The sequence below is a fragment of the Tropicimonas omnivorans genome, assembly GCF_031846565.1.
GTDB lineage: Bacteria > Pseudomonadota > Alphaproteobacteria > Rhodobacterales > Rhodobacteraceae > Tropicimonas_B > Tropicimonas_B omnivorans.
The window spans coordinates 338,995-394,343 of sequence record NZ_JAVRHL010000003.1; the positions used below are offsets into that span (position 1 = coordinate 338,995).

Consider the following 55,349-nt stretch of genomic DNA (forward strand, 5'->3'; position numbering starts at 1 on the left):
CCCAAGCGGGCGTCCGGTCAATTCCCAACGGCTTCCAGGTAGGCGCGGCACATGGCCTTGAGCCCGGACTTCAGACCCGCGATCTCTTCCTGTCCAAGCCCGCGTTCGAAGGCATTACGGACGGAGCCGTAGATGACGGTGGTCAGAAGCAGGTTCACCTCACCTGCATCCGGGGACCGGAAGTCAGAGGCCCGGCAGAACATGTCCGTGGTCGCCTTGTCCACGCGCGCGGCGAAAGCACGGAGCAGCGCGTCAGTCTCCAATTCCGCGACAGAGCGATAGAGCGCTCGTGTCAACTCGGGACGCTCGGTCTTGGCGGCCCAGTAGGTGTCGACCAGCGCCTCGGCCGCCTCTGCAATCGAACGTCCCTGCATTTGGGCGCAAGTGGCCTCCACGCGCTCGGCCAGCGTCGTCAGGAAGCGTTCGTTCAGGGCGTAGACGAGCGACTGCTTGTTGGGGAAGTACTGGTACATCGTGCCGACAGACACGCCGGCCCGTTCGGCCACGCCGGTGGTCGTCAGCCCGGCCATGCCTCGTGACAGCAAAACCTGAATCGTTGCCTCGTAGATTGCATCCACTGTGACGCGGGATCGCGATTGCGACGGTGTTTTCCGGGGCTTCAGGGCCGTTAACGGCTGCGTCGGCATATGCGAATCCAGAATCTGAGGGATCCTTCATGTAATTTGGTTAAATCTAAAGGAAGGAAAGACTTATGACACAGTCTCGCATTGCCCTCGTGACCGGCGCCAACAAGGGGATCGGTTTCGAAATTGCCCGCAAGCTGGCCGAGGCGGGCGTTCACGTCCTGATCGGTAGCCGCAACAGGGCGCGGGGCGACACCGCCGCAGCCGCGCTGACCGGCGAAGGGTTTGCCGCCGAACGCCTCCATCTCGACCTCGACTCGTCGGAGGCCATCGCAGCCGCGGCGGCCACGATAGAGTCCCGCCTCAGACGCCTGGACATCCTCGTCAACAACGCCGGCATCTTCGATTTCGGCGACGCGGCGCCCGGCAAGGCCTCGATCGATGCTGTGCGCCGGGTCATGGACGTCAACTTCATCGGGACGCTGGCGGTGACGCAGGCCATGGTTCCTTTGCTGCGTGCGGCGCCGCGGGCGACAATCGTGAACCTCTCAAGCTCGATGGGCTCGCTTGCGGAAAACGCGGACCCCGAGGCGCCCTACTACTCTCAGCGCTTCATCGGCTACAACGCGTCGAAGGCGGCGCTGAACATGCTGACGATCCAACTGCATGAGGAGCTGCAGGCCGAAGGTATCAAGGTGAACTCGGTCAGCCCGGGCTTCGTCAAGACCGACCTCACGGGCTACGGAGAGATGACACCGGAAGCAGGCGCAAGGTTGCCGGCCGAATATGCGCTGCGGGCCGAGGTCAGTGGCTGCTTCCTGGAGCCGGGTGGCCAAACGCCTTGGTAAATGACCGCAAAGTCCTCACAGATTCAGGGTAGCAGCCCGCCAGCATTGAAACTTCGGGCGAATGTCCGGAGTGGGCCAGCCGCGACATCCGCGGATGCCTGACACGTGTCTGACCGGCCATTCGCGGCGCTCTAAATGGGTGCTTTGTCGCGCTTCGGGAACGCGGGTCTTTCCGAACCTCCGCTGCAACTGCAAGGGGTGGGATATGCGCAGCGACCTGACAGCGATCCTTGTGCCCTTAGGCAGCCTCGTAACCCGAGAAGATCTCCGTGCCATCCTTGCGGATCAGGGGCACATCGTAGGCGTCGCGCTCATCTTCTTGCCCCATTCCCGGCGACCCGTAGGGCATGCCGGGAACGGCGAGGCCTATGGCATCGGGGCGTTCGGAGAGGAGCCGTCGGATGTCGACCGTCGGCATATGTCTTCCGATTTCACCGGTGTGACAGGAGGTCTTGCCCTGGGAAATGTCGTTCTCGACCTTGTGCCGGATCAGGAGGGTGCCGTAGCTGCGCTCGGTGGTGACTGTGAAGCCATCATCTTTCAGGATCTCGATCCAGGCGGTGCAGCACCCGCAGTTCGGATCTTTCAGGACGTGGATCGCGGGGCCACCTTAGTCTGCTCCCGCGAGTGGAACTGACGCGCCGAAGCCTGCGGCGGCGGCCATCATGCTGCGGTGGGTGAGGGTCATCTGGATTCTGTTCTGGTCGTTGCGGAGGCATGATGGGGGCGTGTCTCAGCGGCCAGATCGACGTTCCCCGCAGGTTCAGGTTTGCCGGTGGGCCGGAAGAACAGCAGCCGGAGCGCGTTCATCGTGACCAGCACGGTGGCGCCGGTATCTGCGAGGATCGCGATCCAGAGGCCGGTGATGCCGAGCACGGTGGTCACCAGGAAGACCGCCTTAAGCCCGAGGGCGATCGCGATGTTCTGGCGGATGTTCGACATGGTGGCCCTTGCGAGGCGGATCTTGCCTGCAACATCGGTCACGCGGTTGCGCAGGATCGCCGCGTCGGCCGTCTCCAGGGCGACATCGGTGCCTGAGCCCATGGCGACCCCGACATGCGCCGCGGCGAGCGCGGGCGCATCGTTGATCCCGTCGCCGATCATCATCACGCGGGCGCCCGTCGTCAGATCGCGGATCGCCTCCACCTTGTCTTCCGGCATCAGTTCGGAGCGATGCTCGATCCCGAGCCCCTCGGCGATTGCCTCTGCCGTGCGCGGGTTGTCCCCCGTCAACATGACCGAAGAGATGCCGAGCCCACGCAGCTGCGCGACCGCGTCCGCCGCATCGGCGCGCGGCTCGTCCCTGAGCGCGATGAGGCCTTGGGGCACGTCATCGCTGAGCACGATGACCACCGTCTTGCCGTCGGCTTCCAACGCCGCCACGCGGGTCCGCAGGTCGTCCGTGAGTGCGCCGCGCTCATTTGCCAACCGTGGGGAGCCCACGCTGACGGTCACGCCGTCGATGGACGCTTCCGCCCCCTTGCCGGGAAGCGCCCGGCCGCCGGTGGCTGCCGCCGCTCCCACGCCCCGCCGCTCGGCCTCCGCGCAGATCGCCTGTCCGAGCGGGTGGCTCGCGCCGCTCTCGACGCCGGCGGCGAGCGCCATCAGGTCGTCCTCGCTGCCGCTCAACACTGAAACGTCAGTCACGCGGGGGCGGCCGTGGGTGAGCGTTCCGGTCTTGTCAAAGGCGACATGGGTCGTGCGCGCCGCGGCCTCGATCACCGCGCCGCCCTTCATCAGCAGGCCGTTGCGGGCCCCCGTGGAGAGCGCCGAAGTAATCGAGGCCGGCACCGAAATGACTAGCGCGCAGGGGCAGCCGATCAGCAGAAGCGCCAAGGCGCGGTAGACCCACTCGCCCCAGGCCAGCCCGAAGGCCAGCGGCGGGACCACGGCGACGAGGACAGCGGCCCCGACGACGGCGGGCATGTAGACCCGGCTGAACCGGTCGATGAAGCGCTCGGTCGGGGCGCGTGCGCTCTCGGCCTCCTCCACGAGGCGGACGATGCGGGCGATGGTGTTGTCCTCGGTCGACCTCAACACCCGCACGCGCAGCAGCGCCTCGGCATTGATCGACCCGGCGAAGACCTCCGCGCCCGGCTCCTTGGGGCTCGGGACGCTTTCGCCGGTCACCGGGCTCTCGTCGACCCCCGACGTGCCACTCATCACCTCGCCGTCGCAGGGCACCCGGTCACCGGGGCGGACCTGAACGACCTGGCCCACCTGGAGCCTCTCGGCCGAGACCTCACGCGCCTTGCCACCGTCCTCGAGCCGCGCCGTCTTCGGCACGAGCTTCGAGAGCGCCCGGATGCTGTCGCGTGCCTTGCCGGCCGAGACGCCTTCCAAGAGTTCGCCCACAGTGAAGAGGAAGACGACGAGCGCCGCCTCTTCCGACTCACCGATCACCAGCGCGCCGCCAGCGGCGATGGTCATCAGCATCTCGATGGTGAAGGGCATGCCGGCCCGAGCCATGGCGAAGGCGCGCTGCGCCACGGGCACGATCCCGACCAGGGTCGCCAGGACGAAGGCCCAATGGGCGATCTCTGCCGGGAAGACGAGGCGGGACGCCCAGGCCGCGGCGAACAGCGCGCCGTTGCCGATGACCAAGCGGCCCTTGGACGATGTAATCCACGATGTCGGAGCGTCTTCGGCCTTCTCGTTATTCTTCTCCGGAGCGCTGTCGGTCTCCGAGCCCTCCGCAGCATCCGGAAACGCCCCGCCCGGCAGGACGAAGCCGCCTCTGGGCGTCTCCGGCCGCGCGCCCTTTGGTGCGATGCCGAATCCGACGCCGCGCACGGCCTTCTCGACGCGTTCGGGCGGTGTCTGCGTCTCGTCGAGCGTCAACCGCAGCCGCTCGGCCATGAGCGCGACATCGATATCCGCGACGCCGGGCAGTCGCTCGACCGCGCCGCGCACCTTGGCAGCGCATGACCCGCAATCCATGCCCGTCACGCGCCATTCGCGTCGTTCTGCGCTGCCGTCCGCCATGGTCGTTCTCCGTCGTGATTCCCGTCTGGGTTTCGACATAGGACCTACAGCAACTGTAGCTTCAAGCTCGGCTCATCTTTTATGGCCAAAAAACGCAGAGGACGAAGCCGGCCATCAGCTGGAAGCGCCGTCCTGCGCGGCCGTCGCCCGGCGGATCTGCGGCAACGCGAACTCTCGGGGCTGTGGTCGTCGATGATGCTGACGAGCACGCCTTCGGCATCGAAGAGGAAGACGCAAGCGGTGTGGTTCATCGTGTAATCGCCGCCCTCGAGCGGCGCTGTCTCGTAGCGCACCCGGAACCCTTCCGCCGCGCGCGCGATCTTGTCTGCATTGGTGACGAAATCTACAACCACTGTAGCAACCAGGAGGTCCCACATGCTCGCCATCGGCACGCTCGCCAAGCGCACCGGCACCAAGGTGCAGACCATTCGATACTACGAGCAGATCGGGCTGTTGCCCGAGCCGGGGCGGACCGAGGGCGGACAGCGGCGTTACGAGTATGCAGATCTCGACCGGCTCGCTTTCGTCAGGCACGCCCGCCAGCTCGGCTTCACGCTCGAAGCGATCCGGGAGTTGCTGGATCTCTCCGACAACCCCTCCCGGTCCTGCGCCGAGGTCGACCTTATCGCGCACCGCCAGCTCAAGGAGGTCGAGGCGCGGATCGTAAGGCTGGAGGCGCTGCGCAGGGAACTGAAGCGCATGCTTCGGGAATGCAGCCGGGACACCGTCTCCGATTGCCGGGTTCTCGAGGTCCTTCGCGACCATAGCGCCTGCCTCGCCGACCATGGGACCGGCGCCTGACATGCCGGCCGTCCTGATCTACCCGCTGGCCGCGCTGGCCGAGATCGCGGGCTGCTTCATCATCTGGGCCTGGTGGCGGGGCGGCGCCTCCGCGCTCTGGCTTCTGCCCGGTGTGGCGAGCCTCGCGCTTTTCGGCTGGCTCCTCGCGCAGGTCGAGGCGGGCTTCGCCGGGCGTGCCTTCGCGGCCTATGGCGGGGTCTACATCGCCGCATCGCTGCTCTGGATGTGGACCGCAGAGGGGCAGAGGCCGGATGGCTGGGACGTCGCAGGCGCAGCTCTCTGCCTGATCGGCGCCGCCGTGATCCTGACGGCGCCACGCGTCGCGTGAAAAGACTTGAAGCTACAGTCGCTGTAGCAATTACGCCGATCATGACACGATTCGCAGGAGCCGATCATGATCGACGAGACCCGCCTACTTGACGCCACCCCGCTGCTCGACTTTCGCTCGGACGGAATCGCGCGCCTGGTCGAGGACCGGGGCTGGCTCCGGCTGTCCGAGCACGACCGCATCGGCGCCGCCTACGACTTCGTCCGGAACGAGATCCTCTTCGGATACAACCGCGCCGACGACATCCCCGCTTCCGAGGTGCTCGCGGACGGCTACGGCCAGTGCAACACGAAGGGCACGCTCCTGATGGCGCTGCTGCGCGCGCTCGGCGTGCCCTGCCGCCTTCATGGCTTCACAATCCTGAAGGCGCTTCAGCGCGGCGTGGTCCCCGAAGCCGTCTATCCTGTCGCGCCGGACGAGATCCTGCATTCCTGGGTCGAGGTCCAGACCGGCGGGAGGTGGGTCAAACTCGAGGGCTTCATCCTCGACAAGGCCTTTCTCGGCTCCCTCCAGGAGGCCTTCGCCGGCTCCGAAAGCCTCTGCGGATACGGCGTCGGAACCGACTGCCTGAGCGCGCCGCCGGTCGAATGGACCGGGCGGGATACCTACATCCAGAAGACTGGCATCGCCCGCGATTTGGGAATCCACGATACGCCAGACATGTTTTACGCGGAGCATCGCCAGCAATTCAGCCCGCTCCATGATCTGATCTACCGCGGCATCGTCCGGCACTGGATGAATGCCCGGGTGCGGGCGATCCGCTCCGGCCAGGTTCCGCGCATCCCCGGGCTCGAACGACCTGAACCACTCGGCAAGGAGGTCGCGGATACCGCAAATCGCCGTGCTCCGAAGAAGGCCTGATTGGATGACCGGAAACGATGGCGGCTAGCCTACCTTGCGGAGCGCCAGGCTCGTCGCGCCGCAATATGTCAGCCTCGGGTCCTTCATACCCGCGGAAGCAGCGAGAGAATTTCCACAATAGTCTTCGCGTGAACTCCTTCGGGGTCGAGATCTGGATCGAAGACAGTGACCGTCATACCCACGCAGCGGCGGTCGGCGGCATACCTTGTCAGGATCAGCTGAAGATCGTCTGGTGAGAGACCCGGCGATCCCGGGCAATCGACCGCCGGCATTATGGATTGGTCCAGAACGTCCACATCGAGGTGTATCCAGAGAGCGCCGCCCGGCAGCTTCGCCAACGCACCGTCGATCCTTTCTATAACGGCCAACGGCCCCGAGCGATTGGCCTCAAATACGTCGATCCGCGTGATCTCGGTTGTGTTCACGTCGGGCCATGCGAAGTCCGCATCCCGGTTTTCGCGCTCGCCAAGCTGGATGGCGTGGCGGTCCTCCACGAGCGGCACGGGGCATCCTGGCCACGTGGTTGCCATGGCCTCGCCACGGCCCGTGGCCAGCGCGAGGTCCATTCCAGCCACGGCTCCGAGCGTCGTTTCAGGATCGTAGTTGCCTGGATGTCGGAAGTCGCTGTGCCCGTCGATATGCAGAAGGGAGAGCGGACCGTGGCGCCGAGCTCCCGCAAGAGCTCCGAGAAGGATGGAGCAATCCCCGCCGAGGACAAAGGCGAACTCCCTTTCGCGAATGGCTTGTTCGACCGTATCGGCCAGCGCGAGGTTGAACCGGCGAAGTTCGGGCCCGTTGCGTAACCGGGTGCCGGATTGCGGTTCCGGCGAGTAGGTAGGACGGGACAGTTCGATTATGTCACCCGGCTCGAGCGCGTTTTGCACACCGGCCTCCATGAGAGCGGCAGGCGCGCGCCAGGTTCCCGGCTCCTGATCGGGCCGAGGAGGCCGAAGGCCGAGGTTCGAAGGTGCCAGGATCATTCGCATGGCACCTCGTAGATCAACTGCCGGAAGCGACACCAGCCCAGAAGCAAATGGCAGCTGTCCTGAACTCCTGACCTCCGACCGCTACCGGGACACGCAGGCGCAGCGAACGGCAGCTTCGTCTGGCCGCGATGCAGCAATCCGGAGCGGCGCTGAAGGTCCGGGGTGGGCCGGGAGCGACGGCCCGTCCGAGCGGCTAGGGCCTGCCGTGTGAGGTGCGGCCAGGCGCTTGGCCCTACCGCGCAGCGAAGGTCCGGAAGGAGCTCATTGCGGACGGTCAGGGGATACCATCGCGGAAGTGCTCAGTATAAGATAGGCTATCTGTTCTGGTTTAACTGCGGACGACAATGTCTAAATCTAAGCTCTTTGGCTACTGGATTTCTTTAGAAGATCGGGCCAGCGCAAGAAACGCCGTTCGAATGTCCGGTCTACCTGTTCTTCTCATGGGCGCAAACGCTGCACTGCTCGCATTGGTCAGTTCAGTTCGGCCTTTCCCTGATATGGCCGTGGTATCATCCGCTGCGGCTATCGCAGCTTTGCTGGTATTAATGGCCTTTCGGATACGCGCAGGCCATGCAGCGTGGATACCTTTTGCGTCGATGCTCTTTATTGCATTCTTGGGCGTAAGCCTGTTCTCATCTTACATCGGATGGCAGGTGGCGGGAGGAAACCCGACCACGGGTGCCCAGATCCTACTTGGATGGATTATCCCCGCCATCTGCTTGATCCTGATGGTAAGTGGTCTCCGAGGCTGGTTCTGGATGCGGCAGAACACGGAAAAACTATCGTTCTAACGGATCTCAACGTTCGCTCCGTCCCGCACAGCTGACCTCCGACGGTCGCGTGGGTTTGCAAGCGCGGCGAACGGCAGCTTCGACGGGCCGCGCTGCAGCATCCTGATCCGAGGCAGAATGTCCGCAATGGGTTGGAAGAGAAGCCTCTCTACTCCAAGGTACCCTTCACTGGGAAAAGGCTGACCAAAGGCAAAGATAGACGTAGGTCAAGCTACGAGGGCTTGCGGCCCCTTATGGATCCGTTCTAGTTGCTCCGTGGGACAGTCTTGCTCGCGCGCCTTCCGTGACGACGCCAAGAGAAGGCGAGATCAATGAGGCCGAGCCGAGAGCCCGCGAGCTCTTCCCGCAGGATTGAAACCAATCTGGCCAGTGGGATCGTGATACATGAGAGATGAAATTCGGTTTATCGAAGGTCCTCGCCGTTACCTCTGGCCATTGCGATTGTGTCTGGCAGGGATCGCAGCAGTATTTCTCGGGTTTTGGGGCGTGACAGGCTACTGCAAGGCAACTTTCATCTCCTCTAACCCTTATTGTTCCGCGACGGTAGAATACCTTTTTGTGGCGCTGTGTCTCGTCGGCCTCGTCACCGCATCGGTTTCACTGTTCGTGCTCGTTTGGCGGGTCTTTCGCTCACCGCGCTGACTCCTCCCGGCTCTTCAGTCCACGCGAGGCCGTCGTCCCGGGCCTGGCGCTTGAGATGAGATCTGAGTGGCTGCAATGGGCGACGAGTGCCCATTCGAGGCGCCAGATGTGAAGGTCCGTCGCATGCGCCGCAGACATCGCGACGCGTCGGCCGAGCCGGGTTTTTAGGCGGAATAAGCCCTTCCAAGACGTTCAGTGACTAGCCTTTCTGAAATGATAGATCCCATGCGCGTTACCGAGCGAGCGGCTGCCCCTCGCTCGAGAAGGGACAATACCGATTACGCGGGCAGGCTCACGACCATTTCGATTGTGGCGTTGATTGATATTATCCTATTGCGGCACTCAAATGATCTTCTGGTCAGAGCTTAGTCGCACATGTATGGCTTCTCAAGCCGCACGTCGGCTCCCATCCGCACTGCTGACCTTAAACTGCCAGTTCATGCTGCACGGTGTCTTGGATGGCCGGTTTGGTGAAGCTGCCCTGAAGCGATAGCTTGCCCGACGAATGTCCGGAGAGGGCCGGAAGCGGCGCTGCGCGAGGGGCGACCGGCCACCTGACCCTGCGCCGCCGCACGTCCGCTTCGAGCCCTTTTCTACTGAATGCGGCGCCGGCTCGGTTGCCTTCCCGTCAGGCTTTTGCGCAGGCTCCGGGTCGCGATTTGAGTGGGTGAACTCGTACGAAACGAGCGAATAAATCACCGACGAGGACCGCCATGCGATTTGTGACACGATCAGCGCCGACATCGAGCACGACCCTTTCGATGGGCTCCGTCGAATGGGCGATGCTGATACTGCTCTCGGTTCTCTGGGGAGGCTCGTTCTTTTTCGTGGGGGTGGCGGTTCGGGACCTTCCGACATTGACGATCGTCGTGTTGCGCGTCGGTCTGGCGGCTCTGGTGCTATGGGGCGTGGTTGCCGTTTTGAGACGAGGCGTGCCGAACGATCCTCGTGTATGGATCGCGTTCCTCGGCATGGGGGTTCTGAACAACGTCATTCCGTTCGGTCTGATCGTCTGGAGTCAGCAGACCATCGCGTCGGGCCTCGCCTCGATCCTCAACGCGACGACGCCTCTCTTCACCATCGCGGTGGCAGGGGTCCTGCTCTCCGACGAACGGATCAACGGCCGCAAGATCGCGGGCATTGCCGCTGGATTCACCGGGGTGGTGGTCATGCTCGGACCGGGAGCCCTGTCCGGTCTCGGGACTGATTTGCTGGCTCAGATGGCCTGTCTCGGGGGCGCATTGTCCTATGCCTTTGCCGGCGTGTTCGGGCGGCGCTTCAAGCGTTTCGGGGTCGATCCGATCGTCGTGGCCGCCGGTCAGGTAACGGGCTCCACCCTCGTCCTTGCCCCGCTCGCTCTCGTCATCGAACGCCCGTGGTCTCTACCGATGCCAGCGCCTTCCACCTGGGCGGCGATCGTCGGTCTCGCCGTTCTCTCGACGGCTCTGGCCTACATCCTCTACTTCCAGATCCTCCAGCGCGCCGGGGCAACCAACCTTCTGCTCGTGACCTTCCTGATCCCTGTTTCCGCAATCGCTCTCGGGGTTCTCGTCCTTGGCGAACATCTGAACGGCCTGGAAATCGCAGGCATGGTCCTCATCGGAGCGGGACTTCTCGCAATCGACGGCCGAGTGTTGAATATCGGCAGAACGAGGCCGGCAGATCCACGGGCAACTGTCCGGCGATGAGACCGGTTTGTCCCGCACAGCGCTATGAGGGCGACGGAGATGCTGTGCGCTGCACGAACGTCCGGTTCGGTGAAGCCGCGCTGCAGCGATGAACCGACCTGCGAACGGCAGCTAGGGGCCGGGAGCGTCATGGGAGGAGGCCACACCTTCTGCCGCGTCGCCCTGTGACCGCAGGCTCAGTCCAGGGCTAGGTAATGGTGGGGGATCGCGGCGAGGGTGGTCATGAGCACCAGCCCGTGTTCATCGACCCCTTTGCGAGTCCGCGATCAATGAGGACCTGTCCAACGTCTTGATCATCCGAGCTGTACATGACGCCCGGCATCCTGCCACGGCCGCCCGATCCCGGCCCGCCGATAATTCAGAATGCCCCCGGCATCATGGCCGCGCTGCCGGTCGCCTGCGCCCCAAGCTTGGCCTCCGACCGGCAGCGCGGCCGCCAGGTCACCGGTGTGTCGTAGGGCGCGTTCCGCTCGCGCGTCAGGTGCACGTTCGGCCCATCCAGGCGCATGGCATCTCCGTCGATCAGTATGGCAGCGGACACGGCGAGGCATGCCATTGGGGCGGCTCCTTAGGAGCTGCGGCGCTGCAAAGCATGGTCTGATCGCGATTTCACCGCCTCAGCAGATCAGGCCCGTCGCTATTACCAAGCGAAGTTCTCCGACCCACTGCGGCCGCGGCGGCGTGGGACGCCATCTCTGCAACCTATTGCTTTTGATCACAGCACTTCAGCCGTCTTTCGGGACACCGCAGCACTCATTTTGGAGAGTAATCTACCGTTCCTGCGGCACTCTCTGAGAGTACCACCTAACGTCCGGACATGGTGGACTCCGGTAGCTCGGCGGGCGCATCGTTGGCCTGGTTCTGGTAGGTGAACTTGCAGCTCGGACATTGCGTCCCGCGCTGGTGCGGCTGCAGTGGCGCGCGCAACCCGCGTTCGGCGCAGACCGGACAGATCGTGATACTGGGGTCTTCACGGGATTGCAGGACCGGTGCGCCGAGGTCGGTCCTGACGAGATCGTGGCTTTGGCGTAAGGTCACGGCGCGATCTTCGGCCAGAGCCTTCTCGCCGAGCCGGATGATCGCCTCCTGCGTTTCCAGGGAGTGACGTTCGGACAGCGCCAGTTGTCGCCGGAGTGCTTTGAGCTCAGCGATCTGCGCGCCACTGAGCCGGTCTCCGGCGGAAAGATCGTCAAGGATGCCGCCATAGGCGATCCTGACGTCCGCCAGCTCCTTCGTCGTGCTTTCGGCCGCACCGAATGCGGCCGCCATTCTCACCCACCATGGCATGCGATCGTCAGGTCCTTCTTCAGTCCGCCCCTTGTCGAGCTGTCTGTTCTGCCACGCCACTCATGTCGAACACGGAGCGACTTTGTGTCATGCGCGAGGCAATTTTCGGATGCCCCGGGGCGGATCTCAGTCGCACCGTTCCTCGACAAGGGCGCTCTGGGCCATGTCCCGGAGCCGTGATCGAGCATGCACCACGTCGCGTTCGAGAAGTCTCAGCTGGCGTTCGAGGACCGCGAACCGGTCCAGATGCTCCTGCGTGATGCAGTCTCCGACGCGGAGGCTTTCCCGCACCGCCTTGAACTGTTCACGCGCCTTCGCCGCACTCGCGGAGGTTTCCTCTTGCGCCCCGTAGGCCGAGACCGCGTCTTCCAGCAAAGTCATCAAGTTGTCCGCCCCTCGGATGAGTCTCTCGGACCTTTTGAGGCCCTTCGAGTTTGCAACCACGGGGATCGGCGCGGAAGAGTTTCACCTTCCGTAGGGAGAGCTGGTGCAAGTAGGCCGCGCCGGCCCGGCCTGCGCGAGGTCCGTCGGCCGGGAGGCTGAACCGGACACTCTGCGTTCGGCGCGAGGCGCGACTTCGCTGCAGCCGTCTCGAAAAAAGGGCGGGCGAGTGGCTCGACCTCAGCGGCGGCGGCGGCGCTGCCGAGTCGGGGCTTCGGCCTCCTCGCCGGTGCCGTCGGATGCGGAAGAGAAGCCGCCGAGTTCCGCCTCGATCTTGTCCAACGTAGGGACGGGACCGCGCGATGTCTCCTCGAGCGCCTTGCGCATCGCGGACAGGTGTTCGGGCGCGGTGCCGCAGCAGCCGCCGATGATCTTCGCGCCGGCATCGCGGGCGAGACAGGCATAGCGGGCCATGAGTTCGGGGGTGCCGTTGTAGTGGATGTGGCCGTCGACGAATTTGGGAATGCCGGCATTGCCCTTTGCGACGATCGGGATCTCGGGGGCCGCTGCGGCGAAGCCGAGGATCGTGCGCATCAGATCCGAGGCGCCGACGCCGCAATTCGCGCCGAAGGCGACGGGCTTGTGGTCCAGCGAGCCGACGAGACGGGCCATGTCGGTGGCGGTCAGGCCCATCATCGTGCGGCCGGCGGTGTCGAAGGACATCGTGCCGACCCATGGCATCCCGGCGAGGCCGGCGGCTTCGGCCGCGGCGCGGTATTCTCCCTCGGCGGAGATCGTCTCGACCCAGAGAACGTCGGCGCCGCCCTCCTTCAGACCCTCCGCCTGCTCGTGGAACATCTCGACGGCGGAGGCGTGCGTCAGCGATCCCATCGGCTCCATGATCTCGCCGGTCGGACCCATCGAGCCGGCGACGATGACCTTGCGGCCCGCCTTGCCCGCGACCTCGCGGCCGATCTCGGCGGCGGCGCGGTTCAGTTCGCGGACGCGGGCCTCCGAGTTGTGCAACTTGAGGCGGGAGGCGTTGCCGCCGAAGCTGTTCGTCAGGAACAGGTCGCTGCCGGCATCGACCGCGCCCTGGTAGAGCGCCGCGATCCGGTCCGGATGATCGACGTTCCACAGTTCCGGCGCATCGCCGGATTCGAGGCCCATGTTGAACAGCGTCGTGCCGGTGGCGCCGTCGGCGAGGAGCCAGTCGGTCTCGGACAGGCGGGCGGTCAGGGCGTCGGTCATGTGCGGCCTCGGGATGGATCTGGGAGCGTCATTCGATCCCTCTCACGCCATGCGCGGCTTCGCAATGCTGGAGAGGAGCGGGGCCGGAGACGCCTGCGCGTGATTGGCGGCCCGGCTCTGCAGCCTCGGCGGGCGGTGGATCTCCCGCAGGATTTCCGCTCCCGCAACCGAGAGGGCGACGGGGCCCGGCGCTGCCATGTAGAGAGGGCGGGAGGTCGGCGCGAAGCTGGCCTTGAACTGGGCGAGGCCGGTGGACCCGCGACGCAAGGACCGTGCGGCCAGCCTCGAGGCGGCGCTTCGGCGAGGCCGGTCCTCACGGGGTGCCAGCCCGGCGAGGGACAGGCGGGGAAGCGCGCGGGAAGCTGCCTCCTCGATGGCGGCCTGGACGAGAGCGTGCATGCATCCCTCGGGCGCATCGGACTCGAAGCGCATGAGGTCCAGGGCCATTTCAGCTTCGGTCACGTGAAAGGTCGCAAATGCGACGAGGGTGCCGTTCAGCCGGGCGAGGAAGACGGCTTGTCGGGCGATGTGGTCGGGGCAATAGCGACCGACCGAGAAGCCGCGTTCGCCGCCTCTCGCGGCGGCCCATGACGCTGCGACGCGGGCCATCTCTTCTGCCGGAAGCACCGATCCCGCACGTGTCACGTTGAGGCCGGCACGGTCGGCCCGGCGCAATTTGCGTCGAAGCTGGCGCAGGCCGGGCGATGCCGGATCGTGCGCGGCGGGATCGACGGTCACCTCCTCGGCGATGGGCAGGACTGTCCAGCCGCGACTCCGCGCGGCGGCAGCAAGGCGCCCGCCGCACTTGTAGATCGCCGGGATGCGCAGGGCGGACCGTGCCTCGGCGGAGAGGGCGGTCAGCAGATCGTCGGCGGATGCGTCGCCACAGGGATCGAAGAGCGCGATCTCGCAATGTGCCGTGCGGAAGAGCGTCGCGCCGCCGGTTTCGAGCGGAAGGTACTTCGCGCCACCATGGCCGGCGAGGCGGGCCTCGGCGCGTGGCGCGCGCGAGAGAGCGGCGTCGGCAGCCGCCATGTGGCAGGGCGCGCAGGCCGGGGCGGAGGGGCGCATGATCAACAGCGCGGCGAGGCCGAGACAGGCGGGGAGGGCGTAGTAGATCGCCCGGAACGCGATGATGCCGGCAACGAGGGACGCTTCCGGCGCGGCGGGCAGGAGCGCCAGGAGGAGGACCTCGAATGGTCCGATTCCGCCCGGTGCGCCGGATACGAGACCGGCGCCGAAAGCAACGAGGAAGACCGGCAGGAGCGCGGCGAGGGGGACCGTTCCGGGGGGCAGGAGGAGATGGAGCGCAAGCCCGGCGGCGAGCGTGTCCAGGGCGACGAAGAGAAGGAGGGCTCCGATCGCCATCACGGGCGGGGCAGGGCGGTGAAACCAGGGGGCCGCGACGCTGTAGCAAAGGGCCAGCGCACTGAGCCCGAGACCGGCGATCCCGGCTGCGCGGAATATCGGCGTCGGCGGCAGGAGGGTCAGCAGGACCGAGGTGACGACGGCCCATGCGGCGAGAAAGGATATCCCGACGAGGGCGGTGAGGCGGGCGGCTTGCCAGATCGAGATCTCGGGCAGCAGCCTCCAGCGCAGGAGGGTGCCGCTGATCAGGCCGAACCCGATGCTCTGGCTGCCCGCGATGGCGATCATCCCGGCGGCCGAGGCCCGGCGCCGGGCGACCCCCGTCCCGAGCAGGCCATGGAGGACGGCATCATACCGGCCGACGGCCCAGAAACTGAGCGCGGTGAAGAGCGCGGCGATGATCCAGCGTTCCGGGGGAGTTGCCGCAAGAGATGCTGCGACCTCCGACCAGTTCATCTCGCGGACGCGGCCTGCCAGAAGCGCCGCGCAGAGCAGGGCGGCCAGAAACGGCAACGCGTGCCGGACGAGACCGGCCTGGCCCGCCTGCCGCAGGGCCTCGATCACCGCGCCACCGCGCTGCCCTGGATCACCCATATCCATCCACCCCCGTCCGCTCTTCCGAACGGGGATAGACTGCCAAAGGTGTATGGACGGCTAACGCCGGACGATTGCCCGGCCGCCATCCGCCCACATGATTAAGATCAGCTTTCGCTTACGAGCTGCGACTTCGCCTCGGCGAGCAGTTCGCGCATCTTGCCGCGAATGGTCGTCTCGTCCGCCTTGCCCTGAAGGTCGCCCGAGACCTTGCGGAAGACGTCCTCCTCGCCGGCTTCCTCGAGATCCGATTTCACCACCTCCCGGGCATAGGCGTCGGCGTCCTCGCCGGTCTTGCCCATCAGATCGGCAGCCCAGAGGCCTAGAAGCTTGTTGCGCCGCGCCTCTGCGCGGAACTGCATCTCGGCGTCGTGGGCGAACTTGTTCTCGAAAGCGTTCTCGCGGTCGTCGAAAGTGGCCATTTCGGGCTCCTCGCTGGGGTCGTGGCAATCTGCCGTTCGTTCCGAGGTAGCCTCGGGACGCGGCTCAGTCCAGCGCGCGCCCGAAAAGCCTGTAGAGGCGGGCGGCCGTGGCTTGGCGTCCGCCAGCGTCCTGCCCTCCCGCTTCCATCAGCGCACGCGCGTCCGACAGCGCACCGTCGATGTCGCCTGCACCGAGACGGCGCGTCAGGTCGTTCAGCCAGGCGATCTGGCTTTCCTCCGGCAGCCCCGATTCCACCGCCTCGATCAGGAGCGCCGTGACCTCCTCCTCCCAGTCGGAGCTGCCGGGGTCGGGGATCTCCGCGTCCGATTCAGTCCCCTGCGCACCCGACAGCCCCGTGGCCTGCTGCGGCTCGGGTTCGGGCGGCGCGGCGGGAGGGCCGGCAAAGCCGGGCGGTGCGCGGAGGCCGGATCTGGTCAGCGCCTCCGTCAGGGGCCGTCCGCCGGGATCGGTACCAAGGGCGACCTGAATCGCGCCGGGGGCCGGCGGATCGAAGAGCGTGGCGGGGTCGAGCCCGAGAGCGGCGAGGATGCTGGCCTGCCGCTGCGGCGTCATCACCTGCCAGGCTGGCGGGTCGGGACGGGGGAGGCTGTCCACCTCGACCGGGTGCGGCATGCCGCCGTCGATGGCCTCCCACGGCGCTTCGGGCGCGTCGCCGAGCGGCGAGCGGGAGGAGGCACGGCGTGTCGCCCGGCCGCCCTCGTAGACATGGAAGGCATAATCGGCGCCCGGATGCCGGGGGCCCGAATTGCGGAAATAGAAGACCTCCGCGCCGCCAAGCTCCCGGCTGAGCGCCTGGCAGATGGCAGAGCTGCCCGCGTTGCCTTCGTGGAGTTCGATCAGGGTCAGCCGGGCGCTGCCGAGGGGCGCCGTCACCCGCATCGCGCCGCCGCGCGCGGAGAAGCCGAGATCGGTCGCCACGGGCTGCATCAGGGGGGCTTCGGGAAGGCTGGAGGCAGGCTGGACGCGCAGCGCCGGCAGCTCGGGCGGGCGCCGCCGCCGGCCTGTCAGTCGCGCGAGGAAGCCCCGCTCGGGGCCGCTTGCATCCGCGCTGCGGGCCAGGGCGGCGGCCGCGACGGTTGCAAAGGACCGTCCGAGGGCGGGAATGACGGCGGAGGGCTCGGCTTGGGTGAGAGCGAAGTCCACCAAGGCATAATCGTCGGACATCGGGTGGCAATCCAGGAGAAGGGCGCAGGGTAGCCGGGGGCGCGGCGGTGTCAACGGCGGTGCTGCCTTGCGGCAGGACGTCCGGTGTCCTATAGGCATCGCGCAACTGAAAGGCGGCCGTCCCGTCACCGGGACAGGCAAAGGGCCGCAAGGGGATCTCGCCATGGCGCGTCGCAAGAAGATCTACGAGGGCAAGGCCAAGATCCTTTACGAAGGCCCCGAACCGGGCACGCTCGTGCAGTATTTCAAGGACGACGCCACCGCCTTCAATGCCGAGAAGCATGACGTGGTGGATGGCAAGGGCGTGCTCAACAATCGCCTGTCCGAGTACTTCATGACCGGGCTGAACAACATCGGCGTGCCGACGCATTTCCTGCGCCGCATCAACATGCGCGAGCAGCTGATCAAGTCGGTCGAGATCATTCCGCTGGAGATCGTGGTGCGCAACGTCGCCGCCGGCTCGATCTCCAAGCGCCTCGGCCTCGATGAAGGCTCGCCCCTGCCACGGCCGATCGTGGAATTCTACTTCAAGGATGACGGTCTCGGTGATCCGATGGTCTCCGAGGAGCACATCCTCGCCTTCGGCTGGGCCAGCCAGCAGGACCTCGACGATATCGTCGCGCTCGCGCTTCGGGTGAACGACTTCATGTCGGGCATCATGATGGGCGTCGGCATCCGGCTGGTGGACTTCAAGATCGAGGTCGGCCGGATCTGGGAAGGCGATTTCATGCGCCTTGTCGTCGCGGACGAGATCAGCCCCGATTCCTGCCGCCTGTGGGATGTCTCGACGGGCCAGAAGCTCGACAAAGACGTCTTCCGCCGGGATCTCGGCAATCTCGCGGACGCCTATACCGAAGTCGCCCGGCGGCTCGGCGTCCTGCCCAGGAACACCGCGTCGGTCGGCAAGCCGACGCTGATCAACTGAACCGACCAGAACCGGCGGGGGTGACGCTTCGATGAAAGCCATCGTTCACGTGATGCTCAAAGACGGCGTGCTCGACCCGCAGGGCGAGGCGGTGCGGCATGCGCTCGCGGCGCTCGGCTTCGACGGGGTCGAGGGCGTCCGGCAGGGCAAGGTCATCGAGATCGACCTCGCCGACGGCGAATCCCCCGAGGCCGCCGAGGAGCGTGTCACCCGGATGTGCGACAAGCTGCTGGCGAATACGGTGATCGAGAGCTACCGGGTCGAGATCGCCTGATGCGCGCCGCGGTCGTCACCTTCCCCGGCTCGAACTGCGACCGCGACCTTGCGCTGGCGCTGGATCGGTCCGGCTTCGAGGTCGTTCGCGTCTGGCACAAGGACACGGCCCTCCCCGCCGGGATCGACCTCGTGGGTCTGCCGGGCGGGTTCTCCTTCGGCGACTACCTGCGCTGCGGCGCCATCGCGGCCAATTCCCCGATCTGCCGGGAGGTCGTGCGGTTCGCGGAAGGCGGCGGGCATGTGCTCGGGATCTGCAACGGCTTCCAGATCCTCCTCGAGACAGGGCTCTTGCCGGGCGCGCTGATGCGCAACTCGAATCTCAAGTTCATCTGCAAGACCGTCACGCTGCGGGTCGAGACGGCGCTGTCGCCCTTCACGACCTTGCTCGGCGAGGGGGCCACGCTCGATATTCCGGTGGCTCATCACGACGGCAATTACCAGGCCAGCCCCGAGCTGATCCGCGATCTGGACAGCGAGGCGCGCGTCGCCTTCCGCTACGGAGATCCGCTGAACGGCTCGGCGGGGGATATCGCCGGCATCCTGTCGCAGAACCGCCGCGTCCTGGGCATGATGCCCCACCCCGAACGCGCGTCCGAGGCCGCCACCGGCTCCTCCGCCGGCGCCGCCATCTTCGACGGGATCGCCTCCGCCTTCGCATCGGCCTGATCGCCGGGAAGCGGCCCGTCCTCGCGGCAATGTGCCTGCGCCGTCCGCGCATTTGACGGGACCCGAAGGGGCTGCGGGCTTCCAAGGCGGCGCGTTTGGTTCTAGGACTCCTGAATGAAGGACGAGATCCCACGACGACGCCAGCGTGAGCGGGCGGGCACATGGCGCCTGCGCGCCGTCGTCGCCACGATCCTCGTCGTGGCCGTGGCGACGCTCTACGTCACCAATCTCCTTCTCATGCAGCGCTTCACGGAGACCACGCGCAACCGCGCCGAGCTTCGTCTTGCGCTCTACACCGGAAACGTCATCAGCGAGTTGCAGCGCAACTCCGTCGTGCCGCTGCTCCTCGCGCAGGATCCGGCCCTGATCAATGCGCTGAACAGCGACGATTTCAGCCAGTCCTCCCAGCGGCTCATCTCCTTCCGTGAGGAGATCGGAGCCGCCTCCCTCCAGCTTCTGGATTCCGATGGCCGCACCGTCGCCGCGACGGATCGCAGCCAGCTCGGCGCGCAGCACCGGACGGATCCCTATTTCGTCGATGCACAACGCTCTGCCGATACGGTCTTCACCGTCGTCGAGACCGATGCCGGGACGAAATCGTTCACCTACAGCCGGAAGGTCATGTCTGACCGTACGGTGGTCGGGGTCATCGTCGTCGGGGTCGACCTTCGGAAGTTCGAGCAGAGCTGGGCCGGCATCTCGGACGCGGTCCTCGTCACCGATTCCTCGGGGGACATCATCCTCGCCACGGAGCCGCGCTGGAGGGGACGTACCATCGACGAGGCGCTGGCGACCCAGTCGGCCCCGACGGCCATCGATCGTGCGCTGAGTGCCACCTCCGACTGGTCCTTCCTGCCGCCCGACGCCTACCTTCTCGGCGAGGGCGTCCTGCGCTCCGACGCGCGCATCCCGTTCCGCGGATGGCGCATTACGTCCTTCACCACCTATTCCTCGGTGCGCGAGCGGGTGAACGGCGTTTTGGCGTTGGAAATCATGGGGTTCGCGCTCGTTCTTGCAGCAGCCTTCTACCTGATGAGCCGGCGCGCCACATCCCGGACGCTGCAGGCGGAACGGGAGAGCGCCGAGCTCCGGCTTCTCAACTTCCGCCTCCAGCAGGAGATCGCGGAGCGGGAGAAGGCGGAGAAGAACCTCGAGGTCGCGGAGCAGACGCTGGAGCAATCCTCCAAGCTCGCCGCGCTCGGGGAGATGTCCGCCGCGGTGTCCCACGAGCTGAACCAGCCGCTCGCGGCGATGAAGACCTATCTCGCCGGTGCGCGCCTGCTCCTGCAGCGTAAGCGCCCGGCCGAGGCGCTCTCCTCCTTCCAGCGGATCGACGACCTGATCGAGCGAATGGGGTCGATCACGCGCCAACTGAAGTCCTACGCGCGCAAGGGCGGCATCGCCTTCGAGCAACTCGATATCCGCGAAGCGATATCCTCCGCCCTGACCATGATGGAGCCGCAGCTGAAGGCCCGCCGGGTCAAGGTCCTGCGCTCGCTGCCCGATCACCCCGTCTTCGTGGAATGCGACCGGTTGCGGCTGGAACAGGTCCTCATCAACCTCTTCCGTAACGCCATCGATGCAACCAAGGACCGTGATGAGCCGTTGATCGAACTGATGTTGTTCGAAGGAGAGACCGCCACGCTCACGGTGAGGGACAACGGGACCGGAATTGCCGATCTCGACCACCTGTTCGAGCCTTTCTACACGACCAAGCAGCCCGGAGATGGCACCGGGCTCGGCCTCGCGATATCGTCCGGCATCGTGAAGGATTTCGGAGGCCGACTGACCGCACGGAACGCCAAGCAAGGCGGCGCCGTGTTCGAATTGCAGCTACCCTTGCGCCGGGACCAGCCCATGAGGGCCGCCGAATGAGGGACGCCAGAGTGAAACGGCACGGGAGACCCCAATGGCCAAGGCGATGAAGATCGCGATTGTCGACGACGAACAGGACATGCGTCAGTCGATTTCCCAGTGGCTCGCCCTCAGCGGCTACGACACCGAGACATACTCGACCGCCGACGAGGCGCTGAAGCAGATCGGATCCGATTTTCCGGGCATCGTCGTGTCGGATATCCGCATGCCCGGCATGGACGGCATGGCCTTCCTCAAGCGCCTCATGAGCCAGGACAGTGCGCTGCCCGTCATCATGATCACCGGCCACGGCGACGTGCCGATGGCGGTCGAGGCGATGCGGGTGGGGGCGTTCGACTTCCTCGAGAAACCGTTCAGCCCCGACAAGATGAACGAGCTGGCCAAGCGCGCGACCCAGCGACGGCGCCTTGCCCTCGATGCGCGTGTGCTGCGCCGGGACCTCTCTGACGGCTCGCAGATCATGCACAAGCTGATCGGCGCGAGCCCGGCGATGGAGCGCCTGCGCGAGGATATCCTCGATCTGGGACAGGCGGACGGGCATGTCCTGATCGATGGCGAGACGGGGACCGGCAAGACGCTGGCGGCGCATGCGCTTCATGCCGTCGGGACCCGGGCGTCGAAGCCCTTCATCCTGATTTCCTGCGCCGCGCATACCGGCGAGGACCTCGCCAGACGCCTGTTCGACGGCGATCCCGATGCCGGCCTGATGCCGCTCGTGGAACAGGCTCGGGGCGGTACGCTTTGCCTCGAGGATGTCGAGGCGCTGCCTCCGGCCCTCCAGGCGCGTCTTCTGACCTTCATCAACGATCAGGGCAGCCCGGCCGAGACGCGCATCGTCGCCGTCTCCAACCTGCAGGAGCAGGGCAAGACCAGCGAAGACGTGCTGCGGCCGGATCTCTATTATCGGCTGGCGGCGATGAAGATCACCCTGCCGCCCCTGCGCCAGCGGGGAGAGGACATCCTGCTGCTGTTCACGCGCCTCTCGGAGCAGTTCGCGGACGAGTATGGCTGCGATGCCCCCGCAGTCTCAGCGCAGGAAGCCGCGCAGCTTCTCCAGGCGCCCTGGCCCGGCAATGTCCGTCAGCTCATCAACGTGGCCGAGCGCGCCGTTTTGCAGAACAGGCGCGGGACGGGCACCATCGCCTCGCTCCTGATGAGCGATGACGAGAGCCAGCAGCCGGTGATGACCACCGAAGGCAAGCCGCTGAAGGAATATGTCGAGGCGTTCGAGCGGATGCTGATCGACAACACCATGCGTCGTCACCGCGGCTCGATTTCCGCCGTGATGGACGAACTCTGCCTGCCGCGGCGGACGCTGAACGAGAAGATGGCGAAGTACGGGCTCCAGCGAGCCGATTACCTCTGAGCCTCAGAGGCCCGTGCGGTCGCGGAGGGCGAAGGCGAGCAGCCCCAGCCCCGTGATCGCCGGGCCGAGATGTCGCCCGCCGGGGAGCCGCGGGACGGGCAGGGCGCTCAGCGCCTCGAGCGCGGCGGGCTCTCCCAGGATATCCTGCGCAATGGCGCGCCCCGAGAGCGGAGCCAGAGCCATCCCGTGGCCGGAATAGCCGCCCGCCGTATAGAGGCCCGCCTTCAGCCTGCGCACGAACGGCAGGCGCGTGGCGGTTACGGCGAGCGTCCCGCCCCAGGCATGATCGAAGCGGACATCCTCGAGGTCCGGATAGGTCCGGGCGAGATTGGCGCGGACGCGGGACGCGATATCCTTCGGGAAGCGCCTCCCGTAATTCTCCCCCCCGCCATAGACGAGCCGTCCGTCACCGGATTGCCACCAGTAATTGACCACGAAGCGGCTGTCCGCCACGGCGACGGGCCGCGTCATGGGGGCGCGGTCCCCGAGCGGCTCGGTCACGGCGATGAAGTTGTTGATGGGCAGCACACGGTTCGCGAGCTCGGGCGAAAGGCCGGACTGGTAGCCGTTGCAGGCCAGTACGATGCGCTCCGCCGTCACCGCACCACCTTGCGTCTCCACGCGGCTCTCGGCGATACGCGTCGCGGCGCTCCGGCAATGGATCCGCACCCCCGCGGCGATGGCCGCGCGGGCGACGCCGAGGGTGAGGCGGAGGGGATGGCAGAAGCCTGCGCCCTCGTCGAGCGAGCCGCCGGCATGAACGGGGCTGCCCGTGATGGCGGCGATCCCCGCGCGGTCCAGCGGGGTGATCCTGTCGTAGTCGTAGTCGCGGGCGAGGAGCGCGCCGTATGTCCGCTCCTCCTCGGCCTCGGCCTCCGTGCGGCAGGCATGAATGATCCCGGGGCGATAGTCGGCCTCGGGCGCATGGCGCTCGATAAGGGAGCGGACAAGCGCCTTTGCGTCCTCGGCGAGGTCCCAGAGCTGGCGCGCCGCATCCTCTCCCAGGAACTTCGCAAGCCAGAGCTGGTCCTTGTTGTAGCCGCTGCCGATCTGTCCGCCGGAGCGGCCGGAGGCGCCGAAGCCCGGCTCGGCTGCCTCGAGAAGCACGACGTCCCGGCCGGCCTCCGCCAGGTGAAGGGCTGCCGAAAGCCCGGTCAGGCCGCCACCGATCACGCAGATCTCGGCCCGCGTCTCACCCTCGAGCGAGGGGCGCGCCTCGGGCAGGTCGGCCGTCGCGGCATACCAGCTTTCCGGATAATCGCCGCCCGGCTCGTTGGCGAACAGCCAGCTCATACGTTCAGCAGGAGGTGCTCGCGTTCCCATGGGCTGATGACCTGCAGGAACTCCTTGTATTCCAGGGCTTTGACCGCCTGGTACACGCGGCAGAACTCCCGGCCGAGGATCCTCTGCACGGCTTCGGATCGCTCGAAGACGGCGAGCGCCTCGCCGAACGTGTTCGGGATGTCGGCCATCCGGCTGTAGGCGTCGCCGGTATACTCGTTCTCGGGCGGGACCTTCTCCTTCAGGCCGAGATAGCCGCAGGCCAGCGATGCCGCGATGCCGAGATAGGGGTTGCAGTCCATGCCGGCGAGACGGTTCTCCACGCGCCGCGCCTCGGGGCCGGAGATCGGTACGCGCAGGCCGGTCGTGCGGTTGTCCCGGCCCCAGGCGAGGTTGATCGGCGCGGCGAAGTCGGGAACGTAGCGGCGGTAAGAGTTCACGTAGGGCGCCATGAGCGCGATCACGGAGGGCAGGTGACGCTGCATTCCGGCGATGAAATGCAGGAATTCCGGCGTCTCGCCGCCATCCGGGGTGGAGAAGATGTTCTGACCCGTCTTGCTGTCCACCACCGAGTGGTGGATATGCATGGCGCTGCCGGGTTCGTTCTGGATCGGCTTGGCCATGAAGGTGGCGTAGCAATTGTGCCGCAGCGCCGCCTCCCGGATCAGGCGCTTGAAGAAGAAGATCTCGTCCGCAAGGCGGATGGGATCTCCGTGGCGCATGTTCAGCTCGACCTGGCCCGCGCCGCCCTCCTGCAGGATGCCGTCGATCTCGAAGCCCTGCGCCTCGGCGAAATCGTAGATGTCGTCGATGACAGGGCCGTACTCGTCCACGGCAGACATCGAGTAGGCCTGCCGCGCCGCCGCGCGCCGCCCGGTGCGGCCCATCGGCGGCATGACCTCCTGCGCGGGGTCGATATTGGGGGCGACGAGGTAGAACTCCATCTCCGGCGCGACGATGGGGGTCAGCCCCTCGGCGGCATAGAGCTCGCAGATATGGCGCAGGACGTTGCGCGGGGCGATCGGCACGGGCGCCCCGGTCTGATCGTGGATGTCGTGGATCACCTGGATGGTGTAGTCCGCCGTCCATGGCGCTGCCGTCGCGGTGCTGAAATCGGGCGTCAGCACCATGTCCGGCTCGGTATAGGGCATCTCCTCGACATCCGCCCAATCGCCGGTGATCGTCTGCAGGAAGATGCTGTTGGGCAGGTAGAACTGGGTCTGCTTGGCAAACTTGGAGGCCGGCATCGCCTTGCCCCGCGCAACGCCCGCAATGTCCGCAACGATGCACTCCACCTCGTCGAGCCGCCGGCCTTCGAGATAGGCCTGCGCGGCCTCCGGAAGAACCTCCTGCCAGTCGTCCGCGGCACTCATGCGGTGGCCTCCACGGTTCGGTCCAGCAGAAAGAAGTCGGCGATGTCCCCGGCAATGCGGGCGCTGTCGTTGGGCGCCTCGAGCTGGCTGCGCGCATGGTCCAGCCGGTCGGCCGGGACGTTTCCGCCGCGATGCTCGATCAGGCCGGCCATGACGGCATTCGAGAACTCCGGATGCGCCTGCACGGTGAAGACCTGCCGGCCGTAGACGAGCGCGGCATGCTCGCAGAACGCGTTCCGGGCCACCGTCGTCGCCATCTCCGGCTTCTGCACGACCTGATCCTGGTGCCAGGCATTGAGGGACACCTCCTCATCGCCGTAGGCGTAGAACTGTCGGCCGACGCCCCAGCCCTTCGGGGATTTCTCGACCCGGCCGCCAAGGGCCTGGGCGATGATCTGGTGGCCGAAGCAGATGCCGACGAGGGGCTTGCCCGCCGCGACGATGGCGCGGATCGACTCCTCCAGCGGCCCGATCCACGGGTGATCCTCGTAGGCGCCGTGGCGCGAGCCGGTGATGAGCCAGCCATCGGCGGCGTCGGTGCTCGCGGGGAAGTCCATATCCACCACGTTCCACGTGCGGAAGGTCAGCCCGCGCCCGCCGAGAAGGCGCTCGAACATGTCGTCGTAGTCGCCATGCTCGGCGCGGACCTCGTCCGCTGCATGGCCGGTCTGCAGGATGCCGATCAGCATGTCTGGTCCTTGGAATATTGGTCGGGCGGACGGTATCTGCGGCGCTCTGGCGCGGCAAGTGGGGGAGGGCGGATGCCTCCCCCCGCCCGGGCCCTGTCAGACCGTGTCGAGATAGAGGTCGACCTTCTCGGTCTCCGACAATTCGCGGTAGTAGTGCAGCTCCTGACGCTTTGTCAGAACGAGGTTGCGGATGAGCTCCTCGGGGAAGATCCGCGCGATCTCCGGGGAGGCTTCGAAGGCGTCGATGGCGGAGCCCCAGTCGGACGGCATCTGCGGCAGGTCCAGATCGTAGGCGTTGCCGGTGATCGGATCGGGCGGCTCTGCGCCGTCCTCCAGACCGTTGAGCGCTGCGCCGAGAATGCCGGCGACCATGAGGTAGGGGTTCACATCGCCGCCCGCCACGCGATGCTCGATCCGCCGCGCCACCGGCGCGCCGCCGGGCACCCGGATCGCCGAGGTACGGTTCTCGTAGGCCCAGCAGAGGCCTGTCGGAGCGTGGGCGTCGGGCACGAGACGGTCGTAGGAATTGCCGTGCGGGGCGAAGAGGATGGAGGAGCCGGGCACCGCCTGGAGGCAGCCGGCGATGGCGTGGCGCAGCGCGTCGGTGCCGCGGGCGCCGCCGTCGTCGAAGATGTTCCGCCCGTCCTTGTCCAGCATCGAGAAATGCATGTGCATCCCGTTGCCGGCATAGTCGGGGTAGGGCTTTGCCATGAAGGAGGCGGCGAAGCCGTGCTTGCGGGCCAGCCCCTTGACCAGCAGCTTGAAGAGCCAGGCATCGTCCGCAGCCTTGAGCGCGTCCGGCTGGTGGACGAGGTTCAGCTCGAACTGCCCGAGGCCCGCTTCCGAAATCGCCGTGTCGGCAGGAATGTCCATCGCCTCGCAGGCGTCGTAGAGATCGGTGAAGAAGATATCCCACGCGTCGAGCGCGCGGAGCGAGAGCACCTCCGCCCCCGGGCGGCGCTTGCCGGAGCGGGGGGAGGGCGGCACGCGGATGTCCTTGCCGCTGTCGTCGACGAGGTAGAACTCCATCTCCGTCGCCACCACCGGCGTCAGGCCCATGTCCCTGGCGCGGGCCTGCACGCGGGCGAGCGCGTGGCGCGGATCACCGTCGAAGGGCGCGCCGCTCTCGCGGTACATCCAGAGCGGCAGGAGCGCGGTGGGGGAGCCGAGCCACGGCATCGGCACGAAGCCCCGCTCCGTCGGGCGCAGCACCCCGTCGGGATCGCCGCTTTCGAAGACGAGGGGGGAATCGTCGATGTCCTCACCCCAGATATCGAGGTTGAGCACGGAGAGGGGGAAGCGCGTTCCGTCCGTCTCCACCTTCTGCGCGAAGCGGGTCGGAACGCGCTTGCCGCGCGCGATGCCGTTGAGGTCCGCCGCCGCGACGCGGATGGTGCGGATATGGGGGTTCTCCTCCAGCCAGCTCATCGGACGAGCTGCCCGATGGCGCGCGGTCTGCGGGGCCTGTCCGAGGAGGGGAGATGCCGGTTCAGGCGCCGGCCGGCGGCAGAGAACAGCGAGATGACGATGAGTGTAAGCACGATGAAATAAAGAGCCACGATGGGATAGGGAATGAAGGGGTTGAACGTCTTGTCGGCGAAGTAGCTGGCGTAGTAGAGCGCATCGCCCTGCTGGCGCCACGCCGGGAAGCCGGAGAAGAAGACCAGCGTCGTTGCGTGGAACAGGAAGATCGCCTCGTTGGTATAGGCCGGCCAGGCGAGACGCAGCATGGTCGGCCAGACGATGCGGCGAAAGCGGGTGAACCCGGTCAGCCCGTAGGCGTCCGCGGCCTCGAGATCGCCTTTCGGGACGGACAGCAGGGCGCCGTAGAATATCTCTCCCGCATAGGCGGACGTGTTGAAGAAGAGCACGACGAGCGCTCCGGCATAGGCCCGCGTCAGCCATCCGAGGTCGGCGCCCTCCGCCCCGAAGAGGCCGACGCCGATACTGTCCGGCAGCCGAACGAAGGCTTCGTAGGCGAGGAAGAACTGTATGAAGAGGGGCGAGCCGCGGAAGAGGAAGACGAACCAGTCCGCCGGCTTGCGGATCCAGGCGGAACTGGCGGCCTTACCGAGCGCGAGCAGCGTGGCGAGGAAGAAGCCCGCGGCGAGCGCCAGCACTCCGAAATAGACGTTCCAGATCATGCCGGACCCGATCAGGACAAACTGATCGCACAGCGTGATGTCGGACCGCGGCAGGAGCCGCTCGCCGATCCCGAGCGAGCGCAGACCGTAGGCGCCGAGTTCTTCCGCGCACATCATGCGGCCGGCCCCGCGGGCGCGGCGCGGCGCAGGCGCTCCCCCTCGGCGGTCGCCTGACCGGCGGAGAGGCGCGCCGTGAGCCGCGCCAGCACGATCTCGGAGATCTTGGTGAAGATCAGGTAGAAGACGAGCAGTCCCGAGAAGTACCAGATCCGCCAGTCAGGGTGCGGGTAGGAGAAGGCGGAGGTCTTGGAGCCGCCGATTTCCCGCGCCCAGTAGACGATGTCCTCCACGCCGAGCAGGAACAGAAGCGGCGTCGCCTTGATCAGGATCATCCAGAGGTTCGACAGGCCGGGCAGGGCATAGACCCACATCTGGGGCACGAGGATCCGGCGGAAGGCCTGCCGCTCCGTCATGCCGTAGGCCGCGGCCGTTTCCATCTGCGCGCGGGGCACAGCCCGCATGGCCCCGTAGAGTACGTTGGCGGCGAAGGCGCCGAACACGATGGCGAAGGTGACGATGGCGAGGGAGAAGTTGTAGGCCTCGTGCCAGGCCTGCGGCGACGAGGAGCGGGGCAGCTTGGCCTCGGGGCAGACGTTGAACTCCGCACCCTGCCGGATCGGGGCATCCCAGCCGGGGCAGAGCGCCTGGTGACGCGTCCATTCGAAGGCCTGGTCGAGCGCGATCACGAAGAACAGGAAGAACACGATGTCGGGCACGCCGCGAACCATCGATGTGTAGGTCTTGCCTGACCACCGCAGCGGCGCGACGCCCGACCGGCTCGCCGCCGCGCCCAGAAATCCGAAGGCGAGCGCCAGCGGTGCCGTGATCGCGAGCAGGAGCAGGACAGTGCCGAACGAGCTGTAGAAGCGCAGATGCACGCCGTTCGTAAGGTAGCAGGACAGCCACCTCGCGCCGTCCAGTGCCGACGGATCTGAGCAATACTCGAACATCAGGAAAAGGCCCGGAAGCGGGGAAGGGGGCGGGCCGTCTCAAGGCGGCCCGCCCGGATCAGGAGCGTGTCGGCCCCGGCTTACTCGAAGGTGATGGCGTCTTCGCCGAACCACTCGGTTATCATGGTGTTCAGCGTGCCGTCCTCCTTCATCGAGGCGATGGCCTCGTTGAACGTGGCCTCGAGTTCATCGTCGCTTTCGCGCAGGCCGATGCCGATGCCATCGCCGAGGCCGACATCCTCACCGACGAAGGACATGTCGCCGTCCTCGTCCACGATCGGGACCAGGAAATCCTTGTCCGCGAAGATCGCGTCCGCCTCGCCGTTGCGCATCGCGGCGACGGCTTCGTCGGGGGTGGCAAATTCGAGCAGCGTCGCGCCGCTCTCGGCGACATGGGCGGCCTGGATCGTGTTGGTCTGCGCTGCGACGACGGCATCCGCGGACATCGGGTCCATGTCCATGGTCGAGGCGTAGGCGGAGGCGGCGGGCGGGAAGTAGGGATCGGTGAAGTCGATCACCTCGTCGCGCTCGTCGGTGATGCTCATCCCGGCGATGATCGTGTCGTAGTTGCCGGAGGTGAGGTTGGGGATGATCGAATCCCAGTCGTTGCTGACCCATTCGCAGGTCAGTCCGGCCCGGGTGCAGAGCTCGTCCCCGACCTCCCGCTCGAAGCCGTCGATCTCGCCGTCATCGTTGATGAAGTTGTACGGAGGGTAGGCGCCCTCGGTGCCCATGCGGACGACGTCCTGGGCCATGGCGGAGGTCGCGAGGGTTGCCGCGGCGGCGGCGAGGAGGAGCGTTTTCATTTTCTTTGTTTCCCTGTTGGTCTTGGGTCTTGGGTTTCAGGCAGCTTGCCCGGCGGACAGAAAGCCGCGCAGGCGTTCGGTTCGCGGCGCGCCGAACAGCGTGTCCGGCGGGCCTTCTTCCTCCACCTTGCCCTTGTGGAGGAACACGACGTGATCGGAGACGTCCCGGGCCATGTTCATGTCGTGCGTGACGAGCACCATCGTGCGGCCCTCTTCGGCCAGGGCCTTGATCACGCGGACGACTTCCTGTTCCAGCTCCGGATCGAGCGCCGAGGTCGGTTCGTCGAAGAGAAGGGCGCGGGGCCGCATGGCAAGGGCCCGCGCGATCGCGGCGCGCTGCTGCTGGCCGCCGGAGAGCTGGGCGGGGTACATGTTCGCCTTGTCGCCGATCCCGACCTTGGCGAGAAGCTCGCGCCCCCGGTCCTCGGCCTCCGCGCGGTCTTCCTTCAGCACCACGACGGGCGCCTCGGTGACGTTCTGCAGGATGGTGAGGTGCGCCCACAGGTTGAACTGCTGGAACACCATCGAGAGGTTCGTGCGGATGCGGCGGACCTGCGCGGCATCGGCGGGGCGGCGATGACCCCCATGGCCGCGCCAGCGCACCGGCTCCCCCTCGAACACGACGTCACCCGACTGGCTGTCCTCGAGGAGGTTGGCGCAGCGCAGGAGGGTGGACTTGCCGGAGCCGGACGAGCCGATCAGCGAGACGACATGTCCCTTCGGCGCCGACAGATCGACTCCCTTGAGCACCTCGAGGCCGCCATAGGCCTTGTGGAGATCGCGGATCTCGATGACGGGCGAAGGAGTGGATGTCACGGTTGAAGCGGCTCGACCATCGTTTTCGGTTAACGACAGTGAGGCCCAATTCTCGACCGAATGCAACGATCTGCCGCCAGCGGGATCGTGGCCGCCCCTGAACCTTGCGTCAGTTCTGCGACGCCATCCGGTCATAGGCGGCGTCCGTCACGCCGAGAAGCCCCGCGATTCCGAGCGAGGACCGGGTCTCGGGCGGCAGGCTCGTCACCGCGGCGGCGATCGCGACCCGCAACGCGCCTGCAAGACGGTCCTGCCGGGTGACGAGGGCAGGGCCGGCGAGGGCGTCCGAGCGGGCCGCCTCTTCCAGATTCTCCGCAAGGTCCGGGTCCGCATGGCGGATGCGGCGCCATTCGGCGACATCCATCGCGGCAAGATCGGCCGTTCCCTCAGCGACGGCCCGCGCGGCCTCCGTCGGTGTCTCTGCCTTCGAGGGAATGCGGTCGAAGATCTCGGCAAGCGACGCGTCGGTGGCCGCGACAGGGCCCTCCGGCGTCTCCTCGCCGAGCCGCTTCAGAAGGACGCGGCACGAGAAGCCCGCGGGAACGCCGTCGATGTCCCGGTCGAACGTGCCGAGGAGCGTCAGATCGTCGCGATTGGAGAGATAGGCATGCGCGGGAATCTCGGCGAGGAGAAGGTGCTCGTCCCCGATTACTTGGGTCGGCCGTACGTCCTCCAGCTCGCCCGGCGCCGTGATCGCACGCTCGCGCAGGTGGTCGCGGATCAGGGACCAAAGCTCCGCGGTCTCCGCCTCCGCGCCGGCAAGGGCAGGCAGGGCGGCGATCACGAGCGGGCGGCTTCCACGCGCTGGCGGGCAAGGCCGGAATCCTTGTCGCTCACGCCGATCAGCTTGGTGACGAGGCGGATCAGTCCGTCCTCATCCTCGCTCCGCTCGCCATCGGCGAGGACCACGTCCCACATCGCCTCGATCACCGCCTCGCGCTCCTCGTAGGGAACCGCATCCTTGATGGCGCGGGTGAAGCGGACGTTGTCGGGCGCTTCGGCTTCGAGCCCCTCGGCATCGCCGCGCAGAGTGGCGGCGTCGAACGCGGAAAGCCCGTATCGCCTGGCCGCGATACGGTCGATCCGCGCCATTTCCCGGGCATCGTAGGAGCCATCGGCACGGGCCACGCGCACGAGAAGGGCAGTCAGCGCAAGGCGCGCGTCGGTGTCGGGGAGCTGTTCCGGGGACGTGTCGCCGGACAGGCGCTTGAGAAGATCGTTGAACATGGGAGCCGATATAGACGCAACTTCGCGAACGGCCAGTGCCCTTGCCTTCACTCGGGCGTGACGGCGGGCGGATCCTGGGTGACCCGGTAGTCCCGGACGATCCCGGCGGTCGCGTCCGCCCAAGGGGTGCCCTGAACGCGCGACTGGTGCGCCTCGAAGGCCTCCGGCCCCGTGAAGGTCTCCTCGACGGTCCAGACGAGCGGCCCCGCCGGCGTCACCTCGAATGACAGGCAGCCCGCCTCCGCGCGGGTCAGGCGCACGTGCTCCGGCAGGTGCGCTCGAACCGCCTCCGCCTCGGCTTCGTCTGCGCAGAGGAGCCGGCCTTCCAGTCGCAGCATTACCGCGCTCCGCCCGAGCGGCGGGCGGGCGCAGGCGGGGCGAGCTCGTCCAGCCAGGTATCGTCGTGGGCATATCCGAGGCGCTTCAGGGCATCGCCCCAGCGGGCGGCGTAGCTCTCGGCGACGGGGCGGGGAAGGTCGCTCTGCCAATTGGCCGCCGCGTCCCGCCGCTCCTGTTCGGCCTGCTCGGTTTCGCGGCCGGGGGAAGGGATCGCCTCTCCCAAGGGGCCATGCGCCCTGATCTCATTGACCGCACGGTCGATATCGAGCCCTGCAACCCCGCATGTCTCCAGGGCTCCGCGGAGGAGCGTCCCGTCCGTGTCGGCCAGAATGTCCTCGTAGCGCAACTGGACGGCGCCCGGATGACCGGAGGGCCAGGCCAGCATCTCCTCCACCGTCTCGGCGTGTTTACCCTCCATCTCGAAGAGGAGACGCGCCTCGTCGTCGGGCAGTGCGCCCAAGTGGTCCCGGTAGGTCGACCCGCCAAGCGCGCCCTGCGGCTCGTCGAGCCATGTGTGGGCGCCTTCGGGCGCGATCAGGTGATACGCCATTCCGGCCAGGAGGACATTTCGCGGATCCCGCACGATATGGATGAAACGGGCCTCCGGATCGTTCAGCAGCGCCTCGGGAAAGCTGGAGGACCAGTTGACCGCAAGAGCGGTGCCGGCCCCCTCCAGTTTCCGCATCGCGCGCGGGGAGCCGATATGGTGGAGCGGAAGGTCCTGATCGCGCCGGATCGCGTGGAGCGCGCGCCGAAGCCAGTTCGTGCCGGATTTGTGGTGTGCTCCGATGCAGAGAAGTCGCGGCGTGCCGGCGGGATGGAGCGCGGGAGCCGGTTGCGGGCGCGTCGCGGACGGGGCGTCGCCCGTCTCCCCGTCCTCATCGGAGTAGATCCCGGTCTCCACGAAGAGGCGCAAGGCCCCATCCTGCATCTGGGCGTCGATGGTGCGCCGGCAGGTCTCGATCGCGGCGTCGCGGAGAGCCTTCAACGCCTCGTCCTCGAGCAGGGACGCGATCTCCCGCTCCAGCGCGTCGGTGCGGATCGAGCGGTCCTCGTTGGCGTTGAGGTCGAACTTCTCCCAGTACCCCATGTCGATCCGCCCCTTGTTCTTCGAATTGGCGGTGCCGCGCAGCCGCTTGAGAAGGAACTCCTCCCGGCTCTTGATGGCGTAATGGTTCACCTGGGCATGGTCCCAGCCGATCGTCGATGCGTTGAAGCACCAGCCCTTCTCGACGATCCGGTCCCCCATGTCCTGCCCGGAGGCGTTGACCCAGAGGATCTCCGCGGGATCGACCTCGGTCTGGCGGAATTTCGGCCGGTGCACCCCGAAAAAGTCGAAGACGCGCGGCCGGAAGAGGGTCTTGAAGCCCCAGACGAGCCCGTTCTCGGGCTCCTCGAAGGTCGAGCCGGCGGTGAAGCGGGTGGTGACGGGGGCATCGCGCCAATGCGCTTCCCCCGAGCTGCCCATGATCCGCCACGGGATCGAGATCGCCGCCGGATCGCCGCCCGAGGAGCAGGCTGCGATCAGGTCCGCAAAGGTGCCGCTCCCCGCGCGTATGTTCACGAACTCGTCGGCATCCACGATCATGACCCAGTCCGCGGCGCGAACCTCCTCCATACCGCCGGCGCGGGAATAGGCGCGGCGCTGGGGGTCCATCCGGGGGCCGAGGGGATTGTCGAAATGCCGGACGATCCCGAGCTGGTCGAGCCGGTTCAGGATCAGGTTGGTCCCGTCGGTGCAGTCGTTGGTGAATATGGTGAAATCGGTCGCGCCGATCATGCGGTGATAGGCGATCCACTCGAGGATGTAGGGGGCCTCGTTCTTCATCGTGCTGACGACGTGGACCCTGGGCGCGCCTGCAGCGCTGTTCCCCGACCTTGCTACCCGTGGGCTGCCCCGAACATCTTCGGGGCCCGCGGCTTTCCCGGCGCCTCCATCGCGCCGGAGGGCGGTCCGGCCGGGACGAGGCGCAGGCGCGCAGGCATGGGCCCCCCCGACATCTGCGGCGGCATTTCGGGCGGCGCGCCCGGAGGGCTTTCGCTCGGGCCGCCCGGCGGGACCTCGGCCGGTCCCCCCGGAACATCCTCGCCCGGCCCCCCAGGAGGGAGCTCCGTCGGCGCATCGGGCGGCGTCTCGTCCGGCTCCGGCGGGCGCGCGGGGTCCGGCGCATCGGGTCCGGGGGCAGGGGGCGTCTCGGTCGGCGCGTCCGGCGGGGTTTCGTCCGGCCGGGGCGCGGGCGCCGGATCCGGCACGTCGGAGGCAACAGGACCGGCGCGGCGCTCGGTCTCAGCGATCGCAGCTTCCGCCATCCGCTCGGCCTGTTCCGCCGTCGCCTCTTCGGCTGCATCGGCGCTGGACGATCCCTCCGGCGCCGGGCGGCCCTCGGCCGCGGCGCGCATCGCCTCGCGGGTTTCCTTCTTCCGGGCGGTCTGGCTGCTTGCGATCATCAGCGCGATGGCCTTGTCGGACACGCCCGAGGCGCGCATCTGCTCGACCTTCTGCTGCCAGACCTTCGGCAGGTGCTGGGTGAAGAGCACCTCGTCCAGCTTGTCGATGGACACCTCGGACGCCTGTGTCAGCTCCTCGAGCCAGACGTCGTATTCCCCGGTCTGCCGCAGCTGCCGCACCCGCGTCTCGTGATAGGCCAGCGCAGCCTCTTGGAGCCGCGCCAGGTCGGGATCGGCGAGCATCTCCCCCATGATCCGCTTTACCGCACCGGAATGCCGGACTGCGGACCGGGCCTCGATCTCGTTGCGGTCGAAGATGGAGAAGTACGCGCCGTTGTACTTGTCCGCCTTGTTGTTCACGTTGCCCCGCATCCGGCGCAGCAGGTACGCCTCCATGCTCTTCACGGCGTAGTGGTTCATCTCCGCCAGATCGTAGCCCAGCGTCGGCTTGGTGGAGCGCCAGCCGGACAGGGCGAACTCCTCCGGCATCGGCTGCCCCGATCCGTTGACCCACGACTGTTTGAGCATCGCCTGCGCCCGCTCGGGGATCTGCTTGGCCTTGCGCATGTGCGGGCGGTGGATGCCGAGCTTCATGTTTTCGAACGGGCGGAACAGTGTCTTGACGCCCCAGCCCTTCTTGAACTGGTCGGGTGCGGCGCGGGTGTAGCTCTCGGTGACGAGGCCCGGGTTCCAGTCCGTCAGCCCGGAGGAGCCGAAGAAGCGCCAAGTGATCGCGATCGCGTCGGTGCCGCCCGGCAGCGCAGCCACCAGATCGCCGATCCGCCCGTCGCCCGTCTTCACCGAGAGGAACTCGTCGGCATCCATCGTCAGGATCCAGTCGCTGTTCATCACGGCGTCGTTCTTCTCGGCCAGTGACAGCGCGTTCGGCTGCGGCTTCTTGCCCTCGGGCACGTCGTTGCGGAAGTGCCGGCAATAGCCGAGCGCCTCGAGGCGCATGAGCATCGCATCCGTGCCGTCGTTGCAGTCGTTGGTGTAGACGCAGATGTTGTCGAAGCCGAGTTCACGGTGATAGGCGAGCCATTCGATCACGGAATGGCCTTCGTCCTTCATCATCGACAGGATCGTGTAGCGCGCGCGCCCCGGAGCGGCGCCGGGGGTTTCGGGCGGACGTGTCTTTGTCATGCTGGCTCGCCTCTTGTGCCTCGCGCCCGATCCGGCGACGGGTCTGGTCCCTCTGGCCATGCGCCCGGCGGGATCGCACCGGAGGGCCTGCCTGCCCGGGGTCGGGCGGGCGGGTCGTACCGCCTCCGACCTTAACGGCAGGCGCCCGAGCACGTCACCCCTCCTTTGCGGCAAGGACAGGGACATTCGGCGTCAAATGGGCGCCATTCCGCCACGACAGGCCACGGGACGAACCGTTCCGCGGCGGGGGCGTTTTCGGAAGCAAGGCTGACGTGGTAAGGGCGCGGCACGCCCACCGATGTTCGGACGGAGTACGAGATGCGTTGCCTGTTGGTTGTTCCGGTCGCCTTGACCCTCTTCGCCTTCGCCCCCGGGGCGGTCGCGGAGATCTGGGACTGCGATCTGGCGGAGCAGGGCACCAGGCACGGCTACGTCCCGGAGCGCACGACCCTCCAGATCTTCGACGATGGCAGCGGCATTCTCGTCTCCGACGAGATCACCGGGCAGGTCTCGGATCGGCCCATCCTGGGGCGAATCGCCTCGCAGTCCGGTCCCCGCGTGTCGCTCCATTGGGAGGTCTACGGCCTCAAGAGCGCGACCCGCCAATATCTTCCCAAGGTCATGTACCGGGCCGGCCTGCGCCGCGACACGGGCGGGATCGCGGTTCTTGTACAGGCTGCCGGCTTTTCCGAGATCTTCCGCGGGGCGGGCCGCTGCGAGCGCAGATGACCCCGCGCAGGGGCGATCCGCGGGTTGACGCCGCAGCGATGCACATCAGATAGCACGCAGACACTCATTCAGTCAGATACGAGAGAGGTTTCCAAAATGGCCTTCGAACTTCCCGAGCTCCCCTATGCCCACGACGCGCTGGCCGGTCAGGGCATGTCCAAGGAGACGCTCGAGTATCACCACGACATTCACCACAAGGCCTATGTCGACAACGGCAACAAGCTGATCGACGGGACCGAATGGGCCGGCAAGCCCGTCGAGGAGATCGTCAAGGGCACCTACGACAAGTCCGCCGTCGCCCAGTCCGGCATCTTCAACAATGCGTCCCAGCACTGGAACCACAGCCAGTTCTGGGAAATGATGGGCCCCGGCCCGAAGGCGATGCCCTCCGAGCTCGAGAGCGCGCTGACCGAGGCCTTCGGCTCCGTCGACACGTTCAAGGACGAGTTCTCGGCCGCCGGTGGCGGTCAGTTCGGCTCCGGCTGGGCCTGGCTCGTGAAGGACACGGACGGATCGCTCAAGGTCACCAAGACCGAGAACGGCGTGAACCCGCTCTGCTTCGGTCAGACCGCGCTGCTGGGCTGCGACGTGTGGGAGCACTCTTACTATATCGACTTCCGGAACAAGCGCCCGGCCTATCTGAAGAACTTCCTCGACAACCTCGTGAACTGGGAGAACGTCGCCTCCCGCATGTGAGGCCGACCTTCAGCAAGGCTTGAGATCAGCTGCCCCGCGCCCCCCGGCGCGGGGCAGCTTCGCGTTTGAGGGGGCGTCACCTGATCTGCGTCACGCGCTGGCCCCCGGGCAGACGAGGCGTGGCGCCAGGGGGGCGCATCGAGCCGTCTGCCCGCCCTGCGTCTGGCCAGCTTCCCGCTGCGTCGCCCCGCAGGAACCACGCCCAGACACCTCGCGTTCTGGTCAGGAAAGACAAGCCAAGGAGGCGACGATGCCCGATCGCAAGCGTTCGCAGGACGGAACCCGCGAGACAGAAGAATTCACCACCGACCTGCCCACCCCCTCCGAGCAGGGCCGGGCGCAGGGCGAGCTGGAGCGCAAGGTCGCGACGCGGGACGAGGAAAAGCAGGCTCTGAAGGGCGGCGGCGCATCCCGCGTCACCAAGTCCGACGAGAAGGGTGAGGGCGGCCTCGGCGGTCTTCACGGAACCGGCGAGGAGGAGTGAGCATGGCACATCTCGAGCAAGGCACATGGGTCCTGATCGCGGACGGCGAGAAAGCCCTGATCCTCGAAAACCAGACCGACCACGAGAACCCTTACTTCGAGGTTCGCCGGGAGGAGCATCACGAGAATCCGCCGACCCGCGAGCAGGGTGCGCACAAGCCGGGCCGGATGAGCGACACCGGCGTCGGCCAGCGCTCCGCGCTCGAGGATACCGATTGGCACAAGCTGGAGAAGGAGCGCTTCGCGGAGGAGCTGTCCGAGCTTCTTTACAAGCGCGCGCACCAGAACGCCTTCAAGTCCATCGTGCTCGTCGCGTCCCCGCGCGTTCTCGGCGATCTGCGCAGCCACTTGCACAAGGAAGTGCAAGGCCGCGTGATCGGTGAAGTGCCGAAGACGCTGACGAATCATCCGGTCGACGAGATCGAGCAGATCGTCAAAGGCGAGCTCGACGCGGCCTGATCCAGGACGTCCCGGCGGCGCCGGTCCTGCCGCGCCGCCGGGACACTACCGGGCCCAGTAAGGAACAGCCCCCCGAAACCTTGTCCCGTCTCCGGCGTGTCTCCTTGCGATGGATCTGCTCCGCGCCCGGGTTCAGCGAGTGGCGGAAATTCGCGGCGTCACGGGGTTTTGACCACCTTCCAAGACGTTGCTATCTTCGGCCGACCGCCTAGGCGGTCCCTAACGGGACGTCTGGGCGCATCTGGGGGACGACAATGGCGAGAAAGACCGGCTTCGGCCGAAAAGCGGGCCTTGCGCTCGGGGTCGCGGCGCTGATTGCCGCCGTCCTGGCTTGGTATGACATCACGGCCACCCGGGATGTTCCGGCTGACGGTGATCTGGCAATACTTGCCGTCCCTGATGAAGACCCGTCCGACGATCGCTCGTCGTCCCAGGGCGAGGCAGAACTGGCCATTGCGCAGGATGACAATGCGGGCGACAGCGACGCTGGAACGCCCGAAACACCCGCCGATCGCGATGACGCTGCCGATGACGAAACCGGCGGCGAGGGATCGTCGCAAGGGGACCTCGTTCCGCCCGTCTTCGATCTCGTGCGCGTCGGGCCGGAGGGGGACACGGTCGTCTCGGGCTCTGCTCCATCGGGGTTCACCGTCACCATCGAACTCGACGGCTCCAAGGTTGCCATGGCGCCGACCGACGCGTCGGGGAGCTTCGCCGCGCTCTTCGACATCGCGCTGGGCACCGGCGCGCAGGTCATGGAGATCGTCGCCCGGGGGGATGACGGCGCCGTCATCCGCTCCGAGCAATCCGTCATCCTCACCCCGCCGCCCGGCGAGACCCCGGCGGACGACGAGGCTTCCGGCGACGGGGAACTCGTGGCGGACGGCGAAGCCGAGGACGGGACAGAGGACCAGTTTGCCGGGCTCGAGGCGGAACTGCCGCCCTCACCGGGGCCGCGTGCACGTCTCGCGGACGAGACTTCGCCGGACGATGCGGAGCAGGGCGATCCGGCGGATGATCTCTCCGCGGCCGACCCACTGGAACTGGCGGCGCTGCCCGAGGATCCAGCCGCCCCCGAGCGCCGCGCCGCGGACGACGTGACCGAGGCGCCCGGCGTTCCGGGCGCGCCCGAGCAGGAGCTGTCCGAAGCGGACGCGCCGGTGACCGAACTCGATGCCGCCGCGCCCGGGGACAATGTGCCATCGCTCGCCGAGACCGATCCGGAGGAGGGTGAGACGCTCGCAACTCCGCCTGAGGCGGGTCCGCAGAGCGATGACCTTGTTGCAGTGGTGGAGGACCCCGCCGCGGTCGCACCGGAGATGCCTGTCGCACGGGAGGCCCAATCGCCGGGAGAGACCGATGAAGGCGGGGCCGTCGCGCTCGCGTCCGTCTCCGCCAGCGGTGGATCGGAGCTCGATGCAGCGGACGCGCCACCGACTGAAGAGACGGACGCCACCGCAGCGGCCGCGCCGGAGCCCGAGAGACAGCTTTCGGTCGCCCAGTCAGATCCAGAGGGGGCACCGGACCTGGCCGCACAGGTTGAGGCCCCGGCAGGTTCAGCCGATCGCCCCGAGGCGCCGCTGCCGGAAGCTACGCGAACCACGAACGTGCCGACAGGCGAGACGCAGGCGGAGGTCCAGCCTCGGCAGCCCGTCTCGGAGGCCGATCCGGAGGCCGCGCTTGCCGAGGCAGAAGAGGCGCCTGCGGGCAATCCCGCCCGCTCCGAAGCGCCGCTGCCGGACGCTGAGCGGACATCGCGGGCGCCGACCGTCCTTCTGGCCAGCGATGAGGGCGTCAGCGTCCTCCAGCCCGGCGACTCCGAGGAGGGCCCGGGGGACCGGGTCGTCATCGACGCGATCTCGTATGGCGATGACGGCGAGGTCCTGCTCGAAGGCCGGACCGCACCGCGTGCTGGTGGCGAGTATGGCGATGGCGAAGTGCGCATCTACGTGGACAACCGGCCGGTGGAGCGTGTCTCCATCGCCGGCGACGGCTCATGGCGGACACCGCTTCCGGGGGTCGATCCCGGGACCTACACCGTCCGCGTCGACCAGGTGGGGGGCGGCGGCAGCGTCGTCTCCCGGTTCGAGACGCCCTTCCGCCGCGAAGCCCCGAGCGCCATCGAGGCCACCCGGATCGAGGCTGAGGAGGGCGATCCCGACGTGGTCCGCGCCTCCGTCATCACGGTTCAGCCCGGCTACACGCTATGGGGCATCGCATCGGACCGGTATGGAAGCGGGTACGACTATGTGCAGATCTTCGAGCAGAACCGGGACCAGATCCGCGATCCCGACCTGATCTATCCCGGACAGGTCTTCGATCTGCCGCAGGCCAGCCCCACCGCAGACGATCCCGAGGGCGGGACCGCCGAGTAGGCAGGGGCTTCAGCCCTACTGGTGATAGGAGCGGCGGTAGCGCGTGCCGAGGGAGGTCAGGATCTCGTAGGGGATGGTTCCGGCGGCATCTGCCACGTCGTTCACCGTCTGCGCCGGCGAGAGCATGTCGAGATGGTCGGGGATCTCGTCGAGATGGCTGATATCGACGCCGATCAGGTCCATGGAAACGCGGCCGCGGATCGGGCAGGGGACCTCGCCCTGAAAGAGTGCACCGCGCCCCGACAGCGATCGAAGGAGGCCGTCCGCATATCCGCCGGCGACCGTGGCGATCAGGCTCTCCTCCCGCGCAGCCCATGTCGCGTTGTACCCCACCGCCTCGCCGGGTGCGACGAGGCGCGTCTGGATCACCGGCAGGCGCAGATGCGCGGCCGGGATCGCGTCGGCGAAGGGCAGGCCGCCGTAGAGTCCGACGCCGGGGCGGGTCATCTCGAAATGATAATCGGGCCCGAGGAGGGTCCCGCCAGTGGCCGAGAGCGAGCGGCGGATGCCGGTCCCGTCGGTCATGTCGCGGAAGGCGGCGAGCTGCTCCTCGTTCTGCGGGCTGCCCGGCTCGTCGGCGGAGGCGAGGTGCGACATCAGGAGCTTCGGGCCGCGGGGCAGTGCGAAGGGCGCAACGGCCTCCCACTCGCCCGGCTCCAGCCCGAGCCGGTTCATCCCCGAATCGAGCTGCACGCCAAAGGGCGCGTCCGGCAGGTGTTCGAAATGGAAGGTCATCTGCTCGATCGAGTTAAGCAGCGGGATCAGTTCGTGATCCCGGATCATTGAGGTGTCGCCCTGCATGTGGCCGTTGAAGACGAAGATCTCCGGGCCGCCGCCGAGGGCAAGCCGGAGCGCGACACCTTCTTCCGGCATGGCGACGAAGAAGCTTTCCACGCCGGCCGACCTCAGCACCTTGGCCACCCGGCTTGCGCCGAGGCCGTAGCCATCCGCCTTCACCACGGCTGCCGTCGTGGTCCCGCGCCCGGACATCGCGTCCAGCGCACGCCAGTTCGCCGCAATCGCGTCGAGATCGATCGAGAGAATTCCGCCTGCCATGGCCGGGGTTGTTCGTTGCATGGGCGCCCGCGTCAAGCCCGAACCGGCGCCGGGAGGGGCGCCGGCCGCCGTCCGCCGGTGCCGGAGGCCGCGGGGGGGTAACCATGACGGACAAAAGGGCGCGACGCTCCGGCGCACCGGCCTTGCCGCGGGAGGGGGGAGGCGCCACATCAGCCGCCGGCGGGGCCACGGGGTCGCTCCGCATTTGCCTGCGAGCCACTGTCCATGCGCGTCCTGTCCCGCCTGATCCTCCTTGTTGCCGCCATCACCGCGCTCGTCCTCGCGTGGAACGCGCCCGAGATCGTGCGGGCGCTCGACCGGCCCGCGACCCTGGCGCTGCCGGAACCGGCCCCGGTGTCGCGGGATCTCGCGCCGAACGAAGCGGCGGTGATCGAGACCGTCGAGACAACGCGCGGCTCGGTCGTCGCCATCTCCACCTCGCAGCGGCTGGCGGGGGCCTTCGGGTATGGGGCGCGGGAGGTGCCGCGGGGCACCGGGTCCGGCTTCGTCTGGGACGACCGCGGACATATCATCACCAACGCCCATGTGATCGAGGGGGCATCCCGGGCCTGGGTCGGTCTTGCAAACGGGGAGACCTACGAGGCCGAGCTGGTCGGCGCCGATGTGCGCCGGGATATCGCGGTGCTCCGGATCGGCGCGAGCGCCGTGCCGCCGGCCCTGCCGCGGGGGACGAGCGCGCCTCTGCGGGTGGGGCAGTCGGTCCTCGCCATCGGCAACCCGTTCGGCCTCGACTGGACGCTGACGACAGGCGTCGTCTCCGCCCTCGACCGCGAATTGCCGAGCGAGAGCGGCCCGGCGCTCCGCGGCCTGATCCAGACGGATGCGGCGATCAACCCCGGCAATTCGGGCGGTCCGCTGCTGGATTCGTCGGGCCGGCTGATCGGCATGAACTCGGCGATCTACTCGCTGTCCGGCGCCAGCGCCGGGATCGGCTTCGCCGTTCCGGTGGACACCCTGGCCCGCGTGGTGCCGCAGCTCATCGAGCGGGGGCTTTATTCGCCGCCGGATCTCGGCATAGAGGCCTATCCGCGGGTCAACGCGCTGGCCCGGCGGGAGGGGCTGGAGGGGATCGTGATCATGGGGGTGCGGCCCGGCTCGGGGGCGGAGGAGGCCGGGATCGAGCCCGCCCGCCTGTCGCGCCGCGGCGGGATCGTGCCCGGCGACATCCTGACCGAGGTCGAAGGCGCGCCCGTGACGACGCTGGATGCCCTTCAGGCCGCCCTCGAGGAGCACCGGGCCGGCGAGGATGTGACGCTCACCCTCGAGCGGGCCGGTACCGCGCGGCAGGAGACGGTGACGCTGGACGCCGGCGCCTGAGCCTCGGCGCCGCTCCCTGGCGCATCACGAAAGCGAGCGGTTCGAACAGATCCACGTCCATCTCGTTCTGGTGGACGTCACCACTCACTTGATCAGCGGCAGCCCGGCGCCCTCCGCGACCTGGAGCGTGTGCTTCGCCTTGCCGGAGCCTGGCTCGCCCTTGACGGGTGGCGGACAATGTAGCCTCACCGCCGCGTTGACCGGCAAAGCAGCATCAGGGGATGCAAAATAGTTTACCGTTCCCTCAAAAGTCATTTGACTATAACCGCTTGAGAAGCCACCGCGACACTTGTGCCGCGCCCGTGACGCACGGCACGATGCCCCCTCAAGCCCTAGTGACAAGAGCGGGGCGTTGGAGTAATCACCGCCGCAAAGGAAGCCGGTATGTCTCAGCTCGCCAGACTTCACGATGACATCTCTGACAGGCGGGATGACGACGTCACAGGACGCAAGGGAGCGGTCATGAAGCAGGAAACCTTTCTTCCCGACGATTATCGGCCGGCGGAGGACGAACCCTTCATGAACGACCTGCAGACGGAGTACTTCCGTCGCAAGCTGCTCGCTTGGAAGGCGGACCTGCTCGACGAGAGCCGCGATACCATCGAGGGCCTGAAGGATCAGACCCGCAGCATCCCCGACATCGCGGATCGCGCCAGCGAGGAAACCGACCGGGCGCTGGAGTTGCGCACGCGGGATCGCTCGCGCAAGCTCGTGGCCAAGATCGATGCCGCGCTGCGGCGGATCCACGAGGGTGAATACGGATATTGCGAGGATACCGGCGAGCCGATCTCTCTCAAGCGGCTGGACGCGCGGCCCATCGCGACGCTCAGCCTCGAGGCGCAGGAACGGCACGAGCGTCGCGAGCGGGTCCACAGGGACGACTGACCCAGTTGCGACGACCTGATACGACGACGCGCCGGGGCCTTCGGTCCCGGCGTCCGCCTGTAAGGGGGGAGGAATGCTGAGCGGCCGGGACATCATCGTCCTCGGCGCCGGGATCGGCGGTCTCGCGGCGGCGGCAGCGCTCGCCCGGCGCGGTGCCCGTGTGCGCGTCCTCGAACGGGCAAACGAGTTGTCCGAGGTCGGCGCAGGGATCCAGGTCGGGCCGAACGGGATGCGCGTCCTGCATGGCCTCGGCTGCGGGGCGGCGGCCCGCGATGCCTCCGTGGCCGCCGGCCGCGTGACGCTCAGGGACAGCCGCAAGGGCCGTCGGATCGTCTCCCTCGATCTCACCCGCTTCGGAGAATTCCGCCAGTTCCACCGGGCCGATCTGCTGTCCGTCCTCGAGCGGGCCGCGCGGGGCGCCGGCGTCTCCATCGAAACCGGGCGGGAGGCGACGAGCGTCCGCGCGCTGGCCGAGGGCGCGGAGATCGACTTCGTCGATGGCGAGCGCATCCGCACCTCCCTCCTCGTCGCGGCGGATGGCATCCATTCCAAGGGTCGGGAGGCGGTGGTTGGCGAGATGCCGGCCGTCTTTTCCGGGCAGATCGCCTGGCGCGCAACGGTGCCTGGGGACCAGCTGGAGATGCCCTCCGGCGCCGAGGTCTTTCTCGGGGCGGGCAAGCATCTCGTGGCCTATGCCCTGCGGGGCGGGGCCAAACTTAACCTCGTCGGCGTCGAGGCGAGGGACGAGCCGCGGCCCGACGGCTGGGATCATTCCGCCGCGCCCGAGGCGATGCGCGCGGCCTTTGCAGGCTTCGGCGGCCCGGTGCCAGGCTGGCTTGACGCGGTGGAGACGGCGCGGCCCTGGGGCTTGTGGCTGCGGGAGCCGATGAAGTCCTGGTCCTCGGGCGGTGTCGTGCTCCTCGGGGACGCGGCCCATCCGATGCTGCCGTTCCTCGCGCAAGGCGCGACGATGGCGCTGGAGGATGCGGCTGTCCTCGCCACGCTGATCGAGCGCCCCTCTCCCGATGCGACCGCGCTCGCGGCCTACAGCGCGCTCCGGATCGGGCGGGTGCGCAAGGTCACGGCCGCGGCGGCGGCGAATGCGCGGAACTATCACTTGGGCGGCGGACTCGCCCGGATCGCCCATGCGAGCCTGTCGGCGATGGAGCGCATCTCCCCCAACACCCTGCCCAACCGCTTCGCCTGGCTCTACGAGTACGATCCCTGGACCGCCGCGGGACGTTGACGCCGCTGCCCGGCCCGCATAGCTGCGCGGCATGGCAAAAGCACCTCTCCTGCAGCTCTCCGACGTTTCCCTGACCTGGGGCGGCGATCCTCTCTTCTCCGGCCTCGATGCCGTGGTGCAGACCGGGGACCGCGTGGCCCTGGTCGGCCGCAACGGCTCCGGCAAGTCCACCTTGATGAAGGTGATGTCCGGCGTGGTCGAGCCCGATACCGGCGCGCGCACGGTTCCGGCCGGCACCACCGTCGCCCGGCTCGAGCAGGAGCCGGAGATGGCCGGCTGCGAGACCCTCGGGGACTACGCGATGGCCGGTCTCGATCCGTCCGAGGAATGGCGCGTCGAAGCCGCCGCCGAGGGGCTGGACTTCGATCCGGACAGGCCCGTTGCAACGGCCTCGGGAGGGGAGCGCCGCCGCGCCGCCCTCGCGCGCCTTCTCGCGGAGGACGCGGACCTCATGCTCCTCGACGAGCCGACGAACCACCTCGACATCGGCGCGATCCGGTGGCTCGAGGATCGCCTCGCCGAAACCCGCGCTGCCTTCGTCCTCATCTCCCACGACCGCGCGTTCCTCTCCCGGCTGACCCGCGCGACGCTCTGGCTCGACCGCGGGCAGGTGCGGCGGCAGGAAGCCGGCTTCGCCTCCTTCGAGGAATGGCGGGAGAAGACCTGGGCCGAGGAGGACGAGGCCCTTCACAAGCTCGACCGCAAGATCAAGGCTGAGGCCCGCTGGGCGGTCGAGGGGATCTCCGCCCGCCGCAAGCGCAACCAGGGCCGCGTCCGGGCGCTCCAGGCGCTCCGGGAGGAGCGGGCCGGCGCCATCCGGCGTCAGGGCACCGCGGATCTCGAGATCGACAGCGGCCGGACCTCCGGCAAGCTGGTGGTGGATGCGAAGAACATCTCCAAGCGCTTCGGCGACAAGGAGATCCTTGGCGATTTCACGATCCGCGTGCAGCGCGGCGACCGTCTCGCCCTCGTCGGCCCCAACGGCGCCGGGAAGACGACGCTCCTGAACATGCTGATCGGCACCGAAGCGCCGGATAGCGGCACGATCCGCCTCGGCACCAATCTCGAACTCGCGGTCTTCGACCAGACCCGCGCCCAGCTCGATCCGGACGCGACGCTCTGGGAAAGTCTCACCGGTGATCCGGCGACCCGCATCGCCGGCAAGGGCGATCAGGTCATGGTGCGCGGCACGCCCCGGAACGTGGTGAGCTACCTGAAGGACTTCCTGTTCGACGAATCCCAGGCCCGCGCGCCCGTTCGTGCGCTCTCGGGCGGGGAGAGGGCGCGGCTGCTGCTCGCCCGGATCATGGCGCACGAGGCGAACCTCCTGGTGCTCGACGAGCCGACCAACGATCTCGACATCGAGACGCTGGACCTGCTCCAGGATCTTCTCGGCGAGTACGACGGGACCGTCCTTCTGGTGTCTCACGACCGGGACTTCATCGACCGCATCGCGACGCAGACCGTGGTGATGGAGGGCGGAGGGACGGCGACGCTCTATGCCGGCGGCTGGACCGACATGCTCGCGCAGCGCCCCGAGGGGGACGCGATCTTCACGGCCGCCGCCTCTGCGCCGGCGCCGGCGCCCGCGACCAAGGCGAAGGCGGAGCCCGCGCCCGCGGCGAAGCCCGGCGGGACCCTCTCCTTCACCGAGAAGCATCGCCTCGAGGAACTGCCGGGCGAGATCGAGCGGATCGAGGCGGAAATCGCCAAGCTCGAACAGCTCCTGTCCGACCCGCAGCTCTTCACGAAGGAGCCGGCGAAGTTCCGGAAGGCGACTGAGGCCCTCGCCACCCGGCAGGACGCGCTGTCGAGCGCCGAGTCGGAATGGCTGACGCTCGAGGAAAAAGCCGGCTGAGAGGCCGTTTCGGCCCGCGTCCGGGGGTGTGTTCAAAAAGCCTCAGAAGCAGACTTCCTGATCGCGGGGTATTGGAGGGCCACCTGTCGGCCAGTTTCTGCCGCCGCGGGCGGGATGACGCGCAAACTTCTGTATCCAAATGCAAAAAAATCGCCAATCACGCGGTTCGTGAACTGACATTCCCGCTCAGGGCACCTAGATGAGCTTGGCACGGGGCAGACCCCGTTAGTCACGAAACGAAGCAGACCTCCTGAAAGGAGTGACTCATGAAATTTGCAGGCATCCTCGCGGCCACCACCGCTCTCGGCCTCGCCGCTCCCGCCTTCGCCGGCGGCCTGACCGCCCCGGTCGCCGAGCCCGTCGTGATGGCTCCCGCCCCGGTGGCCGTTGCCCCCGTCGGCAACTGGACCGGCTTCTACGCTGGTGGCCAGCTCGGCTACGGCAACGTCTCCGTTGACGAAGATGGCGACGACGCGTTCGTCGACTTCGACGACGAAGATGGCGACGGCGCCCTCGGCGGTGTGCACGCCGGTTACGACTACGACTTCGGTTCGTTCGTCCTCGGTGCCGCCATCGACCTGAACGCCTCCGGCGTCGAGTTCGACGACGTCGACGCCGAAATCGACGCGCTGCACCTCGCCAAGATCCGCGCCGGCTACGACGCTGGCCGCACGCTGATCTACGGCACCGGCGGTGCGTCCTTCGCCCAGTCCGACGACATCGGCGACGACCAGGGCACCTTCCTCGGCCTCGGCGCCGAGTACATGGTGACCGACAGCGTCTCCGTCGGCGGCGAGATCCTCGGCCACAAGTTCGACGACTACGACGACAGCGGTGTCGACCTCGACATGACGACCGCCCAGGCGCGCGTCAGCTTCCGCTTCTGATATCGCGTCCCGCCAATGCGCGGGGCAGATCAGGACAAGGGCGGCCGGGAGAAATCCCGGCCGCTTTTTTGTGCCCGTGTTGCAAGTGCTGCCCCCGGGTCACAGAGGCCGGGCTTTTCGGAAAAGCGCTCTGCGAATCGTGGCCAAAATGGGGCAGGGTCCGCTCGGGAGACGGCATTGCCCGATCCCATGTACGAGTGGACAGCGTTCGAGTGAAAATTCGGGCGGCTCTCATGCCGTCCGGCGTCCGTGTCGCGGCAGCGATCGGCCTTGCCGGTCCCGCCGCGGTCACGGGCGGTTCTGCCGTGCGGGCGCCGTTCGCACCCCCGGCCACGTGGCAAGGCTTGGCAGGACAGACGTGGCACGATATGGGGAGGCCATGACCCGTCCCGCCTGCATTCTGACCTGCATTATTCGCTGAACGTTTCGGCGGCCGGTCACACTCGCACCCATATCGGGACATTCGGGGACCGGGCGCCGCCCCAAGGAGCGCCCCTTCCCATGTCCGAGATCACGCTCTGGAACTCTCTCACCAAAGCCCCCGCGACGCTCGGCAAGAGCGCCGGAGAGCCGGTATCCCTCTACGTCTGCGGGCCGACGGTGTACGACCGCGCGCATCTGGGGAATGCTCGTTCGGCGGTGGTCTTCGACCAGCTCTACCGGCTCCTGCGCCATGATCATCCGGGCGCCGTCAGATACGTCCGGAACTTCACCGACGTGGATGACAAGATCAACGCCCGCGCCGCCGAGACGGGACGCCCCATCTCGCAGATCACGGACGAAACGACCGGCTGGTATCTGGGCGACATGGGTGCGCTCGGCGTTCTGGAGCCGGACGAGATGCCGCGCGCGACGCAGCATATCGGCTCCATGATCGCGATGATCGAGCGGCTGGTCCTGTCCGGCCACGCCTACGAGGCCGAGGGGCACGTGCTGTTCTCCGTCTCCTCCTACCCGGAGTATGGACGGCTGTCCCGCCGCTCGGTGGAGGACATGATCGCGGGCGCCCGCGTCGAGGTCGCGCCCTACAAGCGCGATCCGATGGATTTCGTGCTCTGGAAGCCCTCGAGCGCGGATCTGCCCGGATGGGACAGTCCCTGGGGACGGGGTCGCCCGGGCTGGCATATCGAGTGCTCGGCCATGTCCTACGAGCTTCTGGGCCCGTCCTTCGACATTCATGGCGGCGGCAGCGACCTGACCTTCCCGCACCACGAGAACGAGATCGCCCAATCCTGCTGCGCCCACCCTGAGGGCGGTTTCGCGCGGATCTGGATGCACAACGAGATGCTCCGCGTCGAGGGGCGCAAGATGTCGAAGAGCCTCGGCAACTTCTTTACCGTCCGCGACCTGCTGGACGAGGGCATTCCGGGCGAGGTCATCCGCTTCGTCATCCTCGGTACCCACTATCGCAAGCCGATGGACTGGACCGGGGACAAGGCGGGGCAGGCGAAGACCCTGCTGCGCCGCTGGCGCCAGGAGACGGCGGGGGCCGAACCGGGCCAGGTTCCGGACGCGATGCTGGACATCCTGCGGGACGATCTGAACGTGCCGGGGTTCGTCGCGGGGATGCACGAGCTGTCCCGCGACGGCGATGCGCCGGCGCTCCTTGCCGCGGGGCGGCTGATCGGGATCCTGACCGAAGAGCTCGGGACCTGGGCGGAGGATCGGGGGGAGGGCGAGGCGCTGGCCGCGCTCGCGCGCGAAATGGAAGCGCGGCGCGAGGCGGCGAAGGCGAGCAAGGACTTCTCCGCGGTCGACCAGATGAAGACGGATCTCGCCGCGGCCGGTGTCGAGGTGCGCATGTCCCGCGAGGGAATCGAGCTGGTGGCGGGAGAGGGGTTCGACCCTTCGCGGCTGGACGCCCTCGCGGCCAGTGGGAGCGCGCCCCGATGAGGGCGGCGAGGCGGACGGACCGGTCCGGGGGGCTGCCCGCCCGGCGCATCCCCGGCAGGTCTTTGGGGAAAGAGGAAAGGGACGCGGCATGACGCGGGAGCGGCTTTGGCTTTACGACACCACCCTGCGCGACGGGCAGCAGACCCAGGGCGTGCAGTTCTCCCTCAAGGAAAAGCGGCAGATCGCCGAGATGCTGGACGGGCTCGGGCTCGACTATGTCGAGGGCGGCTGGCCGGGGGCGAACCCCACCGACAGCGCGTTCTTCGACGAGGCACCGGCACTCTCCCACGCCACCTTCGCCGCCTTCGGTATGACCAAGCGGGCCGGGCGCTCGGCGGCGAATGACGACGTCCTGGCCGCGGTCCTGAACGCAGGCACGCGCGCAATCTGCCTCGTCGGCAAGACGCATGATTTCCACGTGACGGCGGCGCTTGGCGTGACGCTGGAGGAAAACCGGGAGAACATCCGCGAGAGCGTTCGCCACCTCGTCGCCGAGGGGCGGGAGACGCTGTTCGACGCTGAGCATTTCTTCGACGGGTTCGCCGCCAATCGCGACTACGCGCTGGCCTGCCTGCACGAGGCCCACGCCGCCGGCGCGCGCTGGATCGTTCTGTGCGACACGAATGGCGGGACGCTGCCTCAGGATATCGCCAGCGCCGTTGCGGCGGTGATCGAGAGCGGCATCCCGGGCGAGCGGCTGGGGATCCATACCCATGACGATACCGGCATGGCGGTCGCCGGAACGCTGGCGGCCGTCGAGGCGGGCGTTCGCCAGATCCAGGGGACGCTCAATGGCCTCGGGGAACGTTGCGGCAACGCCAACCTCACCAGCCTGATCCCGACGCTTCTTCTGAAGCCGTCCTATGCCGAGCGCTTCGAGACCGGCGTGCCGCCTGAGGCCCTCCCCGGCATCACGCGGATCTCCCGCAAGCTGGACGACATCCTCAACCGGGTTCCGGCGAAGACGGCGCCCTATGTCGGCGGCTCGGCCTTTGCCCACAAGGCGGGCCTTCATGCCAGCGCGATCCTGAAGGACCCCTCGACCTACGAGCACGTCGAGCCGGAGCTCGTCGGCAACGAGCGGATCGTCCCGATGTCCAACCAGGCGGGGCAGTCGAACCTTCGCCGGCGCCTGCTCGAGGCGGGAATCGAGGTCGAGAAGGGGGATCCGCGCCTCGCCGAGATCCTCGACGAGGTGAAGCGGCGGGAGGATGTCGGCTACGCCTTCGATACCGCCCAGGCGAGCTTCGAGCTTCTCGCGCGGCGGACGCTCGGCGGAATGCCGAACTTCTTCGAGATCGAGCGCTACCGGGTGATCGTCGAGCGACGGCGCGGAGCGGGCGGGCGGATGGAATGCCATTCCGAGGCGGTCGTCGTGTTGTCCATCGGCGGCGAGACGACCCTGTCGGTCAGCGAGAGCATGGGGCCCGAGGGCAGCGACCAGGGCCCGGTAAACGCCCTCTCGAAGGCTCTGGCGAAGGATCTGGGGCCCTATCAGCCGCTGATCGAGGACATGCGGCTGGTGGACTTCAAGGTGCGGATCACCGGCGGCGGCGTCGAGGCCGTCACGCGGGTCATCATCGACAGCGCCGACGACCAGGGCCGGCGCTGGTCCACGGTCGGCGTCTCTCCCAACATAGTCGACGCGTCTTTCGAGGCGCTCTGCGATGCGGTGCGCTGGAAGCTGGCGCAGGAAGGCGCGACCACCATGGCCGGGCTCGCCGCGGAGTGAGCGCCGCGCCGGACGCCATCGCCGCCTGCGCCGGGATCGTGGAGCGGGGGGATCCCGCGCGGTTCCGCGCCGTGATGGCCGCACCGGTCGCGGCGCGGGCCGTGCTCTTTCCCATCCATGCCTTCACGCTCGAAGTGGCGCGTGCGCCCCATGTTACCAAGGAGCCGATGATCGCCGAGATGCGCCTTCAGTGGTGGCGCGACGCTCTCGAGGAAATCGCGGAGGGGCAGGGGCCGCGACGGCACGAGGTGGTGGAGCCTCTGGCGGCGGCGGTCGGCGCCGAAGGGGCGAAGGCGCTGGACGCAGCCGTGGTCGCTCGGCGCGGAGACATCGTGGGCGGTGAGGTGGTCGCGGCGGACGATCTGGAGGAGTTCCTGCGCGGCACGGCCGGCGTTCCGCTCTGGGTCGCGGCGCGGGCCTTGGGCGCTCCGGCCGAGGCGGAGGAGGCGCTCATCGCCTTCGGCATGGCGGGCGGTCTTGCGCGCTATTTCGCGGCGGTGCCCGAGCTTGCGTCGAGCGGGCGCGCGGCGCTTCCCGCCGGTGTGGATATCCCGGCTCTGGCGCGACAGGCCCGCGGGCGGCTCGCGGCCGGCGCCCCGTGGCGCGCGCGGCTCGGGCGCACCACCTCTGCGCCGATGCTTGAGGCGTGGACGGCCGGACCGATCCTGCGCATGGCAGAGCGCGATCCGGACCTCGTGGACCGGGGCGGGCTCGCCCTCTCACCCCACCGCGAAAGCTGGCGGCTCCTGCGCCTTGCGGCCAGCTCGCGCTGGAGCGCGCGGGCGGTCAGCTGAAGCGCGAGCCGTTCGGGCGCATGACGGCCAGCCAGATCAGCGCCCCGCCGGCCAATGCTAGGAAAGGCAGCATCGCCAGGTTCACCGCCGTCCAGCCCTGGATCACGTCGCCGCCGGAGCAGTTCATCAGTCCGCCCGAGGCGAGGGACGCGACGGTGACACAGCCAAAGACGATCGAATCGTTCATGCCCTGCACGCGGCCCCGCTCGGCCGCGGTATGCGCCTTGGACAACAGCGACGTCGCGCCGATGAAGCCGAAATTCCAGCCAAGGCCGAGCAGCATCAGCGCACCGAAGAAGTTCGCCAGTTCCACCCCCATGAGCGCCACGCCTCCCGCTGCCGCGAGGCAGGCCAGGCCGACCGCCACGATGGTGCGCGCGCCGAAGCGGGCGATCAGGTGGCCGGTGAAGAAGGACGGGGCGTACATCGCGATGACATGCGCCGAGACGACGAGACCGGCCGAGCTCGTCGCGAAGCCGCAGCCGACTACGGCGAGCGGCGTCGAGGTCATCACGAGGTTCATCAACGCATAGGAGACCATGGCGCAGATGATGGCGACGAGGATGGTGGGGGAGGACAGAAGCTGCATCCGCGTCCGTCCGCCATCGGCGCCGGGCTCGGGTTTCGGCGGGCGCGGGATGTCCAGCCCGAGAAAGAGGAACGCCCCGACGACGTTGATCGCCGCGGCCGCGAGGTAGGTGCCGACGAAGGGCACGGCGTAACTCTCCGCCACCGCCGTTCCGAGTGGCGGGCCGATGAGGGCGGAGACGAGGCCGCCGGCCATGACGTAGCTGATCGCCTTGGGCTGGAAGTCCCCCTCGACCGTATCCGCCGCGGCAAAGCGCAGGAAGCCGTTGGCGGACATGTAGATGCCGGAGAGGTAAGAGCCGAGGAGCAGCAGCGGAAAGCTCCCGACCCAGAGCGCCAGCGCCGCCGTCAGGGCGCCGAGCGTGCCTCCGAGAGTGCCGACGAGGAAGCCCGTGCGCCGTCCCGCAATCTGCATCAGCGAGGAGAGCCACGGCGCCGTGGTCATAGAGCCGAAGACCAGCATCGTGATCGGCAGCGTGACGAAACAGGGATTTTCCGACAGGATCCCGCCCGCCAGAGCCCCCACCGTGAAGATCATCGGCATCTGGGCCCCGAGGATGGCCTGGGCCGCGACGAGGACGGCGACGTTGCGTTTTGTCTTGGCGGGGATGAGCGCGGAACTGGTCATGCAACCGCCTTTACGCCTGGCGCCCCGTGCTGTCGATCACGGAAGACGTGAACGGGGCAGGGGGCGGTCGGGGCTCAGCCCGCCCGGCCTGCGTCCTTCACCGCCGCCGGGACCGTGCCGACGTCGCCCTGGGCCACCGAGACGGACTTGACGACGGCGTGACAGCTTTCGCCGGGGGCGAGGTTCAGCGCGTTCGCCGAGCGCCGGGTGATGCGGGCGAGGAGCGGGGTGCCGCCGGTCTCCAGCGCCACCATGACGCCGGGGCCGTCTCCCATGTGGATCTCCGAGACCCTGGCGGGGAGGATATTGAGCGCTGAGAGGCCTTCGGGGCGCGCACGCGACAGGATCACGTCCGACGCCGCGATCCGGATGCGGACGTGCATCCCGATCGCCCCGGCGATGCGCGGAAGCACGAGGCGCCCCCCGGGCACGTCGATCTCCGTCAGACCGTCCTCGGCCTGCGCCGCGATGATCCCGGTCAGCACGGCGCCCGCCTCCCTCAGGCCCAAGACCGGCGCAAGGCGCGGATCGGCGAGGATGCGCTCCGCCGGACCCGCGGCGATCACCCGTCCGCCGCCGAGCGCGACCACCGTCGTCGCCAGCCGCGCGACCTCCGGGACAGAGTGGCTGACATAGAGGATCGGCACGCCGCCCTCGCCCTTCAGCCGTTCGAGCCATGGCAGGATCTCCGCCTTCCGCGCCTCGTCGAGCGCCGCCAGCGGCTCGTCCATCACCAGAAGATCCGGGCGGGAAAGGAGCGCCCGTCCGATGGCCACGCGCTGCTTCTCTCCGCCGGAAAGGCCGCCCGGCCGGCGGGGCAGAAGATGCCCGATCCCCAGCATCTCCACCACGCGCGCACGCTCGGCGGGACGCGCGCGGCGCGCATAGCCGAGATTTTGCGCCACACTCATGTGCGGGAAGAGACGCCCGTCCTGGAAGACATAGCCGATCCGTCGCCGGTGGGGCGGGACGTGGAGGCGCAGGCTGGTATCCGTCAGCACCCGTCCCGCCACCTCGATCCGCGCATCTTCGGGCCGGATCAGCCCGGCCACGGCATGTGCGATGGTCGTCTTTCCCGCGCCCGACCGACCGAAGAGCGCCGTGACGCCCCCCGGTGCCTCGAATGCCGCGTCCAGGGTGAACGCCCCCAGGGCATGCCGGATACGCACCTTCAACGTCATCGTCCCGCCACCCGCCGGGCCAGCCGGACCGAGATTGCCTCCGAGAGCAGGACCGCGCCCACCGAGATCGCGACCGAGACCGCCACCAGCCGCAGCGCCGATCCCTCGCCCCCCGGCACCTGGAGGAAGGCGTAGATCGCCGTCGGCAGGGTCTGCGTTTCGCCGGGGATGTTGGATACGAAGGTGATCGTCGCGCCGAACTCGCCCATCGCCTTGGCGAAGGCCAGAACGCAGCCTGCCAGTATGCCGGGCGCGATCAGCGGCAGGGTCACTGTTCCGAAAACCCGCAGGCGGTTCGCGCCGAGCGTGCCCGCGGCGGCCTCGAGACCCGGATCGACAGCTTCGACCGACAGCCGGATCGAGCGGACCATCAGTGGAAAGGCCATCACCGCCGCCGCGAGTGCCGCGCCGGTCCAGCGAAACGCGAAGACAAGGCCGAACCAGTCCTCGAGCACGCGCCCCAGGGGCGCCGTCCGCCCGAGTGTCACGAGAAGGAGGTATCCGGTCACGACCGGCGGCAGGACGAGCGGCAGATGCACCAGCCCGTTCAGGAGGCCGCGCCCCCAGAACCGCCCCCGCGCCAGAAGGATCGCCATGGCCACGCCGAAGGGGAGGGACACAAGCGTCGCCACGGCCGCCACCCGCAGGGACAGCGCGACCGCCTGCCATTCCTCCGAGCCGAGCCATGCCGTCACCGCGGACGCCCGAAGCCGAGCCGGCCAAACACGTCGCGTGCGTCCGCGCCCTGCAGAAACCGCAGCAGATTCGCCGCTGCCTCCGGCGACCCGGCGGTCAGCGCTGCGGGATAGACGACATCAGGATGGCTGCCGTCCGGAAACTGCGCGGCGACCTCCACGCGCGGCTCGGCCGCGGCATCGGTGGCGTAGACGATGCCGAGCGGGGCCTCACCGGCCGCGACCAGCGCCAGCGCGGCGCGCACGTTGTCCGACTGCGCGACACGGCCCGAGAGCGTGCCCCAGAGGCCGAGGCTCTCGAGCGCGGCCTTGCCGTAGATCCCTGCCGGCACCGCCTCGACCAGCGCCATCGCGAGCCGTCCGTCCCCGAGCCGGGTCTCGAGCGCCTCCGCCTCCAGCGGCACCGCGCCAGATCCGGCCGGTGCGATGAGGACGAGCT

The 55,349-nt window shown here is 67.8% G+C and carries 55 protein-coding genes and 1 pseudogene (1 of these 56 running past the window's edge); 26 read left to right on the top strand and 30 right to left on the bottom strand.

Features of this window, described 5'->3' with window-relative positions:
- Positions 1-17 precede the first annotated feature (17 nt).
- Positions 18-647, bottom strand: coding sequence for a TetR/AcrR family transcriptional regulator (locus RM543_RS12175; protein ID WP_311692003.1), 630 nt, complete (start codon positions 645-647; stop codon positions 18-20).
- A gap of 65 nt (positions 648-712) precedes the next feature.
- Between RM543_RS12175 and RM543_RS12180 the strand changes: the two genes are divergently transcribed.
- Positions 713-1,432 carry an SDR family NAD(P)-dependent oxidoreductase gene (locus RM543_RS12180; RefSeq protein WP_311692005.1) on the top strand — a complete coding sequence of 240 codons (720 nt, stop codon included), beginning with the start codon at positions 713-715 and terminating at the stop codon, positions 1,430-1,432.
- A gap of 238 nt (positions 1,433-1,670) precedes the next feature.
- Here the strand turns inward: RM543_RS12180 and RM543_RS18970 are convergent, their stop codons facing one another.
- A complete protein-coding gene (locus RM543_RS18970; RefSeq protein WP_432280457.1) occupies positions 1,671-1,850 on the bottom strand; it encodes a DUF411 domain-containing protein in 180 nt (59 codons plus the stop codon).
- Here RM543_RS18970 and RM543_RS18975 point away from each other — a divergent pair, their 5' ends adjacent.
- Positions 1,851-2,069: a hypothetical protein gene (locus tag RM543_RS18975; RefSeq protein ID WP_432280458.1), complete on the top strand. Its 219-nt coding sequence runs from the start codon at positions 1,851-1,853 to the stop codon at positions 2,067-2,069.
- A 47-nt stretch (positions 2,070-2,116) separates the two neighbouring features.
- Here RM543_RS18975 and RM543_RS12190 read toward each other — a convergent pair whose 3' ends face one another.
- Positions 2,117-4,417 (bottom strand): heavy metal translocating P-type ATPase, encoded by a 2,301-nt coding sequence (locus tag RM543_RS12190; protein ID WP_311692007.1) that lies wholly within the window; start codon positions 4,415-4,417, stop codon positions 2,117-2,119.
- 114 nt (positions 4,418-4,531) lie between these two features.
- A pseudogene (locus RM543_RS12195) lies at positions 4,532-4,743 on the bottom strand (SCO family protein); the annotation flags it as partial.
- A 49-nt stretch (positions 4,744-4,792) separates the two neighbouring features.
- On the opposite strand from RM543_RS12195, the gene RM543_RS12200 reads away from it, so the two are divergent.
- The 3 genes from RM543_RS12200 to RM543_RS12210 all read left to right on the top strand — a co-directional run bounded on the left by RM543_RS12200 (position 4,793) and on the right by RM543_RS12210 (position 6,407).
- Positions 4,793-5,218 carry a MerR family transcriptional regulator gene (locus RM543_RS12200; RefSeq protein WP_311692009.1) on the top strand — a complete coding sequence of 142 codons (426 nt, stop codon included), beginning with the start codon at positions 4,793-4,795 and terminating at the stop codon, positions 5,216-5,218.
- 1 nt (position 5,219) lies between these two features.
- On the top strand, positions 5,220-5,546 hold the full coding sequence (locus RM543_RS12205; RefSeq protein ID WP_311692011.1) for a YnfA family protein: 327 nt from the start codon (positions 5,220-5,222) through the stop codon (positions 5,544-5,546).
- A 66-nt stretch (positions 5,547-5,612) separates the two neighbouring features.
- On the top strand, positions 5,613-6,407 hold the full coding sequence (locus RM543_RS12210; RefSeq protein ID WP_311692013.1) for a transglutaminase-like domain-containing protein: 795 nt from the start codon (positions 5,613-5,615) through the stop codon (positions 6,405-6,407).
- An 83-nt stretch (positions 6,408-6,490) separates the two neighbouring features.
- Here the strand turns inward: RM543_RS12210 and RM543_RS12215 are convergent, their stop codons facing one another.
- Positions 6,491-7,291 carry an arginase family protein gene (locus tag RM543_RS12215; protein ID WP_349254814.1) on the bottom strand — a complete coding sequence of 267 codons (801 nt, stop codon included), beginning with the start codon at positions 7,289-7,291 and terminating at the stop codon, positions 6,491-6,493.
- 446 nt (positions 7,292-7,737) lie between these two features.
- On the opposite strand from RM543_RS12215, the gene RM543_RS12220 reads away from it, so the two are divergent.
- From RM543_RS12220 to RM543_RS12230, 3 genes are all read left to right on the top strand, one after another.
- Positions 7,738-8,184, top strand: coding sequence for a hypothetical protein (locus RM543_RS12220; RefSeq protein WP_311692017.1), 447 nt, complete (start codon positions 7,738-7,740; stop codon positions 8,182-8,184).
- 384 nt (positions 8,185-8,568) lie between these two features.
- Entirely contained in the window at positions 8,569-8,826 is a 258-nt protein-coding gene (locus tag RM543_RS12225) for a hypothetical protein (protein ID WP_311692019.1), read from the top strand.
- Positions 8,827-9,539: 713 nt separating this feature from the next.
- Positions 9,540-10,514, top strand: a complete 975-nt coding sequence (locus tag RM543_RS12230; protein WP_311692021.1) for a DMT family transporter — start codon at positions 9,540-9,542, stop codon at positions 10,512-10,514.
- Between the two features lie 358 nt (positions 10,515-10,872).
- Here RM543_RS12230 and RM543_RS12235 read toward each other — a convergent pair whose 3' ends face one another.
- From RM543_RS12235 to RM543_RS12265, 7 genes are all read right to left on the bottom strand, one after another.
- Entirely contained in the window at positions 10,873-11,070 is a 198-nt protein-coding gene (locus RM543_RS12235; RefSeq protein ID WP_311692023.1) for a hypothetical protein, read from the bottom strand.
- Between the two features lie 248 nt (positions 11,071-11,318).
- The gene (locus RM543_RS12240) at positions 11,319-11,783 is read right to left on the bottom strand and encodes an Rcat domain-containing protein (protein WP_311692025.1); all 465 of its coding nucleotides are present in this window, start codon (positions 11,781-11,783) and stop codon (positions 11,319-11,321) included.
- A 144-nt stretch (positions 11,784-11,927) separates the two neighbouring features.
- Positions 11,928-12,182 carry a hypothetical protein gene (locus RM543_RS12245; protein WP_311692027.1) on the bottom strand — a complete coding sequence of 85 codons (255 nt, stop codon included), beginning with the start codon at positions 12,180-12,182 and terminating at the stop codon, positions 11,928-11,930.
- Between the two features lie 240 nt (positions 12,183-12,422).
- Positions 12,423-13,433 carry a betaine--homocysteine S-methyltransferase gene (gene bmt, locus RM543_RS12250; protein WP_311692029.1) on the bottom strand — a complete coding sequence of 337 codons (1,011 nt, stop codon included), beginning with the start codon at positions 13,431-13,433 and terminating at the stop codon, positions 12,423-12,425.
- Between the two features lie 42 nt (positions 13,434-13,475).
- The gene (locus RM543_RS12255) at positions 13,476-15,395 is read right to left on the bottom strand and encodes a phosphatidylglycerol lysyltransferase domain-containing protein (RefSeq protein WP_311692031.1); all 1,920 of its coding nucleotides are present in this window, start codon (positions 15,393-15,395) and stop codon (positions 13,476-13,478) included.
- A 107-nt stretch (positions 15,396-15,502) separates the two neighbouring features.
- Positions 15,503-15,817: a DUF1476 domain-containing protein gene (locus RM543_RS12260; RefSeq protein WP_311692033.1), complete on the bottom strand. Its 315-nt coding sequence runs from the start codon at positions 15,815-15,817 to the stop codon at positions 15,503-15,505.
- A 64-nt stretch (positions 15,818-15,881) separates the two neighbouring features.
- Positions 15,882-17,003 carry a hypothetical protein gene (locus RM543_RS12265; RefSeq protein WP_311692035.1) on the bottom strand — a complete coding sequence of 374 codons (1,122 nt, stop codon included), beginning with the start codon at positions 17,001-17,003 and terminating at the stop codon, positions 15,882-15,884.
- A gap of 163 nt (positions 17,004-17,166) precedes the next feature.
- Here RM543_RS12265 and purC point away from each other — a divergent pair, with 163 nt between their 5' ends.
- The 5 genes from purC (at position 17,167) to RM543_RS12290 (ending at position 22,111) form a co-directional block, all read left to right on the top strand.
- Positions 17,167-17,928, top strand: coding sequence for a phosphoribosylaminoimidazolesuccinocarboxamide synthase (purC, locus tag RM543_RS12270; RefSeq protein ID WP_311692037.1), 762 nt, complete (start codon positions 17,167-17,169; stop codon positions 17,926-17,928).
- Between the two features lie 31 nt (positions 17,929-17,959).
- Positions 17,960-18,202 (top strand): phosphoribosylformylglycinamidine synthase subunit PurS, encoded by a 243-nt coding sequence (gene purS, locus RM543_RS12275; RefSeq protein WP_311692039.1) that lies wholly within the window; start codon positions 17,960-17,962, stop codon positions 18,200-18,202.
- Positions 18,202-18,870: a phosphoribosylformylglycinamidine synthase subunit PurQ gene (purQ, locus tag RM543_RS12280; RefSeq protein WP_311692041.1), complete on the top strand. Its 669-nt coding sequence runs from the start codon at positions 18,202-18,204 to the stop codon at positions 18,868-18,870. The genes purS and purQ overlap by 1 nt, the downstream gene beginning before the upstream one ends.
- Before the next feature lie 114 nt (positions 18,871-18,984).
- A complete protein-coding gene (locus RM543_RS12285; protein ID WP_311692043.1) occupies positions 18,985-20,745 on the top strand; it encodes a sensor histidine kinase in 1,761 nt (586 codons plus the stop codon).
- A gap of 34 nt (positions 20,746-20,779) precedes the next feature.
- Positions 20,780-22,111 (top strand): sigma-54-dependent transcriptional regulator, encoded by a 1,332-nt coding sequence (locus RM543_RS12290; RefSeq protein WP_311692045.1) that lies wholly within the window; start codon positions 20,780-20,782, stop codon positions 22,109-22,111.
- Between the two features lie 3 nt (positions 22,112-22,114).
- Here RM543_RS12290 and RM543_RS12295 read toward each other — a convergent pair whose 3' ends face one another.
- From RM543_RS12295 to RM543_RS12355, 13 genes are all read right to left on the bottom strand, one after another.
- Positions 22,115-23,404 (bottom strand): NAD(P)/FAD-dependent oxidoreductase, encoded by a 1,290-nt coding sequence (locus RM543_RS12295; RefSeq protein ID WP_311692047.1) that lies wholly within the window; start codon positions 23,402-23,404, stop codon positions 22,115-22,117.
- The gene (locus tag RM543_RS12300) at positions 23,401-24,765 is read right to left on the bottom strand and encodes a glutamine synthetase family protein (protein WP_311692049.1); all 1,365 of its coding nucleotides are present in this window, start codon (positions 24,763-24,765) and stop codon (positions 23,401-23,403) included. Before RM543_RS12300 ends, RM543_RS12295 begins: the two co-directional genes overlap by 4 nt.
- The gene (locus RM543_RS12305) at positions 24,762-25,454 is read right to left on the bottom strand and encodes a type 1 glutamine amidotransferase (RefSeq protein ID WP_311692051.1); all 693 of its coding nucleotides are present in this window, start codon (positions 25,452-25,454) and stop codon (positions 24,762-24,764) included. The genes RM543_RS12300 and RM543_RS12305 overlap by 4 nt, the downstream gene beginning before the upstream one ends.
- Positions 25,455-25,550: 96 nt before the next feature.
- Positions 25,551-26,882, bottom strand: a complete 1,332-nt coding sequence (locus tag RM543_RS12310; RefSeq protein ID WP_311692054.1) for a glutamine synthetase family protein — start codon at positions 26,880-26,882, stop codon at positions 25,551-25,553.
- Positions 26,879-27,715, bottom strand: a complete 837-nt coding sequence (locus RM543_RS12315; protein WP_311692057.1) for an ABC transporter permease — start codon at positions 27,713-27,715, stop codon at positions 26,879-26,881. Before RM543_RS12315 ends, RM543_RS12310 begins: the two co-directional genes overlap by 4 nt.
- Positions 27,712-28,608: an ABC transporter permease gene (locus tag RM543_RS12320; protein WP_311692059.1), complete on the bottom strand. Its 897-nt coding sequence runs from the start codon at positions 28,606-28,608 to the stop codon at positions 27,712-27,714. Before RM543_RS12320 ends, RM543_RS12315 begins: the two co-directional genes overlap by 4 nt.
- 80 nt (positions 28,609-28,688) lie before the next feature.
- Entirely contained in the window at positions 28,689-29,414 is a 726-nt protein-coding gene (locus tag RM543_RS12325) for a transporter substrate-binding domain-containing protein (protein WP_311692062.1), read from the bottom strand.
- 36 nt (positions 29,415-29,450) lie between these two features.
- Complete coding sequence (locus tag RM543_RS12330; protein ID WP_311692064.1) at positions 29,451-30,230, bottom strand: ABC transporter ATP-binding protein; 780 nt, start codon at positions 30,228-30,230, stop codon at positions 29,451-29,453.
- Between the two features lie 109 nt (positions 30,231-30,339).
- Entirely contained in the window at positions 30,340-31,014 is a 675-nt protein-coding gene (locus tag RM543_RS12335) for a PhnD/SsuA/transferrin family substrate-binding protein (RefSeq protein ID WP_311692066.1), read from the bottom strand.
- Positions 31,011-31,457 (bottom strand): tellurite resistance TerB family protein, encoded by a 447-nt coding sequence (locus tag RM543_RS12340; RefSeq protein ID WP_311692068.1) that lies wholly within the window; start codon positions 31,455-31,457, stop codon positions 31,011-31,013. The genes RM543_RS12335 and RM543_RS12340 overlap by 4 nt, the downstream gene beginning before the upstream one ends.
- 47 nt (positions 31,458-31,504) lie before the next feature.
- Positions 31,505-31,795, bottom strand: coding sequence for a putative quinol monooxygenase (locus RM543_RS12345; RefSeq protein ID WP_311692070.1), 291 nt, complete (start codon positions 31,793-31,795; stop codon positions 31,505-31,507).
- Positions 31,795-33,624 (bottom strand): glycosyltransferase family 92 protein, encoded by a 1,830-nt coding sequence (locus tag RM543_RS12350; RefSeq protein ID WP_311692072.1) that lies wholly within the window; start codon positions 33,622-33,624, stop codon positions 31,795-31,797. Before RM543_RS12350 ends, RM543_RS12345 begins: the two co-directional genes overlap by 1 nt.
- 53 nt (positions 33,625-33,677) lie before the next feature.
- Positions 33,678-35,387, bottom strand: coding sequence for a glycosyltransferase family 2 protein (locus tag RM543_RS12355; RefSeq protein ID WP_311692074.1), 1,710 nt, complete (start codon positions 35,385-35,387; stop codon positions 33,678-33,680).
- Between the two features lie 318 nt (positions 35,388-35,705).
- Here RM543_RS12355 and RM543_RS12360 point away from each other — a divergent pair, with 318 nt between their 5' ends.
- From RM543_RS12360 to RM543_RS12380, 5 genes are all read left to right on the top strand, one after another.
- A complete protein-coding gene (locus RM543_RS12360) occupies positions 35,706-36,116 on the top strand; it encodes a hypothetical protein (protein WP_311692076.1) in 411 nt (136 codons plus the stop codon).
- 96 nt (positions 36,117-36,212) lie between these two features.
- Positions 36,213-36,812, top strand: a complete 600-nt coding sequence (locus RM543_RS12365; RefSeq protein ID WP_311692078.1) for a superoxide dismutase — start codon at positions 36,213-36,215, stop codon at positions 36,810-36,812.
- Positions 36,813-37,062: 250 nt separating this feature from the next.
- Positions 37,063-37,296: a hypothetical protein gene (locus RM543_RS12370; protein ID WP_311692080.1), complete on the top strand. Its 234-nt coding sequence runs from the start codon at positions 37,063-37,065 to the stop codon at positions 37,294-37,296.
- A gap of 2 nt (positions 37,297-37,298) precedes the next feature.
- Positions 37,299-37,754 (top strand): host attachment family protein, encoded by a 456-nt coding sequence (locus tag RM543_RS12375; RefSeq protein WP_311692082.1) that lies wholly within the window; start codon positions 37,299-37,301, stop codon positions 37,752-37,754.
- 254 nt (positions 37,755-38,008) lie between these two features.
- Complete coding sequence (locus tag RM543_RS12380; RefSeq protein ID WP_311692084.1) at positions 38,009-40,129, top strand: LysM peptidoglycan-binding domain-containing protein; 2,121 nt, start codon at positions 38,009-38,011, stop codon at positions 40,127-40,129.
- Positions 40,130-40,144: 15 nt separating this feature from the next.
- Here the strand turns inward: RM543_RS12380 and alr are convergent, their stop codons facing one another.
- Entirely contained in the window at positions 40,145-41,185 is a 1,041-nt protein-coding gene (gene alr, locus RM543_RS12385) for an alanine racemase (protein ID WP_311692086.1), read from the bottom strand.
- 225 nt (positions 41,186-41,410) lie between these two features.
- Between alr and RM543_RS12390 the strand changes: the two genes are divergently transcribed.
- From RM543_RS12390 to RM543_RS12425, 8 genes are all read left to right on the top strand, one after another.
- Positions 41,411-42,523: a S1C family serine protease gene (locus RM543_RS12390; RefSeq protein ID WP_311692088.1), complete on the top strand. Its 1,113-nt coding sequence runs from the start codon at positions 41,411-41,413 to the stop codon at positions 42,521-42,523.
- A gap of 462 nt (positions 42,524-42,985) precedes the next feature.
- Positions 42,986-43,408 (top strand): RNA polymerase-binding protein DksA, encoded by a 423-nt coding sequence (gene dksA, locus RM543_RS12395; RefSeq protein WP_311692090.1) that lies wholly within the window; start codon positions 42,986-42,988, stop codon positions 43,406-43,408.
- 73 nt (positions 43,409-43,481) lie between these two features.
- Positions 43,482-44,654, top strand: coding sequence for an FAD-dependent monooxygenase (locus RM543_RS12400; protein ID WP_311692092.1), 1,173 nt, complete (start codon positions 43,482-43,484; stop codon positions 44,652-44,654).
- 31 nt (positions 44,655-44,685) lie between these two features.
- Positions 44,686-46,512 carry an ABC-F family ATP-binding cassette domain-containing protein gene (locus tag RM543_RS12405; protein ID WP_311692094.1) on the top strand — a complete coding sequence of 609 codons (1,827 nt, stop codon included), beginning with the start codon at positions 44,686-44,688 and terminating at the stop codon, positions 46,510-46,512.
- 266 nt (positions 46,513-46,778) lie between these two features.
- Positions 46,779-47,399: an outer membrane protein gene (locus RM543_RS12410; RefSeq protein WP_311692096.1), complete on the top strand. Its 621-nt coding sequence runs from the start codon at positions 46,779-46,781 to the stop codon at positions 47,397-47,399.
- Between the two features lie 501 nt (positions 47,400-47,900).
- Positions 47,901-49,292, top strand: a complete 1,392-nt coding sequence (gene cysS / locus RM543_RS12415) for a cysteine--tRNA ligase (RefSeq protein WP_311692098.1) — start codon at positions 47,901-47,903, stop codon at positions 49,290-49,292.
- An 88-nt stretch (positions 49,293-49,380) separates the two neighbouring features.
- On the top strand, positions 49,381-51,024 hold the full coding sequence (gene cimA, locus RM543_RS12420; protein ID WP_311692100.1) for a citramalate synthase: 1,644 nt from the start codon (positions 49,381-49,383) through the stop codon (positions 51,022-51,024).
- Entirely contained in the window at positions 51,021-51,818 is a 798-nt protein-coding gene (locus RM543_RS12425; protein WP_311692102.1) for a squalene/phytoene synthase family protein, read from the top strand. Before cimA ends, RM543_RS12425 begins: the two co-directional genes overlap by 4 nt.
- Here the strand turns inward: RM543_RS12425 and RM543_RS12430 are convergent.
- The 4 genes from RM543_RS12430 to modA form a co-directional block, all read right to left on the bottom strand.
- Positions 51,811-53,034: an MFS transporter gene (locus RM543_RS12430; RefSeq protein WP_311692104.1), complete on the bottom strand. Its 1,224-nt coding sequence runs from the start codon at positions 53,032-53,034 to the stop codon at positions 51,811-51,813. The genes RM543_RS12425 and RM543_RS12430 overlap by 8 nt on opposite strands.
- Positions 53,035-53,108: 74 nt before the next feature.
- Positions 53,109-54,215, bottom strand: a complete 1,107-nt coding sequence (modC, locus tag RM543_RS12435) for a molybdenum ABC transporter ATP-binding protein (RefSeq protein WP_311692106.1) — start codon at positions 54,213-54,215, stop codon at positions 53,109-53,111.
- The gene (modB, locus tag RM543_RS12440; protein WP_311692108.1) at positions 54,212-54,910 is read right to left on the bottom strand and encodes a molybdate ABC transporter permease subunit; all 699 of its coding nucleotides are present in this window, start codon (positions 54,908-54,910) and stop codon (positions 54,212-54,214) included. The genes modC and modB overlap by 4 nt, the downstream gene beginning before the upstream one ends.
- Positions 54,907-55,349, bottom strand: the 3' portion of a protein-coding gene (gene modA, locus RM543_RS12445; protein WP_311693348.1) for a molybdate ABC transporter substrate-binding protein. 319 nt of this gene lie beyond the right edge of the window; the window shows 443 of its 762 coding nt (coding positions 320-762); the start codon falls outside the window, past its right edge; the stop codon is at positions 54,907-54,909. The genes modB and modA overlap by 4 nt, the downstream gene beginning before the upstream one ends.

Coding starts and splice junctions, on each gene's coding strand:
- bmt (WP_311692029.1), bottom strand. CDS start 13,433: ATGACCGACGCCCTGACCGCCCGCCTGTCCGAGACCGACTGGCTCCTC.
- RM543_RS12325 (WP_311692062.1), bottom strand. CDS start 29,414: ATGAAAACGCTCCTCCTCGCCGCCGCCGCGGCAACCCTCGCGACCTCC.
- purC (WP_311692037.1), top strand. CDS start 17,167: ATGGCGCGTCGCAAGAAGATCTACGAGGGCAAGGCCAAGATCCTTTAC.
- dksA (WP_311692090.1), top strand. CDS start 42,986: ATGAAGCAGGAAACCTTTCTTCCCGACGATTATCGGCCGGCGGAGGAC.
- RM543_RS12355 (WP_311692074.1), bottom strand. CDS start 35,387: ATGACAAAGACACGTCCGCCCGAAACCCCCGGCGCCGCTCCGGGGCGC.
- RM543_RS12285 (WP_311692043.1), top strand. CDS start 18,985: ATGAAGGACGAGATCCCACGACGACGCCAGCGTGAGCGGGCGGGCACA.
- RM543_RS12240 (WP_311692025.1), bottom strand. CDS start 11,783: ATGGCGGCCGCATTCGGTGCGGCCGAAAGCACGACGAAGGAGCTGGCG.
- RM543_RS12405 (WP_311692094.1), top strand. CDS start 44,686: ATGGCAAAAGCACCTCTCCTGCAGCTCTCCGACGTTTCCCTGACCTGG.
- RM543_RS12265 (WP_311692035.1), bottom strand. CDS start 17,003: ATGTCCGACGATTATGCCTTGGTGGACTTCGCTCTCACCCAAGCCGAG.
- RM543_RS12205 (WP_311692011.1), top strand. CDS start 5,220: ATGCCGGCCGTCCTGATCTACCCGCTGGCCGCGCTGGCCGAGATCGCG.
- RM543_RS12200 (WP_311692009.1), top strand. CDS start 4,793: ATGCTCGCCATCGGCACGCTCGCCAAGCGCACCGGCACCAAGGTGCAG.
- RM543_RS12305 (WP_311692051.1), bottom strand. CDS start 25,454: ATGCTGATCGGCATCCTGCAGACCGGCCATGCAGCGGACGAGGTCCGC.
- cimA (WP_311692100.1), top strand. CDS start 49,381: ATGACGCGGGAGCGGCTTTGGCTTTACGACACCACCCTGCGCGACGGG.
- RM543_RS12255 (WP_311692031.1), bottom strand. CDS start 15,395: ATGGGTGATCCAGGGCAGCGCGGTGGCGCGGTGATCGAGGCCCTGCGG.
- RM543_RS12370 (WP_311692080.1), top strand. CDS start 37,063: ATGCCCGATCGCAAGCGTTCGCAGGACGGAACCCGCGAGACAGAAGAA.
- RM543_RS18970 (WP_432280457.1), bottom strand. CDS start 1,850: ATGCCGACGGTCGACATCCGACGGCTCCTCTCCGAACGCCCCGATGCC.
- RM543_RS12210 (WP_311692013.1), top strand. CDS start 5,613: ATGATCGACGAGACCCGCCTACTTGACGCCACCCCGCTGCTCGACTTT.
- RM543_RS12365 (WP_311692078.1), top strand. CDS start 36,213: ATGGCCTTCGAACTTCCCGAGCTCCCCTATGCCCACGACGCGCTGGCC.
- purQ (WP_311692041.1), top strand. CDS start 18,202: ATGCGCGCCGCGGTCGTCACCTTCCCCGGCTCGAACTGCGACCGCGAC.
- RM543_RS12225 (WP_311692019.1), top strand. CDS start 8,569: ATGAGAGATGAAATTCGGTTTATCGAAGGTCCTCGCCGTTACCTCTGG.
- RM543_RS12175 (WP_311692003.1), bottom strand. CDS start 647: ATGCCGACGCAGCCGTTAACGGCCCTGAAGCCCCGGAAAACACCGTCG.
- RM543_RS12430 (WP_311692104.1), bottom strand. CDS start 53,034: ATGACCAGTTCCGCGCTCATCCCCGCCAAGACAAAACGCAACGTCGCC.
- alr (WP_311692086.1), bottom strand. CDS start 41,185: ATGGCAGGCGGAATTCTCTCGATCGATCTCGACGCGATTGCGGCGAAC.
- RM543_RS12295 (WP_311692047.1), bottom strand. CDS start 23,404: ATGAGCTGGCTGTTCGCCAACGAGCCGGGCGGCGATTATCCGGAAAGC.
- RM543_RS12245 (WP_311692027.1), bottom strand. CDS start 12,182: ATGACTTTGCTGGAAGACGCGGTCTCGGCCTACGGGGCGCAAGAGGAA.
- RM543_RS12345 (WP_311692070.1), bottom strand. CDS start 31,795: ATGCTGCGACTGGAAGGCCGGCTCCTCTGCGCAGACGAAGCCGAGGCG.
- RM543_RS12360 (WP_311692076.1), top strand. CDS start 35,706: ATGCGTTGCCTGTTGGTTGTTCCGGTCGCCTTGACCCTCTTCGCCTTC.
- RM543_RS12235 (WP_311692023.1), bottom strand. CDS start 11,070: ATGGCATGCCTCGCCGTGTCCGCTGCCATACTGATCGACGGAGATGCC.
- RM543_RS12300 (WP_311692049.1), bottom strand. CDS start 24,765: ATGAGTGCCGCGGACGACTGGCAGGAGGTTCTTCCGGAGGCCGCGCAG.
- RM543_RS12315 (WP_311692057.1), bottom strand. CDS start 27,715: ATGATGTGCGCGGAAGAACTCGGCGCCTACGGTCTGCGCTCGCTCGGG.
- RM543_RS12230 (WP_311692021.1), top strand. CDS start 9,540: ATGCGATTTGTGACACGATCAGCGCCGACATCGAGCACGACCCTTTCG.
- RM543_RS12375 (WP_311692082.1), top strand. CDS start 37,299: ATGGCACATCTCGAGCAAGGCACATGGGTCCTGATCGCGGACGGCGAG.
- RM543_RS12290 (WP_311692045.1), top strand. CDS start 20,780: ATGGCCAAGGCGATGAAGATCGCGATTGTCGACGACGAACAGGACATG.
- RM543_RS12220 (WP_311692017.1), top strand. CDS start 7,738: ATGTCTAAATCTAAGCTCTTTGGCTACTGGATTTCTTTAGAAGATCGG.
- RM543_RS12390 (WP_311692088.1), top strand. CDS start 41,411: ATGCGCGTCCTGTCCCGCCTGATCCTCCTTGTTGCCGCCATCACCGCG.
- RM543_RS12340 (WP_311692068.1), bottom strand. CDS start 31,457: ATGTTCAACGATCTTCTCAAGCGCCTGTCCGGCGACACGTCCCCGGAA.
- modC (WP_311692106.1), bottom strand. CDS start 54,215: ATGACGTTGAAGGTGCGTATCCGGCATGCCCTGGGGGCGTTCACCCTG.
- RM543_RS12400 (WP_311692092.1), top strand. CDS start 43,482: ATGCTGAGCGGCCGGGACATCATCGTCCTCGGCGCCGGGATCGGCGGT.
- cysS (WP_311692098.1), top strand. CDS start 47,901: ATGTCCGAGATCACGCTCTGGAACTCTCTCACCAAAGCCCCCGCGACG.
- RM543_RS12350 (WP_311692072.1), bottom strand. CDS start 33,624: ATGAAGAACGAGGCCCCCTACATCCTCGAGTGGATCGCCTATCACCGC.
- RM543_RS12310 (WP_311692054.1), bottom strand. CDS start 26,882: ATGAGCTGGCTGGAGGAGAACCCCCATATCCGCACCATCCGCGTCGCG.
- RM543_RS12320 (WP_311692059.1), bottom strand. CDS start 28,608: ATGTTCGAGTATTGCTCAGATCCGTCGGCACTGGACGGCGCGAGGTGG.
- purS (WP_311692039.1), top strand. CDS start 17,960: ATGAAAGCCATCGTTCACGTGATGCTCAAAGACGGCGTGCTCGACCCG.
- RM543_RS12380 (WP_311692084.1), top strand. CDS start 38,009: ATGGCGAGAAAGACCGGCTTCGGCCGAAAAGCGGGCCTTGCGCTCGGG.
- RM543_RS12180 (WP_311692005.1), top strand. CDS start 713: ATGACACAGTCTCGCATTGCCCTCGTGACCGGCGCCAACAAGGGGATC.
- RM543_RS12190 (WP_311692007.1), bottom strand. CDS start 4,417: ATGGCGGACGGCAGCGCAGAACGACGCGAATGGCGCGTGACGGGCATG.
- RM543_RS12260 (WP_311692033.1), bottom strand. CDS start 15,817: ATGGCCACTTTCGACGACCGCGAGAACGCTTTCGAGAACAAGTTCGCC.
- RM543_RS18975 (WP_432280458.1), top strand. CDS start 1,851: ATGTCTTCCGATTTCACCGGTGTGACAGGAGGTCTTGCCCTGGGAAAT.
- RM543_RS12410 (WP_311692096.1), top strand. CDS start 46,779: ATGAAATTTGCAGGCATCCTCGCGGCCACCACCGCTCTCGGCCTCGCC.